49 protein-coding genes, 1 tRNA gene and 5 pseudogenes (2 of these 55 running past the window's edge) are annotated in these 57,671 nt (G+C 39.7%); 38 read left to right on the top strand and 17 right to left on the bottom strand.

The features are described 5' to 3' along the window. From vacA to murJ, 3 genes and pseudogenes are all read right to left on the bottom strand, one after another. Positions 1-1,927 (bottom strand): annotated as a pseudogene (vacA, locus tag AYS37_RS03980) (autotransporter vacuolating cytotoxin VacA) (it extends 1,947 nt beyond the left edge of the window). A 223-nt stretch (positions 1,928-2,150) separates the two neighbouring features. Then, a complete protein-coding gene (cysS, locus tag AYS37_RS03975; protein ID WP_000471390.1) occupies positions 2,151-3,548 on the bottom strand; it encodes a cysteine--tRNA ligase in 1,398 nt (465 codons plus the stop codon). Further along, positions 3,549-5,009: a murein biosynthesis integral membrane protein MurJ gene (gene murJ / locus AYS37_RS03970; RefSeq protein WP_000913469.1), complete on the bottom strand. Its 1,461-nt coding sequence runs from the start codon at positions 5,007-5,009 to the stop codon at positions 3,549-3,551. Between the two features lie 90 nt (positions 5,010-5,099). On the opposite strand from murJ, the gene AYS37_RS03965 reads away from it, so the two are divergent. The 5 genes and pseudogenes from AYS37_RS03965 to AYS37_RS03950 all read left to right on the top strand — a co-directional run bounded on the left by AYS37_RS03965 (position 5,100) and on the right by AYS37_RS03950 (position 9,154). Then, positions 5,100-6,944, top strand: a complete 1,845-nt coding sequence (locus AYS37_RS03965) for a hypothetical protein (RefSeq protein WP_000051271.1) — start codon at positions 5,100-5,102, stop codon at positions 6,942-6,944. Between the two features lie 24 nt (positions 6,945-6,968). After that, positions 6,969-7,520, top strand: a complete 552-nt coding sequence (gene ruvA / locus AYS37_RS03960; RefSeq protein WP_000635123.1) for a Holliday junction branch migration protein RuvA — start codon at positions 6,969-6,971, stop codon at positions 7,518-7,520. 28 nt (positions 7,521-7,548) lie between these two features. Beyond that, positions 7,549-8,463, top strand: a pseudogene (locus tag AYS37_RS09035) (DUF3519 domain-containing protein); the annotation flags it as partial. After that, positions 8,463-8,748, top strand: a pseudogene (locus tag AYS37_RS09030) (DUF3519 domain-containing protein); the annotation flags it as partial. The pseudogenes AYS37_RS09035 and AYS37_RS09030, both read left to right, overlap by 1 nt. A 91-nt stretch (positions 8,749-8,839) precedes the next feature. Further along, positions 8,840-9,154, top strand: a complete 315-nt coding sequence (locus AYS37_RS03950) for a DUF3519 domain-containing protein (protein WP_000835866.1) — start codon at positions 8,840-8,842, stop codon at positions 9,152-9,154. A gap of 750 nt (positions 9,155-9,904) precedes the next feature. Here the strand turns inward: AYS37_RS03950 and AYS37_RS03945 are convergent. Then, on the bottom strand, positions 9,905-10,636 hold the full coding sequence (locus tag AYS37_RS03945; RefSeq protein ID WP_000646774.1) for an NYN domain-containing protein: 732 nt from the start codon (positions 10,634-10,636) through the stop codon (positions 9,905-9,907). Positions 10,637-10,768: 132 nt separating this feature from the next. Here AYS37_RS03945 and ruvC point away from each other — a divergent pair, with 132 nt between their 5' ends. Beyond that, a complete protein-coding gene (ruvC, locus tag AYS37_RS03940) occupies positions 10,769-11,242 on the top strand; it encodes a crossover junction endodeoxyribonuclease RuvC (protein ID WP_001221139.1) in 474 nt (157 codons plus the stop codon). Here ruvC and AYS37_RS03935 read toward each other — a convergent pair whose 3' ends face one another. Beyond that, positions 11,243-13,618: a TonB-dependent receptor gene (locus AYS37_RS03935; protein ID WP_000479943.1), complete on the bottom strand. Its 2,376-nt coding sequence runs from the start codon at positions 13,616-13,618 to the stop codon at positions 11,243-11,245. 319 nt (positions 13,619-13,937) lie between these two features. Between AYS37_RS03935 and AYS37_RS03930 the strand changes: the two genes are divergently transcribed. The 3 genes from AYS37_RS03930 (at position 13,938) to AYS37_RS03920 (ending at position 16,778) form a co-directional block, all read left to right on the top strand. Next, positions 13,938-15,455 (top strand): catalase, encoded by a 1,518-nt coding sequence (locus AYS37_RS03930; RefSeq protein ID WP_000247350.1) that lies wholly within the window; start codon positions 13,938-13,940, stop codon positions 15,453-15,455. Positions 15,456-15,599: 144 nt separating this feature from the next. Then, the gene (locus AYS37_RS03925; protein ID WP_000828902.1) at positions 15,600-16,478 is read left to right on the top strand and encodes a twin-arginine translocation signal domain-containing protein; all 879 of its coding nucleotides are present in this window, start codon (positions 15,600-15,602) and stop codon (positions 16,476-16,478) included. An 84-nt stretch (positions 16,479-16,562) separates the two neighbouring features. Beyond that, positions 16,563-16,778 (top strand): hypothetical protein, encoded by a 216-nt coding sequence (locus AYS37_RS03920; RefSeq protein WP_001206518.1) that lies wholly within the window; start codon positions 16,563-16,565, stop codon positions 16,776-16,778. A gap of 51 nt (positions 16,779-16,829) precedes the next feature. Here the strand turns inward: AYS37_RS03920 and AYS37_RS03915 are convergent, their stop codons facing one another. Next, positions 16,830-17,159 carry a zinc ribbon domain-containing protein YjdM gene (locus AYS37_RS03915; protein ID WP_001153392.1) on the bottom strand — a complete coding sequence of 110 codons (330 nt, stop codon included), beginning with the start codon at positions 17,157-17,159 and terminating at the stop codon, positions 16,830-16,832. A gap of 269 nt (positions 17,160-17,428) precedes the next feature. Between AYS37_RS03915 and cdh the strand changes: the two are divergent. From cdh to gmhA, 15 genes and pseudogenes are all read left to right on the top strand, one after another. Next, a pseudogene (gene cdh, locus AYS37_RS03910) lies at positions 17,429-18,255 on the top strand (CDP-diacylglycerol diphosphatase). Positions 18,256-18,463: 208 nt separating this feature from the next. After that, complete coding sequence (gene flgE / locus AYS37_RS03905) at positions 18,464-20,620, top strand: flagellar hook protein FlgE (RefSeq protein WP_000946402.1); 2,157 nt, start codon at positions 18,464-18,466, stop codon at positions 20,618-20,620. 58 nt (positions 20,621-20,678) lie between these two features. After that, entirely contained in the window at positions 20,679-21,032 is a 354-nt protein-coding gene (gene hypA / locus AYS37_RS03900; RefSeq protein ID WP_000545287.1) for a hydrogenase/urease nickel incorporation protein HypA, read from the top strand. 3 nt (positions 21,033-21,035) lie between these two features. Then, positions 21,036-21,497 (top strand): nickel-binding protein Mua, encoded by a 462-nt coding sequence (gene mua, locus AYS37_RS03895; protein ID WP_001154711.1) that lies wholly within the window; start codon positions 21,036-21,038, stop codon positions 21,495-21,497. Continuing rightward, positions 21,497-22,579 (top strand): lipid-A-disaccharide synthase, encoded by a 1,083-nt coding sequence (lpxB, locus tag AYS37_RS03890; protein ID WP_001142172.1) that lies wholly within the window; start codon positions 21,497-21,499, stop codon positions 22,577-22,579. The genes mua and lpxB overlap by 1 nt, the downstream gene beginning before the upstream one ends. A 40-nt stretch (positions 22,580-22,619) precedes the next feature. After that, positions 22,620-23,114 (top strand): transcription elongation factor GreA, encoded by a 495-nt coding sequence (greA, locus tag AYS37_RS03885; protein WP_001031343.1) that lies wholly within the window; start codon positions 22,620-22,622, stop codon positions 23,112-23,114. Next, positions 23,104-23,541 (top strand): dUTP diphosphatase, encoded by a 438-nt coding sequence (gene dut, locus AYS37_RS03880; protein ID WP_000694180.1) that lies wholly within the window; start codon positions 23,104-23,106, stop codon positions 23,539-23,541. The genes greA and dut overlap by 11 nt, the downstream gene beginning before the upstream one ends. Beyond that, the gene (locus AYS37_RS03875; protein ID WP_000023045.1) at positions 23,538-24,194 is read left to right on the top strand and encodes a hypothetical protein; all 657 of its coding nucleotides are present in this window, start codon (positions 23,538-23,540) and stop codon (positions 24,192-24,194) included. Before dut ends, AYS37_RS03875 begins: the two co-directional genes overlap by 4 nt. A gap of 4 nt (positions 24,195-24,198) precedes the next feature. Next, positions 24,199-25,827, top strand: coding sequence for a plasminogen-binding protein PgbB (pgbB, locus tag AYS37_RS03870; protein WP_001039630.1), 1,629 nt, complete (start codon positions 24,199-24,201; stop codon positions 25,825-25,827). Positions 25,828-25,831: 4 nt separating this feature from the next. Further along, positions 25,832-26,503: a type III pantothenate kinase gene (locus AYS37_RS03865; protein ID WP_001111627.1), complete on the top strand. Its 672-nt coding sequence runs from the start codon at positions 25,832-25,834 to the stop codon at positions 26,501-26,503. Then, positions 26,494-27,246, top strand: a complete 753-nt coding sequence (locus tag AYS37_RS03860) for a sulfite exporter TauE/SafE family protein (RefSeq protein WP_001178267.1) — start codon at positions 26,494-26,496, stop codon at positions 27,244-27,246. Before AYS37_RS03865 ends, AYS37_RS03860 begins: the two co-directional genes overlap by 10 nt. Then, positions 27,236-27,757, top strand: coding sequence for a D-glycero-beta-D-manno-heptose 1,7-bisphosphate 7-phosphatase (gmhB, locus tag AYS37_RS03855; protein WP_001095389.1), 522 nt, complete (start codon positions 27,236-27,238; stop codon positions 27,755-27,757). The genes AYS37_RS03860 and gmhB overlap by 11 nt, the downstream gene beginning before the upstream one ends. 8 nt (positions 27,758-27,765) lie before the next feature. Continuing rightward, positions 27,766-28,758, top strand: a complete 993-nt coding sequence (rfaD, locus tag AYS37_RS03850; protein WP_001269053.1) for an ADP-glyceromanno-heptose 6-epimerase — start codon at positions 27,766-27,768, stop codon at positions 28,756-28,758. Further along, entirely contained in the window at positions 28,755-30,140 is a 1,386-nt protein-coding gene (gene rfaE1 / locus AYS37_RS03845) for a D-glycero-beta-D-manno-heptose-7-phosphate kinase (RefSeq protein ID WP_000723171.1), read from the top strand. The genes rfaD and rfaE1 overlap by 4 nt, the downstream gene beginning before the upstream one ends. Beyond that, entirely contained in the window at positions 30,133-30,717 is a 585-nt protein-coding gene (gene gmhA, locus AYS37_RS03840; protein ID WP_000564560.1) for a D-sedoheptulose 7-phosphate isomerase, read from the top strand. The genes rfaE1 and gmhA overlap by 8 nt, the downstream gene beginning before the upstream one ends. 157 nt (positions 30,718-30,874) lie before the next feature. Here the strand turns inward: gmhA and AYS37_RS03835 are convergent, their stop codons facing one another. Beyond that, positions 30,875-31,852, bottom strand: a complete 978-nt coding sequence (locus tag AYS37_RS03835) for a GMP reductase (protein ID WP_000862218.1) — start codon at positions 31,850-31,852, stop codon at positions 30,875-30,877. Between the two features lie 197 nt (positions 31,853-32,049). Between AYS37_RS03835 and AYS37_RS03830 the strand changes: the two genes are divergently transcribed. Further along, positions 32,050-33,651 (top strand): ABC-F family ATP-binding cassette domain-containing protein, encoded by a 1,602-nt coding sequence (locus tag AYS37_RS03830; RefSeq protein ID WP_000942116.1) that lies wholly within the window; start codon positions 32,050-32,052, stop codon positions 33,649-33,651. Next, complete coding sequence (locus tag AYS37_RS03825; RefSeq protein WP_000776490.1) at positions 33,648-34,601, top strand: COG2958 family protein; 954 nt, start codon at positions 33,648-33,650, stop codon at positions 34,599-34,601. Before AYS37_RS03830 ends, AYS37_RS03825 begins: the two co-directional genes overlap by 4 nt. A gap of 8 nt (positions 34,602-34,609) precedes the next feature. Here the strand turns inward: AYS37_RS03825 and AYS37_RS03820 are convergent, their stop codons facing one another. Beyond that, positions 34,610-35,296, bottom strand: coding sequence for a phosphatase PAP2 family protein (locus AYS37_RS03820; protein ID WP_000230777.1), 687 nt, complete (start codon positions 35,294-35,296; stop codon positions 34,610-34,612). Positions 35,297-35,314: 18 nt separating this feature from the next. On the opposite strand from AYS37_RS03820, the pseudogene AYS37_RS08755 reads away from it, so the two are divergent. From AYS37_RS08755 to thiE, 7 genes and pseudogenes are all read left to right on the top strand, one after another. Then, positions 35,315-35,504: pseudogene (locus AYS37_RS08755) on the top strand (restriction endonuclease subunit M). Further along, positions 35,476-37,065: a type I restriction-modification system subunit M gene (locus AYS37_RS03810; protein ID WP_000428587.1), complete on the top strand. Its 1,590-nt coding sequence runs from the start codon at positions 35,476-35,478 to the stop codon at positions 37,063-37,065. The pseudogene AYS37_RS08755 and the gene AYS37_RS03810 overlap by 29 nt, the downstream one beginning before the upstream one ends. 10 nt (positions 37,066-37,075) lie before the next feature. After that, positions 37,076-38,410: a restriction endonuclease subunit S gene (locus AYS37_RS03805; protein WP_001015513.1), complete on the top strand. Its 1,335-nt coding sequence runs from the start codon at positions 37,076-37,078 to the stop codon at positions 38,408-38,410. Position 38,411: 1 nt separating this feature from the next. Then, a complete protein-coding gene (locus AYS37_RS03800) occupies positions 38,412-41,414 on the top strand; it encodes an HsdR family type I site-specific deoxyribonuclease (protein WP_001105673.1) in 3,003 nt (1,000 codons plus the stop codon). Between the two features lie 87 nt (positions 41,415-41,501). After that, entirely contained in the window at positions 41,502-42,281 is a 780-nt protein-coding gene (gene thiM / locus AYS37_RS03795; protein ID WP_001874590.1) for a hydroxyethylthiazole kinase, read from the top strand. Further along, positions 42,278-43,087 carry a bifunctional hydroxymethylpyrimidine kinase/phosphomethylpyrimidine kinase gene (gene thiD / locus AYS37_RS03790; protein ID WP_000870380.1) on the top strand — a complete coding sequence of 270 codons (810 nt, stop codon included), beginning with the start codon at positions 42,278-42,280 and terminating at the stop codon, positions 43,085-43,087. Before thiM ends, thiD begins: the two co-directional genes overlap by 4 nt. Continuing rightward, positions 43,080-43,733 carry a thiamine phosphate synthase gene (gene thiE / locus AYS37_RS03785; RefSeq protein WP_000458904.1) on the top strand — a complete coding sequence of 218 codons (654 nt, stop codon included), beginning with the start codon at positions 43,080-43,082 and terminating at the stop codon, positions 43,731-43,733. Before thiD ends, thiE begins: the two co-directional genes overlap by 8 nt. Positions 43,734-43,842: 109 nt before the next feature. Here the strand turns inward: thiE and AYS37_RS03780 are convergent, their stop codons facing one another. The 9 genes from AYS37_RS03780 to der form a co-directional block, all read right to left on the bottom strand. Continuing rightward, on the bottom strand, positions 43,843-44,580 hold the full coding sequence (locus tag AYS37_RS03780; protein WP_000888418.1) for a hypothetical protein: 738 nt from the start codon (positions 44,578-44,580) through the stop codon (positions 43,843-43,845). Further along, positions 44,580-45,857, bottom strand: a complete 1,278-nt coding sequence (gene coaBC, locus AYS37_RS03775; protein ID WP_001010005.1) for a bifunctional phosphopantothenoylcysteine decarboxylase/phosphopantothenate--cysteine ligase CoaBC — start codon at positions 45,855-45,857, stop codon at positions 44,580-44,582. Before coaBC ends, AYS37_RS03780 begins: the two co-directional genes overlap by 1 nt. Beyond that, complete coding sequence (gene pseB, locus AYS37_RS03770) at positions 45,854-46,837, bottom strand: UDP-N-acetylglucosamine 4,6-dehydratase (inverting) (protein WP_001874589.1); 984 nt, start codon at positions 46,835-46,837, stop codon at positions 45,854-45,856. The genes coaBC and pseB overlap by 4 nt, the downstream gene beginning before the upstream one ends. Positions 46,838-46,858: 21 nt before the next feature. Next, positions 46,859-48,622 carry an OmpP1/FadL family transporter gene (locus AYS37_RS03765; RefSeq protein ID WP_000788090.1) on the bottom strand — a complete coding sequence of 588 codons (1,764 nt, stop codon included), beginning with the start codon at positions 48,620-48,622 and terminating at the stop codon, positions 46,859-46,861. After that, a complete protein-coding gene (locus AYS37_RS03760; protein ID WP_001268512.1) occupies positions 48,619-49,236 on the bottom strand; it encodes an HP0838 family lipoprotein in 618 nt (205 codons plus the stop codon). Before AYS37_RS03760 ends, AYS37_RS03765 begins: the two co-directional genes overlap by 4 nt. Before the next feature lie 19 nt (positions 49,237-49,255). Then, on the bottom strand, positions 49,256-49,861 hold the full coding sequence (locus AYS37_RS03755) for an LPP20 family lipoprotein (protein WP_001236581.1): 606 nt from the start codon (positions 49,859-49,861) through the stop codon (positions 49,256-49,258). A 571-nt stretch (positions 49,862-50,432) separates the two neighbouring features. Continuing rightward, positions 50,433-50,509 (bottom strand) — tRNA-Arg (locus AYS37_RS03750). A gap of 60 nt (positions 50,510-50,569) precedes the next feature. Further along, a complete protein-coding gene (locus AYS37_RS03745; protein ID WP_001029090.1) occupies positions 50,570-50,854 on the bottom strand; it encodes an HU family DNA-binding protein in 285 nt (94 codons plus the stop codon). Between the two features lie 140 nt (positions 50,855-50,994). Next, positions 50,995-52,383: a ribosome biogenesis GTPase Der gene (der, locus tag AYS37_RS03740; RefSeq protein ID WP_001098221.1), complete on the bottom strand. Its 1,389-nt coding sequence runs from the start codon at positions 52,381-52,383 to the stop codon at positions 50,995-50,997. Positions 52,384-52,459: 76 nt separating this feature from the next. Here der and AYS37_RS03735 point away from each other — a divergent pair, with 76 nt between their 5' ends. From AYS37_RS03735 to guaB, 5 genes are all read left to right on the top strand, one after another. Further along, positions 52,460-53,338: a hypothetical protein gene (locus tag AYS37_RS03735; RefSeq protein ID WP_000480317.1), complete on the top strand. Its 879-nt coding sequence runs from the start codon at positions 52,460-52,462 to the stop codon at positions 53,336-53,338. Between the two features lie 86 nt (positions 53,339-53,424). Then, positions 53,425-54,213, top strand: coding sequence for a spermidine synthase (locus tag AYS37_RS03730; protein ID WP_000265116.1), 789 nt, complete (start codon positions 53,425-53,427; stop codon positions 54,211-54,213). A 1-nt stretch (position 54,214) separates the two neighbouring features. Next, entirely contained in the window at positions 54,215-54,805 is a 591-nt protein-coding gene (coaE, locus tag AYS37_RS03725; protein ID WP_000601267.1) for a dephospho-CoA kinase, read from the top strand. Positions 54,806-54,862: 57 nt separating this feature from the next. Beyond that, a complete protein-coding gene (gene gatA, locus AYS37_RS03720; protein ID WP_000631466.1) occupies positions 54,863-56,224 on the top strand; it encodes an Asp-tRNA(Asn)/Glu-tRNA(Gln) amidotransferase subunit GatA in 1,362 nt (453 codons plus the stop codon). A gap of 9 nt (positions 56,225-56,233) precedes the next feature. Then, positions 56,234-57,671, top strand: the 5' portion of a protein-coding gene (gene guaB / locus AYS37_RS03715; protein ID WP_001221685.1) for an IMP dehydrogenase. The gene runs 8 nt beyond the window's last position; 1,438 of the gene's 1,446 nt are visible here — the first part of the coding sequence; its start codon is at positions 56,234-56,236; the stop codon falls past the right edge of the window.

Raw genomic sequence — 57,671 nt, 5'->3', positions numbered from 1 at the left:
TGATGTGCCCCAAGGGTTTTCTGGGGTTGAAGAAGCGAATTTTCTGGTGATTTCAACATTTTTAATATTCCTAGCGTCAAAATAATTCCAAGGGCTATAGTAAAACTCATCTATAACCAATTTTTCGCCGCTTTTAAATTTGACACCCCCAGAAAAGATTGACCTAGTGCCAGTTTCCAAACGCACGGTATTGATGCGCGATTGACTGCCTATATCTTCGCTAAAATGAGTGTATTCCCCCACGCTCACCCCATTGGTTTTAACAATCAATTCATTAATGTTGAAGTTTTTAACGGCCACATTAGTGGAAGCCGTAATGAGCTTGTTGATATTGACCTTACCTGTAACACCACTAAAATCTAAGGTGTTGAAACCACCATTACCCGTATCAATACCTTTAAAATTAGCTGTATGAGCATCCACTTTTAAATTCACAAATCTTCCCAAACTAATATCGTTATTAAAAGTGGCTGTGCCGTTTTTGGTATCCGTACCAGCCTTAAACTCAAAATTCGCACTTGATCCTGCCAAAGCATAACCACCCACTTGATTATTCACTCTTAAAGGCCCATCAACGGTGATATTCCCGGTTAGATTTTCCACTAATAAAGAACGCCCGCTCGCTTGATTGGACAGATTGACACCGCCTTTGCCGATATGCAAGTGAGCCGCATTGGTGGTAAGAGAAGCTTTATACCCTCCCACTCTAATCGTGCCATCAGCGTTAGTGTTGATGCGATCAATATTGACAACCGTGTCTTTGCCGCCCGCAAAAGGCCCGTCAATGACTTGCGTGGGTTGAATTTCTGTTTTTTGCGCGCTATTGGGTGGGTTAATGACCTGAGTGTTACTATTGTTTTGAGCGCTGTTTTGTTGGTTGTTGTTAGCATTATTTTGCGTGGTGTTACTAGGTTTATCCTTAGGTTTATCCTTATAACCGCCTTCTGGAGGGGCGATAATGTTTAGCCCTGCACTTTGCCACAAATCCAGTGTGCCAATATGAGTCTTGTTGCTAGCGATAATGCCTGCTTGAGCGGCGTTTTTATCGCCAACAGTGAGGTGGTTAAAATTCACTTCCCCTGTCACTTTTGAAGTGTTTATCGTGCTGTATGAAGGGGCCAGATATGCTCCCACGTATTGCAAACGGCCCATCCACACATTACCCATTAATTTAACGCTGTTTGAAGCCAAGTTAAGCGTGGCGCCATCATAAAGAGAAATTTCAGCGTTTTTACTGCTAGTGATCCCTTCTGAAGCTTGCAAAGTCAAAACCGTAGAGCTGGCTTTCCTCCCGGCTCCAGAACCCACACGATTATTGATTTCTACAAAATTATCAATTGAAATATTTTTAGCGTTGAAATCCACTCTCGTGGTGCGATCAGCGCTATCCTTATAGCTTGTGAAAGAATTGCCATTGAATTGGCCCAAGCGCAAAGTGGCTTTTTGCATATTCACGTCTAAATCCCCACCAGTAAAGTTTCTAAGCCCTGATAGTTTATAAGTCCCTACAGCGTCTTTCATATCCACTTCAAGCTTGTTCTGCTGCCCGCCTTTGACCCAATAATGCCTAGCGGCATTCCCCCAGTCCCAACCTCCATCAATCTTACTGGATAAAAGGGATCTGTATAAGTCGTATTCCTTGTTGGGGAATTCATTAAAGCCTTTTCCTGCTTGAATGCGCCAAACTTTATCGGGTTTATCTGGGGTTTTATTGGCTTCTTCGGCTTGTTTGAGCCCCCAAGCTAAGAAGCCCTGAGACAGTTCCTACAGCGGTGCCTGTGGCGATACCCCCAACAATGGCTGGAATGATCACGGTTGTGAAAAAGGCAGCATGACTCTCTTGCGGTATGGAGCTAATCAACGCTCCTGCTAAAACGAGAGAAACTAAAGGGCGATTGATTTTGCGGTGTGTTTGTTGTATTTCCATTTTCTTCCTTTCTTTTTGTAAAACGATTTTTGCACAAAGGGTGCGACTTTAGACTAGAAAATTTCTGTTGCATTTACGATTAAGGCTATAAATATATAGTATCTACAACCAGTGTTCAATTTTTATCAAATTAAGGTAAATGAACATAAAACTTAACAAGATTAAAAAGTAATATGGCTGAAAATTTTGGCTAGAATGTGTAAAAAGGTAAAATGGGAGGCGCTTAAAAAAACTTCTCCCAAATCGTGCCTTGTGGGGTGTCCATCAAAGCGATTTTTTGTTTCAAAAGCTCTTCTCTGATGCTATCGGCTTTTAAAAAATCTTTTTGCTCTTTGGCGCGTTTTCTTTCTTCTATCTTGCTTTCAATTTCTTGTTTTTCACTCTCGCTCACGCCTAATTGGAAATACGCACTAGGGTCTTTAAACCCAATACCAAGCAGTTCTTCTATGAATTTCAAATTCGCTAAAATTTCGCCTTTTAAAGCCTTGTTTTTGGGGTTTTGATCCAGTTTTTCATTAGTGGAAGAAAGCATGCTTTCTAAAACGCTCAACGCTTTAGAAACGTTCAAATCATCTTGCATGCATTCTAAAATTTCTTTTTTAAAGTTTGGATTTATTCCTCCCAAAGTCCCTAAAACGCGCTGTTTCAAGCGATAGATTTTATCCAAGCGTTTTTTACTCACTAACAAGTCTTCTTCATTGAAATTCAAAACAGAGCGATAATGCACCCCTAGCAAGTAATTGCGCAAAATTTCGCCATCATAGTTTTTCAGGGCGTCTTTAATAAAAAAGCTATTCCCTAAACTTTTAGACATTTTTTCATTATTGATATTCACAAAGCCGTTATGCATCCAGTATTTAGCGATCTCCACGCCAAAGGCACAACGGGTTTGGCACGCTTCATTTTCATGGTGGGGGAATAACAAATCCGCTCCGCCAGCATGGATATCAATTTGATAGGGGGTGTTAGCGAGCGCTAAAGTTTCAAAAACCATGCTAGAGCATTCTATATGCCAGCCAGGGCGCCCTTTGCCTAAAGGGCTATCAAAGCCCACATCATTATCCCCCTTATAGCTTTTCCATAGCACAAAATCCTGCTCAAGCCGTTTTTCTTGCACCAAACCAATACGGCTAAATTCCATACTGCTATTATGTACGCTCAAAGAGCCGTAATCTTTATCCTTGCTCGTGTCTAAATAAATATCCCCATTAGAGACTCTATAAGCGAAATTTTTTTCTAAAAGCGTTTCAATCATGTGCACCATAGCGTCTAAATACTCGCTCGCTTTAGGCTCTAGGCTGGGTTGTTTCACGTTCAAAGCGTTTAAATCCCTCGTGTAAGATTCAATATAAATGCTGCTTAATTCTTGAATGCTTTTGTTTTCTTTTAAGGCTTTGTTGATGATTTTATCGTCAATATCCGTGAAATTCCTTACTAGCATTACTTCATAGCCGCTCAACTCAAGCGTGCGCCTTAACAAATCAAAAGCAATCGCGCTCCTGGCATGCCCTAAATGAGCGTCATCATACACCGTAGGCCCGCACACATAAATATTCGCCTTATTTTTAACTAAAGGCTCAAAAGGGACTTTTTGTTTTGATTTGGTATCATAAATAAACATTTAAAAACCTTGAAAATAATAAAATAAATATAAATGTGTAACCCACGATTTGAACGCTAAGAGTAATAAGATTTCCACGCAAGCGAGGAAAAGGATTACAAGCCATGATTTTAAATTCTTGATTATACCCAAGAATAATTGAAAGCCAAACGCTTTTATCGTTAAAACAAATAAAAACAACCCGCTCAAACTATTCGCTAACGCTAAACCCAAAACCCCTAACAAAGGCATTAAACTCAAAGAAGCCACCAAACCTAAAAAAAGCGAAATTAAAGAGATTTTAGCCGCTTTTTTTTGCTCTAATTTCGCATAAAGCCATAAAGAAAAGAGTTTAGTTAGCCCAAAAGGGAGCAAGCCTAAAAGATAGAGCGAAAAGACTTGCGAAGTGATTAAGGTGTCTTTAGGGCTAAACTGCCCCCTTTCAAATAAAAGCTCGGTGATTTCTTGACTTAGCATGATCCCCCCAATGCTGCAAAAGAGCAAAACGCCCACCAAGAAAAACCACGCCTTTTGCAAGCGTTGTAAGATTAAATCCTGCTGATTATTTTTAAGCGCGATCGCAATGCTAGGGAAAAGGGCTGTGGAGATAGCGATAGCAAATAAGGCTAAAGGGAGCTGGAAGACTCTGTTAGCGTAATACAAATAAGACACGCTCCCGCTCGCTAAAAAAGAGGCGATCGTGGTGTCTAAAAAAGAAGCGATCTGAGCGCTAGAATTGCCTAAAACGCTAGGGAAAAACTGCTTGAAAAACCCTTTCAGATCCCTTTTAGCCCTATTCAAACGATATTCTTTTTTGTTTGCGTTTTTAGTCTTAAAACCCAACAACCCTTTAGACAATAAATCCCATAAGCCTAATTCCATTAAAGGATAAAAGTGTAATAAAATTTGAGCCACGCCCCCTAAAAGCACGCCATAGCTCAAATAATACAACGCTTCTAAATGCGTTTTTTCTTTAGAAATGAAAAGGGCTAAAATCATGCATACATTGAGTAAGCTTGCGCTATAAGCGCTGGCAAAAAAGCTGTGTTTGTATTGTAAAAGCGCGCCTAAAAAAGTGGTGATAAACACCAATAAAAGATACCAAAAATTGATCGCTACAATAGGGGTGCATAGTTTGAGCGTCTCTTCATCAAAGCCGTAAGCTAGGAGTTTGGTTAGCCATAAGGGATTGAGCGCTACTAACAAGCACCATATGAATAAAACGCCGCAAAAAATAAGCCCCACCAAACTCGCAAAACCCCCCTTAATGGAGCTTCGTATGAAGCTTGGTAAAAAGCTTTGAGAAAAAGAACCCTCCGCAAAAATACGCCTGAATAAATTAGGCAATTTGAAAGCCACAAAGAAAATATCGCTATACACCCCAGCCCCTAGAATATTGGCCATCATCAAATCCCGTAAAAAGCCAAAAATCCTAGAGCATAAAATCCCTAAGCTATTGGTTAAAAATATTTTTTTTAGCATGTCAGTCGCAGTTATTACCTAATTTTCAGTGTTTTTTTGTTAGCATATTCCTTTTTCTAAATCTTTATAATACCATTTAAGGATTAAAAAATGAGCTTGGAGCGTTTTGCCCCTATAAAAGTTGAGCGGTGCAAAGACATTCAAAAAGAATTAAAAAAAGCGGCCGCTGAAAATAAATTACAAACAGAAGATCTGTGGTTTGAGATTTTAAAAACTTCTATTTTTATCAAAAACAGCGCTAAAGACGATTTTAGCGAGGCTTTTGGTGGGGAATTGCAGCAATTAGAAGAAGAGGAATACTATGAAAAAAAAGAGCTAACCCTTTATCAAACCCATGACATTAAAATCAAATCAAACGCTTACAAACGCTTTTTTGAAGTAAAAGTGGATGAAGATTTAAGTAAAATAGAAATTATTTTAGACGAGTGTTTTATTGTCCTAGACACTGAAGAGTATTACCAAGAAATGTTTGCGTATATTAAAGAGCGTTTGGCTTTTGAGGGCGTGGTGTTTAGGCATTTTTCACAAATGTATGAAAATTTAAAAACAGAGTTAAGAAAATATCAAAAAGAAGCCCAAAACAAGCGCTTTATTTTATACGCTTCTCCAACTTTTATCCCTAATACAGAAGAAAAATCCCATTTTTTACTAGAAGAAGAATACCTTCCAACCCATACCATTCCTTTAAGCGATCAAGAAGAATCTTTTGTTAAAGAAAATTATTATATCGCTAAAGAAAATCAAAAAGTCGCTTGCGTGAATTGCCCCAAACAAGGCAGAGACGGCCGTAATCTTAAAGGCCTTTATATTGAATTGCCTAAAGTTGCCCATTCGCCCACCCCCATAGGGCATGACAAAAACGCTTTTGAAGAAAGAGAAGAAAATAACGCCTTAGTGTATTACTCCAAAGCCTTACAAGGGGTTAAAATGGAAAAAGGGCGTTTGGTTTCTAAGCAAAATTTTATCTTTAAAAACGGGATCAAATCCATTGAAACGCCTAATCTTTTAGGGGGAGTGGAGAGCGGGTTAGCTTTAGAAATCCAAGCTAAAGACGAATTGAGCGATGCGATCGATTCTAACCTCATTTTAGAAGCGAGCGTAATTAACGTTAAGGGCAATGTGGGTAAGAATGTGATCTTAGTGGCTAAAGAAATCACTATAGAGGGGCAAATCCACCCTGAAAGCTATGTCTATGCCAATCAAGCGCGTATCACTAACCATAAGGGCGTGTGCTACGCTAAAGAGTTTGAGTGCAAGTATTTAGAGCGCGCTAAAGTGTATGCCAATAGCGTTAAAGTGGAAGCGAGCGCGGGGAGCGTGGTCTATGCGAAAGAAATCGCTTTAGAAAAGCTTAAAAGCGACAACAAGCTGTATTTTTCCAAGCAATGTTGGATTGATGAGGTGGATGGTAATGGCAACCGCTTTATTTTTTACGCTTTTGGGGGGCGAGAAAACCAAGAAGAATTGAAAAACGCTAAACAAAAACTCAATGCCTTAGGGGTAAAATCTAAAAAAATCATCGCTCAGCACCAGTCCTTAAACCATTTGGTCAAAAACAATCAAATCATCATGGAAAAGCTTAAAAACGCCACCGAAGAAATCAAACGCTCTTTAATGCAACAAGAAAGCGTGAAAGACGCTTATAGCGAGTTTATGTTTGCTCTAAAGCGTTTGAAAATCTTAAAAGCTCAAATGCTAGAATTGCAAAAAATCAATAATGAATGTTACGCTAAACTCATCAGCATAGAAAACAGCTTCCAGCATGCAAGCATTACGACTAAAAACCCTTTCAAGCAAGAAAATATCGTGATTTATCATCGCAATTACCCAAAAGTGAGCAACTTGAGCGCCATGTTAAGCCACAATGAAAGCGTGAACGTGATCTATGAAGACCATAAAATCAAAAAAGTCCCTAAAAGCGCTATAAAAGGCTAGAGCAAGAAATAAAAAAGGGATAAAATGATAGTGGGTTTGATAGGGGTTGTGGAAAAAATTTCTGCTTTAGAAGCGCATATAGAAGTGCAAGGGGTTGTTTATGGGGTGCAAGTTTCTATGCGAACGGCTGCTTTGCTTCAAGCGGGCCAAAAAGTGCGTTTGAAGATCTTGCAAGTGATCAAAGAAGACGCGCATCTTTTATACGGGTTTTTAGAAGAGAGTGAAAAAATCCTTTTTGAAAGGCTTTTAAAAATCAATGGGGTAGGGGGGCGTATCGCTTTAACCATTCTTTCAAGCTTTTCGCCGAATGAATTTGAAAACATTATCGCCACTAAAGAAGTCAAAAGACTCCAGCAAGTCCCAGGTATAGGGAAAAAGCTCGCTGATAAGATCATGGTGGATTTGATTGGCTTTTTCATTCAAGATGAAAACAGACCCGCACGCAATGAGGTTTTTTTAGCCCTAGAGAGTTTGGGCTTTAAAAGCACTGAAATCAACCAAGTCTTAAAAACCCTAAAACCCAATCTCAGCATAGAAGCAGCGATTAAAGAAGCCTTACAACAACTGCGCTCTTAAAAAAAGGTTTTAGTTTAGCGGCTACGCTTTGAACGAAGCCACCGCAGGCGCGGCGTTAAAGTATCACCTAAAGCGAGCTTTAGAAAGAAGCCACTCAATAAGTGAGTTTAGTAAGAATTTAGAATTAAGCGCACAAAAATCCCACTTTAGCAACAACACGCTTAAAATCATTGAAGAGCTTAATAATGGCGTTAAACAAGCGAGCGAAGAAATCAAGGAAAAGGCTACTAAATACGAAAAAGCCTTACAAGAATTGCAAAAGATTGATGAAAGCAAGCTTACTAAAGAACAGCAACAAGTTTTAAAGGTTTTTAAAGGAGAATTAGACAAAGGCGAGATTAAAAAGATAGATTTAAACGATCTTTACATTTTAGATCAAGGCACAAGGCATGCGACCACTAAAAAGATTTTAGTTAAACAGAACGGAGCAGAAAGCACAGGTGCCCTCACGAACGACGAGCTAATCAACATGAGCGAAGCGATCAAAAACGGGAGCGTGTTATTAGAGAGTTTTGAAAGGCTTAAAAATGGGTTTAGATATTCTTATGAATGGGAGAATGACGGCGTTAAGATTAGGTTAGTCGTAGATGATTTAAACGATGGGAATAAGATTTTTGATTTTCATAGGAATTTTAAAGATTTTAGAGATGCCAGGCCACAACCTAGCACCTCAAAGGATAACGGGACACAACCCATTACCCTTGATGAACCTAATCCTACACCAAAACCGCTAACAGATCAAGAGGATTTATTAAAAACAAGCGAAAATTTAAACGAAACCACACAAAACGCTACCAAATTAAGCCCTTTAGAACAAGCAGAAGCTGAAAAGCTTGCTAAATTACAAAAAGAGCAAGAACAAAGCGAACAAGAATTTTTAAAAGCCAAAGAGCAAGAGAGCCAACGAAAAGCCGCTTTAAAAAAGAAATTAGAACACGAGCGAGACTAGGAAATAAGTGGGTAGTAAGCAGTTATGAAATCTATAATAGCGAGAGTGAGTCACCGTTCCTCCTTATGGCTCAATTACAAGGGGTAGGTTTGGGAACCCCTAAACTCACAGAACCTAATCCTACCACAAACGCACTTAAAACGCAAGAGCCTTTAAGCCCCCTAGAACAAGCCAACGCCGAAAAATATGAATTAATACTAAAAACGAAGCATAAAACGAAATTATAAGGATAGTGTAGCCCATAGAAAAACATTAGCAAAATCTCAGAATAGCAATTGACCATCAGTTATGAGCTGAGTGCTAGACATATTTGATAAAGCTAATGTGTTTTGAAACTTTAACATAAAAAATTAAACACAAGGAGTAAGGAATGAAAAGCATTAAAAAGTCTCACCTTGACCATACACAAGCCCTTGCGTCTTATGTGTCAGGGTCTCTTGGCACACTCAAAGTGTTTTTAGTATGGGTTAGAAAGTTATTCTCCAACCCATGCCTTGACAATATTAGCACAAAAATATTAAATAATAGAAAGAGTGAATTAGTTTTAAAAACAATGTTCAAGAGTAACGGAGATTATAAGAATAACAAGGCTTATAAAGAATTTTCAAGCACCTCACTCAACGCTAATGCGAAGGTGCCACATAGGTCGAGTTCCCATGGTGGTGCTAAAAAGAACAATACTTAAAAAACTTTAATAAGTCAAGGAGTGAAAAATGAATTAATCTTAAAAATGATGTATCAATCAAAGCTTTAATGCAAGACACCAAACCCTCTAAGGGGCAACCATAGGTTGAGTTCCTATAGCGATGTCTGTAAGGATGCTACCATAAAAACCCCAACAAAGTCAAATAACGACCTAAATCTTTTCAAGGAGAACGCAAGGAGAATGAATGCAAACAAAAAATAATGTTAAAGCAGAGATTGACAAGGCGGACATTATCCACTCTTTCATTCCGCAGGATAGCTGAAAATGCTAAAAAGCAATGAGTGGGCTACCATTGAAACTATAAAACAAAAACTTGAAAAAGTCAAGGAAGTCAGGAAATGAAAAACTAACGAAGAGTATAGCTACAATCAAATCATAGAGGAAGCGAGAATGATAATGGATAAAGCGAATCATTAAAGAGTGAGTGGGTTATTATAGGGTTTGAAAAGAAAGCAGGAAATCTTAGAGAGCAAGCTAAGTTTATAGACCCTAGCTTAATTACAAAAGATGGAGAGCGTTTAGCTTCTTCTTTAAACTCTAATAACCCCAATCCTACCACAAAAGAATAAGCAAGGCAATAAACTACCCAGACTTACCCAGTCAGTATGAAAAAAATAAGCCTAAAAACCCCTTTAAAATTCTGGCTTTGTTCTGATCAAACGCCAATAATTGAGCTTTTAAAAAATGATTTTTTAAACTCTATAAAAATGAAATAACCCTTTTTAGGGTTTAGTTTAAAGCCCAGTTGGTTTTAGTGAGATTTTCTCTGATGGAAAACAGCTTGTCTTTGACTTCGTTACTGCTCAATTTCCTCACTTTATCCGAATTGTATTTCAAATCCTGGCTAAGAAGAGACAATCTGTTAGATAAATCGGCAATATCCACCCTTAGCCCCTCATCTCTGGCTAATTTGAGCGCGGGGATTAGATCCGTATCTTTTGAAAATATCAAAATCCTATCAGCTATTTTTTTAAAGGCGATTCTTTGAATGTCAAGACCCATGAGCATATCCACCTGTTTTTGTTCCAATAACGCTCTATAACTCCCATCAAACTCCACTCTTATTGCGTTTAACTTAGTCCTCCCTAACCTCAATTCCACTTGATCCAATGAAGCGAGATCATGTTGGAAATTTTCCACATCGCTATAAATCTTTTCCCATTTAGTCGCTTCACTGCTTTGTAAGATCTCTTCAATGTCGCTACTGGTGAAGATTTTCATTTCTGTTCCCGGATTTTTTTCATTTTGGAGCGTGTCATTCCTTTTATCCCATAACGCATGTTCAAAATCAAAGGGTGGGGTGGTATAAAAGTAAATACGACTGATCCATTCATCATCTAGTAAAAAAGCCCTGATAGTAACGATCACATCTAAAGCGATATTGTAATTAACGCACTTTGTTTGTTTAATATCGCGCCTGAAATTCTCCCAATCCACTAGTATGATTGTGTTTGCTTTCATTTATTGCTCCCTTATTTATACGCTAAATTTTTTAAAAGTTCTTAATGCAATCTTGTATTTTTGCGCCAACAAGAAACATGGATATAATAATAGCGTTTTTTAAACCTTGCAATTAAATAATAGGAATGATTGATGCGTATTTTAGGAATAGACCCAGGCAGTAGGAAATGCGGGTATGCTATCATTTCTCACGCTTCTAACAAGCTTTCTTTAATCACGGCCGGGTTCATTAATATCACCACGACACGCTTGCAAGAGCAAATTTTAGACTTGATAGAAGCCTTAGATTGTTTATTGGATCGTTACGAAGTCCATGAAGTAGCGATTGAGGATATTTTCTTTGGGTATAACCCTAAAAGCGTGATCAAACTCGCGCAATTCAGGGGGGCGTTGTCCTTAAAGATTTTAGAAAGGATTGGTAATTTCAGCGAATACACGCCCTTGCAAGTCAAAAAAGCCCTAACTGGTAACGGGAAAGCCGCTAAAGAGCAAGTGGCCTTTATGGTCAAACGCTTGCTTAACATCACAAGCGAAATCAAGCCTTTGGATATTAGCGATGCGATAGCCGTTGCTATCACGCATGCGCAACGCTTAAAGCTCCACTAATCACCATTTGTAAGCCACTTCAAAACGCGCATTAAAACCAGGCTCGGCGATCGCTCTTTTAATAGCGTCAGTGCCTGGCATATCCGGGCTCATGACATAGGGGCTTGTTTGATCCACATAGAATTTGTTGAAAACATTATTGAACACGGCTGAAAGCAACAAACCTTTCCAGCGGCTTTTGGTTTTAGGACTCCAATTGATATAAAAATTACTCACGCCATAGCCCGGTTTGTGCATATGCACTAACCCTAATTTAGATCCGCATTTGGCTAAATCGGTAGGGGTTTTGGGTTTCTCAGCCGTCCCATAATCGGGCAAATAAATATCAAACCCGCAATAATCCAAACCGGTAACAAAGCGGCTAAGCCATGCAAGATTGATCCCTGTTTTGGGGATGGTGTAATCCAATTTAATGATAAAAACATTACCGGTGCTTGCGGCAAGCTCATAGCTATCCGCCATTAAATACCCCCTAGTGGTGGGCCAGGTACGCGAGATCCCTACATTCAAACTCACGCCCTTGTATCTAAAAGTCCCACCCACTTCATAGCCATAAATGCGAATCGCTTGATTTAAATTGGTTACGATCAAATTTTGCGCGTATTGTGAGATGAAATTATCCAAAGCTTGATAGAACGCCGCAGCCCTCCCGCTAAAATACTGGCTTGAATAATCAATATTAAATTCAGCGTTAGAGCCCACTTCAGGCTTGATGTTTTTAGCGTATCGTAAATCGTTTTGACGCATGTACACGCCATCTCCTGGCATAACCCCCCTTGTAACTTGAGAATAAGTGATTTTTAAAGATAAAGGCTCAATGGGGCTTAGCACAAGAGCCGCGCTAGGGCTAAAGCCTTGAGTGTAGCGGTGGTTCCAATCCTTGTCATAAAGCGTGTAGGCGTCCCACCTAACCCCCGCTCCAAAAGTGATGATTTTATGAGGCGAGTAATTCGCTTGCACGTAGCCTCCATAAATATTCCCGTTCGCTTTCCCTCTTTGGCATAGCGTAGGGTCATTGGGGTTATTATCCACAAGAGAGCAAGCGATTTGTTTTTGTCCTTTATCATCAGTATAGACTTGATTAGGCCTGTATAATTCTGATTTAGGGATACGAGCGTCAAAAACGCTTAAATTTTGGTAGTTGAATCCGTATTCAAAAAGGCTGTCTGTGGCTTCATCAATCACATGCGCGACTTTAAGGTTTAAGCCGGTGTTGTTTAAAAACAGATTTCTAGGTTGTGAGCTTGGTTTATCCACATCAGAAAAGCTTGGGGTGCAATACCCGCCTTCAACGCATGGGTAATTTTCTCTTTCCCATGCACTCGCTAAAGAAGTGGGGAATTTGGCATAAACGCCATTAGGATCAAATAAAGGATCAAACTGAGCGTTCCTGATGCTTGTATAAAGGGTAAAATCTAATCGTGGGTCGCCAAAAGAATTTCCCGCCTCTCTTTTATATTGTAATGAAAGATTGTTAGCGCTATTAATGGAGTGATACATGTATCTAGTGAAACTATCTAGCACATTAGGACACCCTTGAGCGCCATCAGGGCTAAAAGGGGCTTCACAAGGATAGGCTAACCCTATAGCGTTGCTCCTTAAAGGGCGTGTAGCGTTATCTCGTGTCATGTTCCAGCTGAAAGTGAGCGTGTCTCTGTCGCTCAAATAGCCATTCATTTTAATCAAAGCGTTGTTCTGTTCGCTAGGGGTTCCTGGCTCTTTATCGGCTTGTGTGGGATTGAAAAGGTTTTTCATCGCTGTAGCACCGCTCCTATAATAGAAAATATTTTGGTGTGTGTAGTAAGCGATAATGTCAAAATGTGCATTTTGATAAGCCGATCTAAAAGTCTCCCTGTCCCCAAAATTAGTATAAAAACTCACCGCCCCACTCGCTGCATAATTTTTCCCCCTAGGGATAAAATCAGCCGCTCCTTTAGTCTCCATTTTAATCACTCCCGCAATCGCTCCTGGCCCCGCACTCGCATTCGCCGCGCCTTTAGTAACTTCCACGCTTTTGAGCATGCCAGGGTCAATCACGGTGTTGCCTTGGTGGTGGTAGATATTGCCATTTTGTGCAGCCCCATCCACCGTAACCCTTAAAAGCCTGTCTTCAACGCCTCTCACATAGATTTTCTGCCCCATCACGCTCCCTCCGCCCACATTCACATCAGGGTTAGTCCTAAACAGGTCTTTGACTTCATTGCTTTGGCGTTGATCCAATTCTTTAGAAGTAACCTTAAACTCATTATTGTAAGTGAAAATCCTTTTGGCTTGGGTGGTAACCTTGTTTAAAGTCCGCTCTTCACTATAGCAAGTCTCAGTGAGTAGGGGCAAACATAAAGCGTATCTAAGCTTTGGGTATGATCTTAAAAACATCCAACAACTCTCCTTAAATTTAAAAATTCAAAAAATAAAAATCAAAAAAAAAAACAAAATCCACTAAAACATTGAGGTAGAATAGTATAATAATTATTATTAAAACCAGATTAAAAATAAAATTTTGTTTTTAATCTTTCTTATTTTCATTAATTGTTACGAATAGAAATACTTAAGGGGTTTTTTTATTCTTAAAAAAAGGATTTTTTAAGGAAATTGAATCTTGTTAGTCTTTGTATAACAAATTATGTAATAATCCCCACAAGTAATTGGCTTAGTGCTAGATTACGAAGATTTAAGATCAAATAAAGGAAAAAAGATGGTTAATAAAGATGTGAAACAAACCACTGCTTTTGGTGCTCCCGTTTGGGATGACAACAATGTGATTACGGCTGGCCCTAGAGGTCCTGTTTTATTGCAAAGCACTTGGTTTTTGGAAAAGTTAGCGGCGTTTGACAGAGAAAGGATTCCTGAAAGGGTAGTGCATGCTAAAGGAAGCGGGGCTTATGGCACTTTCACCGTGACTAAAGACATCACTAAATACACTAAAGCGAAAATTTTCTCTAAAGTGGGCAAAAAAACCGAATGCTTCTTCAGATTTTCCACTGTGGCTGGTGAAAGAGGCAGCGCGGATGCGGTAAGAGACCCTAGAGGTTTTGCGATGAAGTATTACACTGAAGAAGGTAACTGGGATTTAGTGGGGAACAACACGCCTGTTTTCTTTATCCGTGATGCGATCAAATTCCCTGATTTTATCCACACTCAAAAACGAGATCCTCAAACCAATTTGCCTAACCATGACATGGTATGGGATTTTTGGAGTAATGTTCCTGAAAGCTTATACCAAGTCACATGGGTTATGAGCGATAGGGGTATCCCTAAATCTTTCCGCCACATGGATGGTTTTGGCAGCCACACTTTCAGTCTTATTAACGCTAAGGGCGAACGCTTTTGGGTGAAATTCCACTTTGAAACCATGCAAGGCGTTAAGCACTTGACTAATGAAGAAGCCGCAGAAATCAGAAAATACGATCCAGATTCCAATCAAAGGGATTTATTCAATGCGATCGCTAGAGGGGATTTCCCAAAATGGAAATTAAGCATTCAAGTGATGCCAGAAGAGGACGCTAAGAAGTATCGATTCCATCCGTTTGATGTAACTAAAATTTGGTATCTCCAAGATTATCCGTTGATGGAAGTGGGCATCGTAGAGTTGAATAAAAATCCTGAAAACTATTTCGCAGAAGTGGAGCAAGCGGCATTCACTCCGGCTAATGTGGTTCCTGGAATTGGCTATAGCCCTGATAGGATGTTACAAGGGCGCTTGTTCTCTTATGGAGACACACACCGCTACCGCTTAGGGGTTAATTATCCTCAGATACCGGTTAATAAACCAAGATGCCCATTCCACTCTTCTAGCAGAGATGGTTACATGCAAAATGGGTATTACGGCTCTTTACAAAACTATACGCCTAGCTCATTGCCTGGCTATAAAGAAGATAAGAGCGCGAGAGATCCTAAGTTCAACTTAGCTCATATTGAGAAAGAGTTTGAAGTGTGGAATTGGGATTACAGAGCTGATGATAGCGATTACTACACCCAACCAGGTGATTACTACCGCTCATTGCCAGCTGATGAAAAAGAAAGGTTGCATGACACTATTGGAGAGTCTTTAGCTCATGTTACCCATAAGGAAATTGTGGATAAACAATTGGAGCATTTCAAGAAAGCTGACCCCAAATACGCTGAGGGAGTTAAAAAAGCTCTTGAAAAGCACCAAAAAATGATGAAAGACATGCATGGAAAAGACATGCACCACACGAAAAAGAAAAAGTAACTCTTTTCTTTGAGCGTTCTTATTTTTTAGGGACGCTTTGTCTTTCAAAATTTAGGTTTTTGGATACTCATCATTCCTTTGGTGGTGTGTCCTACTTTTTCATTCATTCAACGAATTTAAAAATTACAATAAAGAGTTATAGTTATGAAACGAAGGGATTTTATTAAAACGACTGCTTTAGGCGCTACAGGTGCTGTTTTAGGAGCACAGATTTTGCAGGCAGAAGAAAGCAAAGGGAGTGTTGCAAAAAAATATAAAATAGAGGCTGAGTACAGCATTGATTTTGATTCTGCAGAACACACTTCACTTTTCATTCCCATGCCAAGTGTTGTAGCGAGCAATGTGCATTTACAAGGCAACCATGCTAGCTATGAAAGCATGCTTAATTTTGGAGTGCCTTATTTGCAAGTGGATTTTTTAAAAAGCGCTCAAAAAAAGCAAGTCCATTTGTCTTATGAGATCGCTAGCTATCAATTGAATGAGCGTTTGTTTGAAACGAGCGATTTTGTAGCAATGGGGCGTTATGAAAGAGACGATGCGAGCGTGGCTAACATTGCCAACCAGCTCAAGGGAACAACCCCTAAAGAAAGCGTCCGTAACTTTTATGCGTTCATCAAGCATGACATGCCTAAGAGACAGAAGGCTTTAGAGGGTAAAGAAAATTTGCCTAAACGAGATAGTTTGCCTTGGTTTGCAACCATTTCACAAGAGAGCATGTTTGTGTCCTTATGCCATGCGTGCGGGATTAAAAGCGCTGAAGTGCAAGGCTTGAAATTGGCTCAAAACAGCGTGGTGAAAAACGCTCCTAGAGTGGAAGTGTATTTGAAAGATTCATTTCTAGCGTTTGATTTTCAAAATAATCACAAGGAAGTCTTTATCCCATTGAATCGCCATAAAGACATGCAGTTAGATTCTGCCTTATTGGCGACTTTTGGCGATGCCTTTGCCCTTGTGGATGGTAGGGATTTAGGCAATTACGAGAGCAAACTTTTTGAAAAAAGAGTGTCCTATACGATTGTCTAAAGGTATGAGATTTAGGAATATTCCTTGATAGCGGGCTTTCCTTTTTAGGGAGAGTTTGCAAAAAGGGTTTAAAGGGTTATCTTTATGCGAGAATTTTTTAAGAAACTTGGCACAGAATACGCTTCCAAGCTGTTTTTAATTTATTGGCTTAGATGGATGTTGAGCGCGTTGGTGATGTTGCCTTTTATGGAGGTTTTTTATTATTTCAATTTTCCGTTGTGGCTCAATCTTTTCTTAGGGCAAACCATTGGAGCGGTGATTTTTTTCAAGTTGGATAAGTTGATTTTTTCTAAAAAATGACTTTATAAGCTCAAAAAGCCACTAAGCTTTTTCTTAAGCTTTTGTATTTTCCTAAGCTTTTTTGAGGAATTCAGACTTTAAAGACAAACTCTGCCCTTCCACTTTACAATCCACATTGTGATCGCTATTGACAAGTTTGATGTTTTTGATTTTGGTGCCTTTTTTAAGCACTAAAGATGAGCCTTTAACCTTTAAATCCTTAATGAGAATGACCGAGTCCCCATTTTGTAAAAGATTATTGTGGCAATCTTTAACGATCAATTCTTCATCATTAACTTCATTTTCATTCCATTCATACAAACAACTAGAGCAAATCAGTTGCGTGCCATCATGGTAGGTGTAGGCGTCGTTGCATTTAGGACATGGGGGTAAATCTTGCATGATAATCGTCCTTATCGTGGTATTAGGTTGACGATATTACCTAAATCAAGGTTATAAAACGCTTTATTTTGACAAGTATCAACCCCATAAGATCGCATGATGAAAAATTACCACTTGCTTAGCGCAAGCCATTTAATATTTTAAAAAATTCTTTTAGATTTTTTTAATGCTATCAATTTAAATTTTTTCTAGTTAGTATTCAAAAAGCTCTTTCTAAAAATAGGTTACTAAATGTTACTAATAAGTTAAAATTTATTAAAATAATCATAATGATTAAAGCTTTTAACCACTATTGTAGAAAAATAACAAGAGGGTTTGCAAAAACTCTCATTAAAAACAAGAAAAACAAGGAGCAAAAAAGATGAAAAAAGCGGGCTTTCTTTTTTTAGCGGTGGTAGCTATCGCTGTTATGAGTTTAAACGCTAAAGATCCGAATGTGTTGCGTAAGATTGTTTTTGAGAAATGTCTGCCTAATTATGAGAAAAATCAGAATCCTTCGCCATGCATAGAAGTCAAACCCGATGCCGGCTATGTGGTTTTAAAAGATATTAACGGCCCGTTGCAATATTTGTTGATGCCAACGACTCACATTAGCGGTATTGAAAGCCCTTTGTTGCTTGATCCTTCTACGCCTAACTTTTTTTACTTATCCTGGCAAGCGCGCGATTTTATGAGTAAAAAATACGGCAAACCCATTCCTGATTATGCGATCTCTTTGACGATCAACTCTAAAAAAGGGCGATCGCAAAACCATTTTCACATCCATATTTCTTGCATTAGCCTTGATGTGCGCAAACAGCTGGATAATAATCTAAAAAAAATCAACAGCCGTTGGTCGCCATTACCGGGCGGTTTGAACGGGCATAAATATTTGGCGCGTCGGGTAACAGAGAGCGAATTAGCGCAAAAAAGCCCATTTATCATGCTTGCTAAAGAAGTGCCTAACGCGCATAAACGCATGGGGGACTATGGCTTGGCGGTGGTGCAACAAAGCGATAACTCCTTTGTCTTATTAGCGACACAATTTAACCCATTGACTTCAAATCGCGCTTCAGCCGAAGAGATTCAAGATCATGAATGCGCGATTTTGCGCTAAAGCGAGTTAGATTCTTAAGCTTGAGCGATAGTCTTTAAAAAGCATTATGGGGGTAGTGTTACAAAACCCCCTATTTCCTTATGAATTTGACCGATCTTTTTGATTAACAAAACTTTAAAATCCGCAACCAATCATTCTAAAAAGCTATTTAGGAACAACTTTTGCTTTATTCTGCATAGATTGAATTTCTTTAAATTAAAGGATAACCATGCTTAGGTCTTTATGGTCTGGTGTCAATGGGATGCAAGCCCACCAAATCGCTTTGGATATTGAGAGTAACAATATTGCGAATGTGAATACCACTGGGTTTAAGTATTCTAGGGCTTCTTTTGTGGATATGCTCTCTCAAGTCAAACTCATCGCTACCGCGCCCTATAAAAATGGGTTGGCAGGGCAGAATGACTTTTCTGTGGGGCTTGGGGTAGGCGTGGATGCGACGACTAAAATCTTTTCACAAGGCAATATCCAAAACACGGATGTCAAAACCGATCTAGCGATTCAAGGCGATGGCTTTTTTATCATTAGCCCTGATAGGGGGATCACGCGCAATTTCACTAGAGATGGGGAGTTTCTTTTTGACTCGCAAGGGAGTTTGGTTACCACCGGCGGGCTTGTGGTGCAAGGGTGGGTGAGAAACGGGAGCGATACCGGCAATAAAGGGAGCGATACAGACGCTTTAAAAGTGGATAACACCGGTCCTTTAGAAAACATTAGAATTGATCCTGGAATGGTGATGCCAGCTAGAGCGAGTAACCGCATTTCTATGAGGGCGAATTTAAACGCTGGAAGGCATGCGGATCAAACAGCGGCGATATTTGCTTTGGATTCTTCAGCCAAAACCCCTTCAGATGGCATTAATCCGGTGTATGATTCAGGCACGAATTTAGCTCAAGTCGCTGAAGACATGGGATCTTTATACAATGAAGATGGCGACGCTCTTTTATTGAATGAAAATCAAGGGATTTGGGTGAGCTATAAAAGCGCGAAAATGGTCAAAGACATCCTCCCCTCTGCAGAAAACAGCACGCTTGAGTTGAATGGGGTTAAGATTTCTTTCACTAACGATTCAGCGGTGAGCCGGACTTCAAGCTTAGTGGCGGCTAAAAATGCGATCAATGCGGTCAAAAGCCAAACGGGCATTGAAGCTTATTTAGACGGCAAGCAATTGCGTTTGGAAAACACCAACGAATTAGACGGCGATGAAAAGCTTAAAAACATTGTGGTCACTCAAGCCGGGACCGGGGCGTTCGCTAACTTTTTAGATGGCGATAAAGATGTAACGGCTTTCAAATACAGTTATACGCATTCTATTAGCCCTAATGCGGATATTGGGCAGTTTAGGACCACTGAAGACTTGCGCGCCTTAATCCAGCATGATGCTAATATCGTTAAAGATCCTAGTTTAGCGGACAATTATCAAGATTCAGCCGCTTCTATAGGGGTTACAATCAACCAATACGGCATGTTTGAAATCAACAATAAAGACAATAAAAATGTCATTAAAGAAAATCTTAATATCTTTGTGAGCGGGTATTCTTCAGACAGCGTAACGAACAATGTTTTGTTTAAAAACGCGATGAAAGGGCTTAATACCGCTTCTTTGATTGAAGGAGGAGCGTCAGCGAGCAGTTCTAAATTCACCCACGCTACGCATGCGACAAGCATTGATGTGATAGACAGCTTAGGCACTAAACACGCCATGCGCATTGAGTTTTATAGGAGTGGGGGGGCGGAATGGAATTTTAGAGTGATCGTGCCTGAGCCTGGGGAATTAGTAGGGGGGTCAGCGGCTAGGCCTAATGTGTTTGAAGGAGGCCGTTTGCATTTTAATAACGACGGATCGCTTGCAGGCATGAACCCGCCTCTTTTGCAATTTGACCCTAAAAATGGCGCTGATGCCCCCCAACGCATCAATTTAGCTTTTGGTTCCTCAGGGAGTTTTGATGGGCTAACGAGCGTGGATAAGATTTCTGAAACTTATGCGATTGAGCAAAACGGCTATCAGGCGGGCGATTTGATGGATGTCCGCTTTGATTCAGACGGGGTGCTTTTAGGAGCGTTCAGTAATGGCAGGACTTTAGCGCTCGCTCAAGTGGCTTTAGCGAATTTCGCTAACGATGCGGGCTTACAGGCTTTGGGCGGGAATGTCTTTTCTCAAACCGGAAACTCAGGGCAAGCCTTAATCGGTGCGGCTAATACGGGGCGCAGGGGTTCAATTTCAGGATCCAAACTAGAGTCTAGTAATGTGGATTTGAGCCGGAGCTTAACGAATTTGATTGTGGTTCAAAGGGGCTTTCAAGCGAACTCTAAAGCGGTAACCACATCCGATCAAATCCTTAATACCCTATTGAATCTCAAGCAATAAACCAAAGGATTACTCTAATACAATATAATAGGGGCTAATTTAAAGATTAAGGTTTAGTATGCATGAATACTCGGTCGTTTCTTCTTTAATCGCTCTTTGCGAAGAGCATGCGAAGAAGAATCAAGCCCATAAGATTGAAAGAGTCGTGGTCGGTATTGGTGAAAGAAGCGCTATGGATAAGAGCTTGTTCGTGAGCGCGTTTGAGACTTTTAGAGAAGAATCTTTGGTGTGTAAGGACGCTGTTTTAGACATTGTGGATGAAAAGGTTGAATTGGAATGCAAGGATTGTTCGCATGTTTTTAAGCCTAACGCATTAGATTATGGGGTGTGTGAGAAATGCCACAGCAAGAATGTCATTATCACTCAAGGCAATGAAATGCGTTTGTTGTCTTTAGAAATGTTAGCGGAATAACTGATGCAAGAAGAATTGAACGCTTACCAGCAAGAAATTGAAGACACTAGAGGAATTTTAAAAAAAATCCGTTTGGAATTGAAGCAAGTCCAAGAAATCTTGCGTAAGAAAAAGAGCGTTTTAAAAGGTTTGAAGCAAGAAATCTGTCAAAAGAAATTAGAAAAAGAAAACTCCCGCTTAAACAAAGAAACACAAAATACAGAAGAAGATGTGATTTTCCCCAAAGCCCTTGAAGAAGTGGAGGTTTATGCTAAAGACAATCAGGTTATTATGGCTAAACCATGTAAGCGTTTATTCAATGAAGGGCTTTATTTGCAATACCGCAGCGTTTTGCGCGAAAACAGGCTTTTAAAAAACCATCTTTCTAAAAAAGATTTTGAAAATTCGTTGCTCAAAATTGAATTGAGAGATTTGCATAAAGAAATCAAGCTCTATCAAGTCCAAAACCTTTTGAAAGACAAATAATGCCCACGATTTTAGTGAGCGCTTTAGAAGCGAGCTCTAATGCACATTTAGAGGAATTACGCCACAATTTGCCTAAAGATTATCGTTTCATTGGGGTGTTTGAAGGGGAAGAAGCGCTCTATAGCCCTAGAGAATTTTCTGTCATGGGTTTTAGAGACGTGATAGGCCGTTTAGGGTTTTTACTCAAAGCCCATAAAGAAATGGTCCAATTAGCTAAGCAAGCGGACATGGTGCTTTTAATGGATTCTTCTTCTTTCAATATCCCCCTAGCCAAAAAAATCAAAAAACAAGACCCGTATAAAAAAATCATGTATTATATTTTACCTCAAGTTTGGGCATGGAAAAAATGGCGCGCTAAAAGCCTTGAAAAATACTGCGACTTTTTGGGGGCGATTTTGCCTTTTGAAGTGGGCTATTACCAAAAAAAAGCCCAATATGTGGGACACCCCTTACTAGATGAAATTAAATATTATAAAAAAGATATTAAGGGCGAAACTCTGGTGTTTATGCCAGGAAGTCGAAAAAGCGAAATCGCTAAAATATTCCCTTTATTTGTCAAAACGGCTCAAATTTTAGAACAAAACGAAGGGTTTAAAAGGCGTGTGTTGGTCGTGCCGAGCTTCTTTAAGGGGTTGGATTTGAAAGCCCTTTATGGAGAAGGCATTAAATTATTTGAAATTTCTTATGATGCGCATAAGAGTTTGTTTGAAGCGGAATTTGCGTTCATTTGCAGCGGCACAGCGACTTTAGAGGCTGCTTTGATTGGCACGCCTTTTGTGTTGGCGTATAGGGCTAAAACGATGGATTTTTTGATCGCTAGAATGTTTGTCAATTTGCATTATATAGGTTTAGCGAACATCTTTTATAACGCCTTAAATGATGAGACTCCAGGGCTTGGGGAGAGCCAATTACACCCGGAATTGATCCAGCATTTTTTGAGCGTAGAGAGCTTGTTAAAAGCGTATGAAGAAATGGATAGAGAGCGCTATTTTAAAGAAAGTTTGAGATTAAGGGAATATTTAGCCAGTGGGAGCGCGAGAAAAATCGCTAATGGAATGGCTTTTTTGCTGAATTTAACTTAATTTTTACTATAATCTCTACTGAATAAGCTTAGGAGATTAAATGAACAAAGAACCTATGAGTATGCATGGATACAATAAAATTTGCGCGGAATTAAAGCAATTAAAAGAGGTGGAACGGCCTAATATTGTGAAAGAAATTGATATTGCTAGAGGGCATGGGGATTTGAAAGAAAACGCTGAATACCATGCCGCTAAAGAAAAACAACGCTTCATTGAAGCGAGAATCGTGGATTTAAGCGAAATTGTCGCTAACGCTCAAGTGATTGATCCGAGCGTTTTGGCTCATAATAAAGTGAGTTTTGGGAGCACGATTAAAATCCTTAATTTAGACAACGATAAAGAGTTTTCTTACACGATAGTAGGGAGCGTGGAGAGCGATCCGGCTAAAGGGTTAATCTCTTTTGGTTCGCCGATCGCTAAGAGCTTGATCGGTAAGAGCAAGGGCGATGCGGTGAGTATTCAATTGCCTAATGGGGAGAGCGATTTTGAAATTTTAGACATTTATTATAAAGAGATTTGTTTTGATGAAAATTAAAATCCAAAAAATCCACCCGAACGCCCTTATCCCTAAATACCAAACCGAAGGTTCTTCAGGCTTTGATTTGCATGCTGTAGAAGAAGTAACGATCAAACCTCATAGCGTGGGGTTGGTGAAAATAGGGATTTGTTTGTCTTTAGAAGTGGGGTATGAATTGCAAGTGCGCACCCGTAGCGGTTTGGCTTTGAATCATCAGGTGGTGGTGTTGAATTCTCCTGGCACGGTGGATAATGATTATAGGGGCGAAATTAAGGTCATTTTAGCGAATTTAAGCGATAAAGATTTTAAAGTTCAAGTAGGGGATAGGATCGCTCAAGGGGTGGTTCAAAAAACTTATAAAGCCGAATTTATAGAATGCGAACGATTAGATGAAACTTCAAGGGGTAGTGGGGGGTTTGGCAGCACAGGAGTGAGTAAGGCATGAGCATTAAGGAAAATTTAGAGCAAGTTAGAAACGAATTTAAAAGCGATGAAAAGCTTTTAGAGGGGGCGTTTAGGTTAGAAAAGTTTTTCAAACGCTACAAGTGGGTGTTGTTGTTTATCGTGGTGGCTTTTATCGCTTATTTAGGGGATACAAAATTACAAGATTATAAGCACGAGCAAACGAGAGAACGGATCACTCAAATTTATAATGAAGTGCTAGAGAGTCCTAATAATATAGCCTTGCAAAAAAGATTGAAAGAAGTCGCCCCAGAGTTGTATGATTTGTATCAATTCGCCAGAGCGAGTGAAAGAAACGATGCAAACGAGTTTAAAAAACTTTCGCAATCTTCTAATGAAATCGTTAAAACTTTTGCCAAATATTCTTACGCATCGCTCTCTAGAGATAAAAACTTGCTTGAAAAAAGCCCCATTCTTAAAGAAATGAGTGCTTTACAAGAAGTGAACTTGTTGTATGAAGAAAATTCTAAAGACGCGATCAAAAAAGCGCATCAAAGTTTATCCGCTATCCCTCTAAGTTCTTCACTATATGCTATAATCTCTGTTTTAAAACACTATGGAATGTTAGAAGATATTCAGCAAAACCCTTCCAAACCAACCAATCTAAAGAAAGAAACTATTCAAGGAACGCATTGATTTGATGAATAAACCATTTTTAATCTCACTCATAGCCCTAATTGTCTTTAGCGGCTGTAACATGAAAAAATATTTCAAACCCGCTAAACACCAGGTTAAAGGCGAAGCGTATTTCCCTAACCATTTGCAAGAAAGTATCGTTTCGTCTAATCGTTATGGAGCCATTTTGAAAAATGGAGCGGTTATAGGCGATAAAGGTTTAACGCAGCTAAGAATCGGTAAGAATTTCAATTATGAAAGCAGTTTTTTAAATGAGAGTCAGGGGTTTTTCATCCTTGCGCAAGATTGTTTGAACAAGATTGATAAAAAAACAAGCAAAAGCAAGGTGGCTAAGACTGAAGAAACGGAATTGAAATTAAAGGGCGTTGAAGCGGAAGTCCAAGATAAAGTCTGTCATCAAGTGGAATTGATTAGCAATAATCCTAACGCCAGCCAACAATCCATCATTATTCCTTTGGAGACTTTTGCCTTGAGCGCGAGCGTTAAAGGGAATCTTTTAGCGGTGGTGTTAGCGGACAATTCAGCGAATTTATACGACATCACTTCTCAAAAATTGCTTTTTAGCGAAAAAGGTTCCCCAAGCACCACGATCAATTCTTTAATGGCGATGCCTATTTTTATGGATACGGTCGTGGTGTTCCCTATGTTAGATGGGCGCTTGTTAGTCGTGGATTATGTGCATGGAAATCCCACGCCCATTAGAAACATTGTTATCAGCAGCGATAAGTTTTTCAACAACATCACTTACCTTATCGTAGATGGCAATAACATGATCGCTTCTACAGGGAAAAGAATACTCTCAGTCGTGAGCGGTCAAGAGTTCAACTATGATGGGGATATTGTGGATTTGCTTTATGATAAGGGGACTTTATATGTGCTGACTTTAGATGGGCAGATTTTGCAAATGGATAAGAGTTTGAGGGAATTAAACAGCGTGAAACTGCCCTTTGCTTCGCTCAATACCATTGTATTAAACCATAATAAATTGTATTCTTTAGAAAAGCGTGGGTATGTGATAGAGGTGGATTTGAATGATTTTGATTCGTATAATGTCTATAAAACACCAACTATAGGCAGTTTTAAGTTTTTTTCATCCAATCGTTTGGATAAAGGGGTGTTTTATGATAAAAATCGGGTGTATTACGATCGCTACTATTTAGATTATAACGATTTTAAACCAAAACTTTATCCCGTTGTGGAAAAATCTGCATCTAAAAAATCTCAAAAAGGCGAAAAAGGGAACGCTCCTATTTATTTGCAAGAAAGGCATAAAGTCAAAGAAAACAAACAGACTTTAGAAGAAAACAAAGTTAAGCCAAGAAATAGTGGGTTTGAAGAAGAAGTTAAAACCAGAAGGCCTGAGCCTATTAGGGATCAAAATAACGCCACCCAACAAGGCGAAACAAAAAACAATGAAAGTAAAAACGTTCCTGTCTTAAAAGAAAACGCCGCTAAAAAAGAAGCGCCAAAACCAAATTCTAAAGAAGAAAAACGCCGCTTGAAAGAAGAAAAGAAAAAAGCCAAAGCCGAACAAAGAGCGAGAGAATTTGAACAAAGAGCGAGAGAGCATCAAGAAAGAGATGAAAAAGAGCTTGAAGAAAGAAGAAGAGCTTTAGAAATGAATAAGAAGTAGGCCTATGCCAGCTAGACGATCTTTTACAGATTTGAAAAACCTAATTTTATGCGATATAGGCAACACGCGCATCCATTTCGCACAAAACTACCAGCTCTTTTCAAGCGCTAAAGAAGATTTAAAGCGTTTGGGTATTCAAAAGGAAATTTTTTACATTAGCGTGAATGAAGAAAATGAAAAAGCCCTTTTAAATTGTTACCCTAACGCTAAAAATATTGCAGGGTTTTTTCATTTAGAAACCGACTATGTAGGGCTTGGGATAGACCGGCAAATGGCATGTTTAGCGCTAAATAATGGCGTGGTGGTGGATGCGGGGAGTGCGATTACGATTGATTTAATTAAAGAGGGCAAGCATTTAGGAGGGTGTATTTTGCCCGGTTTAGCCCAATATATTCATGCGTATAAAAAAAGCGCTAAAATTTTAGAGCAACCTTTCAAAGCATTAGATTCTTTAGAAGTTTTACCTAAAAACACCAGAGACGCTGTGAATTACGGCATGGTTTTGAGCGTCATCTCTTGTATCCAGCATTTAGCCAAAGATCAAAAAATCTATCTTTGTGGGGGCGATGCGAAGTATTTGAGCGCGTTTTTACCCCATTCTGTTTGCAAGGAGCGTTTGGTTTTTGACGGGATGGAAATCGCTCTTAAAAAAGCAGGGATACTAGAATGCAAATGATGCAGAATTTGAGTTTTTTGGGCATGTTTTTAGCCGCTTTGAGCATGTCTTTAGGGCATTGTGTGGGCATGTGTGGGGGGATTGTGAGCGCGTTTAGTCAAATAAGATTTTCTAAAGTTACAAGCTTTTCTTACCAGCTCACTTGCCATGCCCTTTATAATGTAGGAAGGATCAGCACCTACATGCTCTTAGGGGCTATAACGGCAGGTTTAGGGCATAGTCTTAGCGTGAGCATGGGTTTTAGGGGCATTTTATTGATTGGCATGGGAGTTGTTTTAATCCTTTTAGCGCTCTTGGGATCTAAAGCGGAAAAATTAAGCTTTCAAATCCCTTTTATTTCTTTTTTGATGAAAAAAACCTTGCAATCTCAAAACATTCTAGGGCTGTATTTCTTAGGCGTGTTGAACGGGTTTTTACCTTGCATGATGGTGTATTCGTTTTTAGCGAGCGTGATTCTCAGTCATAGCGCGTTTATGGGAGCGATGCTAGGCCTTTCTTTTGGGCTTGGCACTAGCGTGCCGTTGTTTTTAATGGGGATTTTTTTAAGCAAAATTTCCATTTCTTACAGGAAATTTTTCAATCTTTTGTCTAAAGGCTTAATGGGGGTTTTTGGGCTTTATGTCCTTTATATGGGGATCATGCTCATTAGCCACAAAATGTCTCATGCGATGCACCACAAAAGCGATATAATGCACCATCAAAACAACGCCACACCACAGCAAGAGAGCCACCATGAACACTAACAAAGCCCTTTTTTTGGACAGAGACGGCATTATCAATATTGATAAAGGCTATGTGAGTCAAAAAGAAGATTTTGAGTTTCAAAAAGGGATTTTTGAATTGCTAAAGCATGCGAAATCTTTAGGCTACAAACTGCTTTTAATCACTAACCAATCCGGGATCAACCGAGGCTATTACACCCTTAAAGTTTTTGAAAACCTCACTGAATACCTCCAAGAAAGCTTGCTTAAAGAATTAGGTTTTAATTTGGATGGCGTCTATTTTTGCAGGCACGCCCCAGAAGAAAATTGCGCTTGCAGGAAGCCAAAACCCTTTTTGATTTTACAAGCCGCTAAAGAGCATCAAATTTGCTTGGAGCGATCTTTTATGATAGGCGATAAGGAGAGCGACATGTTAGCCGGCTTGAACGCTAAAGTTAAAAATAACCTTTTATTGAGCACAAATTTTTTAAAAACTCCTCATTCTTGGATACAATGTAAAGATCTTAAAGAGATGATTGATTGGATTAAATAAGGATAATAATGCGTTATATTGATGATGGATTAGAAAATCAAACGATTTTAATCACCGGTGGGGCTGGCTTTGTAGGCAGTAGTTTGGCCTTTTATTTTCAAGAGAACCACCCTAAAGCTAAAGTAATCATTTTGGATAAATTCCGCAGTAACACGCTTTTCAGTAATAACCGCCCCAGTTCTTTAGGGCATTTTAAGAATTTAATCGGTTTTAAGGGTGAAGTGATCACGGCTGATATTAATAACCCCTTAGATTTAAGGCGTTTAGAAAAGTTGCATTTTGATTATTTGTTCCACCAAGCGGCTGTTTCTGATACGACCATGCTCAATCAAGAATTAGTGATGAAAACCAATTATCAGGCTTTTTTAAACCTTTTAGAAATCGCTCAATCAAAAAAGGCTAAGGTGATTTACGCTTCTTCAGCGGGCGTTTATGGCAACACCAAAGCCCCCAATGTGGTGGGCAAAAACGAAAGCCCTGAAAACGTTTATGGCTTTTCCAAGCTTTGCATGGACGAATTTATTCTTTCGCATTCAAGCGATAACATTCAAGTGGGCTTAAGGTATTTTAATGTCTATGGGCCTAGGGAATTTTATAAAGAAAAAACCGCCTCTATGATCTTACAGCTCGCCTTAGGCGCGATGGCGTTTAAGGAAGTCAAGCTTTTTGAATTTGGCGAGCAATTAAGGGATTTTGTCTATATTGAAGACGTGATCCAAGCGAATGTGAAAGCGATGAAGGCTCAAAAAAGCGGGGTTTATAATGTGGGTTATTCCCAAGCCAGAAGTTATAATGAAATAGTTAGCATTTTAAAAGAGCATTTAGGGGATTTTAAAGTGAGCTATATTAAAAACCCTTACGCTTTTTTCCAAAAGCACACCCAAGCGCATATTGAGCCTGCTATTTTGGATTTAGATTACACCCCTTTATACGATTTAGAAAGCGGTATTAAAGATTATTTGCCCCATATCCATGCGATTTTCAAGGAACAGCACGCATGAAAAAAATCCTAGTCGTAGGCGATCTGATCGCTGATTATTATTTGTGGGGGAAGAGCGAACGCCTTTCTCCTGAAGCCCCTGTGCCTGTTTTAGAAGTCAAAAAAGAGAGCAAGAATTTAGGCGGAGCGGCCAATGTGGCTAATAATCTTATCTCTTTAAAAGCTAAAGTCTTTTTATGTGGGGTAGTGGGCGATGATTTAGAGGGCGAGCATTTCATTAGCACTTTAAAAACAAGAGGGATTGACGCTTCAGGCGTCTTAATAGATAAAACCCGTTGCACCACGCTTAAGACGCGCATCATCGCGCAAAACCAGCAAATCGCGCGCGTGGATAAGGAAATCAAAGACCCCTTAAACGCTGATTTAAGAAAAAAACTTTTAGATTTTTTCACAGAAAAAATCCAAGAAATAGACGGCGTGATCCTTTCAGATTACAATAAGGGCGTGTTGGATTTTGAACTCACTCAAAAAATGATCGCTCTAGCCAACCAACACCACAAGCTCATTTTATGCGACCCTAAAGGAAAGGATTATAACAAATATTCCCATGCGAGTTTGATCACGCCTAATCGCGCTGAATTAGAGCATGCGCTCCATTTGAAGTTAGACAGCCATGCGAATTTATCAAAAGCGCTCCAAATTTTAAAAGAAACTTATCAAATCGCTATGCCTTTAGTAACTTTGAGCGAACAAGGCATCGCTTTTTTAGAAAAAAACGAGTTAGTCAATTGCCCCACTATCGCTAAAGAAGTTTATGATGTAACGGGGGCAGGCGATACGGTGATAGCGTCTTTAACGCTTTCCTTGTTAGAATCAAAGAGCCTAAAAGAAGCTTGCGAGTTTGCTAATGCGGCTGCGGCGGTGGTGGTGGGTAAAATGGGGAGCGCGTTAGCGAGTTTAGAAGAAATCGCTTTGATTTTGAACCAAATGCACCCTAAAATCCTCCCTTTAGAAAAGCTGTTAGAAACTTTAGATCAGCAAAAAATCGTTTTCACCAATGGCTGTTTTGATCTCCTCCATAAAGGGCATGCGAGTTATTTGCAAAAGGCTAAAGCTTTAGGGGATATTCTCATTGTGGGGTTAAATAGCGACGCTTCCATCAAAAGGCTTAAGGGGGATAAACGCCCCATAGTGAGCGAAAAAGACAGAGCGTTTCTTTTAGCGAGTTTGTCTTGCGTGGATTATGTTGTGGTGTTTGAAGAAGACACGCCAATCAAATTAATTCAAGCCCTAAAGCCTGATATTTTAGTCAAGGGAGCGGACTATCTCAATAAAGAAGTCATAGGGAGCGAGTTTGCTAAAGAAACCCATTTGATGGAGTTTGAAGAAGGTTATTCCACAAGCGCTATCATAGAAAAAATTAAAAGGACATGCAGTGATTGATGATTTGATTCAAAAAGAATTTTTAGCCCATAAGGAAGCGTTAGAAAAAAGTTTAGAAAGTTTGCAAGAAGCGTTAAAACAAAGCGTTTATCTTTTGATAGAAACCTTAGAAAATCAAGGGAAAATCCTTATTTGCGGTAATGGGGGGAGCGCGAGCGATGCGCAACATTTTGCCGCTGAATTGACTGGGCGCTATAAACTAGAAAGGAAAGGCTTGAGTGCGATAAGTTTAAGCACGGATACCTCAGCTCTCACCGCCATTGCGAACGATTATGGTTATGAAGAAGTGTTTGCCAGACAAGTGGAAGCACTAGGGGTAAAAAACGATGTTTTGATAGGGATTTCTACAAGCGGTAATTCCAAAAATGTCCTAAAAGCTTATGAAAAAGCCAAAGATTTAGGGGTAAAAACGCTTAGTTTAGCGGGGCGTGATGGGGGGAAAATGAAGCCTTTAAGCGATATGGCTTTGATTGTCCCTAGCGATGATACCCCACGAATCCAAGAAATGCATATTCTTATGATCCACATCTTATGCGATTGCATTGAAAGGCATTTCGCTCATAAAAATTATCCCTAAAGGCTATGTGCTTGAATTTAAAAAAATGATCCCACAAAATGCAGTGAAATCAAAGAAAGGATCAAAAAATAACAAAAAACCCAAGTCAGAGCAAATCGTTTGAAAAACAGATTGAAGACCATTTTTTCTGCCTTTGCTTTCGTTCCAACGATCTTTTTTAGATGGCGTCTCCATTGAAAATTGAATTTTTCACAATGACATAATCAACTTTTCGAATCGCTTCAAGGTCTCTCCCGCCTGCATAGGAGATTGAAGATTGCAAATCTTGATGCATTTCAACCAGCGTGTCTTTTAATGATCCTTTATGTTGGATCCAAATTTTCTTGCCTTCAATATTTTTCTTTTCACCTTTTTGGAACTCTGATGCCGAACCGAAATATTCTTTATATGCGACACCATTTTCTATTTTTGTTTCTCCAGATGATTCTTCATGCCCTGCAAAAAGCGATCCAATCATTACCATTGTCGCGCCAAAGCGTATTGATTTTGCAATATCCCCATGCGTGCGAATACCGCCATCTGCAATAATGGGCTTTCTTGCTGCTTTAGCACACCACCTAAGAGCCGCCAGCTGCCAACCACCCGTGCCAAAGCCTGTTTTGATTTTAGTGATACACACTTTCCCAGGCCCGATGCCAACTTTCGTAGCGTCAGCACCGGCGTTCTCTAATTCACGGACTGCTTCTGGCGTGCCAACATTCCCAGCAATCACAAAAGTTTCTGGCAAACGCGTTTTGATGCGTTGGATCATTTCAATGACAGAATTTGAATGGCCATGCGCAATATCGATTGTGATATAGTCTGGCGTTAATCCTTGTTTGGCTAACTCTTCTATCAAAAGATATTCTTCCTTTTTCACCCCAACGCTGATTGAACTGATCCACTGGCGTTCTTTCATTTTTTTGACAAACGGGATTCTTGCCGATCCATTAAAGCGGTGCATGATATAGAAATAGCCATTTTCTGCCAGAAATTCTGCAATCGGTTCGTTGATGATTGTTTGCATGTTGGCCGGGACTATGGGCATTTTAAACGCATGTTTGCCTAGAATAACGGTCGTATCGCATTCTGAACGGCTATTCACAATGCATTTATTAGGAATGAGTTGGACATCTTCGTAATCAAATACTTTCAATGACTTGATCCTTTTTTGCTTTAAAACATTATTTTTACCTTAAATTGAATAAAAAATCAAGAGAAAATGATATAGGCTCGATCAAATTTTGGGCGTCAAAGGCCTTATGAATAACCATAATAAGCAAGGGTTACAATATTGCAAAGAAAACGCTACAATAAACTTTCTCTAATTACAAAAAATAAGGAAATCATAAGATGCTGCAAACCATCAACTTAACGCAACGCTATGCGACTAAAAAATTGTTTGAAAACGTGAATATCAAGCTGGATAAAAACAAGCGCTACGGGCTGATTGGGGCTAATGGTGCAGGAAAATCCACTTTTTTAAAGATTTTAAGCAAGAGTATTGATTGCAGCAGTGGGGAAGTCATTATTACAAGCGGGATGAGAATGGGGGTTTTAGGGCAGGATCAATACGCTTTTGAAGATTTGAGCCTTAAAGATGCGGTTTTGATAGGCAATAAGCGTTTGTATGACGCTATCAAAGAAAAAGAGCGCTTATACACCGAAGGCGATTTGAGCGATGATAAAGTGAATGCTAGGCTAGGGGAGTTAGAAACCATTTGCGTGGAAGAAGATCCCATGTATGAATGCGAAGTGGCGATTGAAAAAATCCTAGAAGATTTAGGCATTCCTAGCTCTAAACACAACGATTTGATGAAAACCTTGCCAAGCAGCGACAAGTTTAAAATCCTTCTCGCTCAAGTCTTATTCCCTAAACCGGACATTTTGCTGTTAGATGAGCCGACCAACAACCTGGATTTAAACGCCATTGAATGGCTAGAAAACAACCTCAAACGCCATGAAGGCACGATGGTAGTCATTAGCCATGACAGGCATTTTTTAAATGCGGTATGCACACATATTTTGGATTTGGATTTTCACAGCGTGCGCGAATTTAGCGGGAATTACGACGATTGGTATATCGCTTCTACTCTGATTGCTAAACAGCAAGAGGCCGAACGCAATAAAAAACTCAAAGAAAAAGAAGAGCTAGAAAAATTCATCGCTCGTTTCAGCGCTAACGCTTCCAAAGCCAAGCAAGCCACCAGCCGCCAAAAACAACTGGATAAATTAGACATTCAAAGCTTAGCGGTATCTAGCAGGAGGGATCCTAGCATTATTTTTAAACCCAAACGCACCATTGGGAATGAAGCTTTAGAATGCGAAAACATCTCTAAAAGTTATGACGACCAAATTATTTTAAATCAAGTGAGCCTGAAAGTGATGCCTAAAGATAAGATCGCTCTCATAGGGCCAAATGGTGTGGGTAAATCCACGCTTTGTAAAATTTTAGTAGAAGAGTTAAAGCCGGATAAGGGCGTGGTGAAATGGGGAGCGACGGTTTTAAAAGGCTATTTCCCTCAAAACGTGAGCGAAGAAATTAGCGGGGAAGAGACCTTGTATCAATGGCTTTTTAATTTCAATAAAAAGATTGAAAGCGCAGAGGTGAGAAACGCTTTAGGGAGGATGCTGTTTAATGGCGAAGAGCAAGAAAAGTGCGTGAACGCTTTAAGCGGAGGCGAAAAACACCGAATGGTTTTATCCAAACTCATGCTAGAGGGGGGGAATTTCTTAGTCTTAGATGAGCCAACCAACCACTTGGATTTAGAAGCGATTATCGCACTAGGTGAAGCGCTCTTTAAATTTGATGGGGCAGTGATTTGCATAAGCCATGACAGAGAGCTCATTGATGCGTATGCTAATAGGATCATTGAATTAGTCCCAAGCCCTAAAGGCGCTTCAATCATTGATTTTAAAGGCAGTTATGAAGAGTATTTAGCGAGTAAAAAATGAAATTACGAGATATTGAAATCGTTCAAAGCGTTTTAGAAGCGATTAAAGAGCCTATCAAAGTTACTGAGATTTATGATAGAGCTAAAGAGCTTTTTGAAAAAGGCGAGATTACAAAAATGTTTGATTGTGGGGGCAACACACCACACCAAAGCGTTAGCGCTTATATTTATACAGCCTTAAACAAGGGCGAAGAGCTGCCTTTTTTGAAAGCGCAAGAAAACCCAATCTTAATCGCTTTAAAAAGCGCGGCTAAAGAGCCGGTTTTGAATACTGAAAAAATAAGCGTTCCAAACGCTAAAATCGTGCATAATAAAATCGCGCATGAAAGGGATTTGCACCCCTTTTTAACTTACATGGCTATTCATAATGAAAATTTGAAATGCTACACGAAAACCATTTTTCACGAAGAGAGTGTGAAATCGCCAAAAGGCACAGACAGGTGGCTTTATCCGGACATGGTGGGGGTTAGGTTTTTGCATGCTGAATTATCCAATGAAAATTTAATCGCTTTTTCTAAGAAATTTGACACTTTGCCCGTTAAACTGGTGAGTTTTGAATTGAAAAAAGAAATCAGCGTGCATAATTGCAGGGAGTGTTATTTTCAAGCGATTTCTAACAGCTCTAATGAGGGGTATTTAGTGGGCCGTCATATTGATACGCACAATCCCCAACTCATGGATTTGTTGAAGCGTTTGCATGCGAGTTTTGGGATTGGCGTGATTGATTTAAGAACTAATGAGGATAAAAGCACTATTTTATTGAACGCTAAATACAAAGAAAAAATTGATTACACCGTGGCTTCAGAGCTTAGCGCGAAAAATGAAAAATTCAGCGGTTTTTTAAAGAGCGTCGTGGATTATGACCCGGCTCACTCATACCGCTATAAAGATGAATTTGATGAGGTTAAAAAGAAAGAGGAGTTATACCCTAACCCATCGCTTTCTTTTTAAAAAACGCTTTAAGCGGCTTTATAAGGGCGTTTCAAAAACCCTAAATAGAGCGCTAAAGAGCAACACGACCAAGCAATCCCTAACAAAAACCCTCCTAAAACATCGCTAGGGTAATGCACCCCTAAATAAACCCTATCATACGACATTAAAACAATCCAAAAAAGTAAAATAATAGCACCAATAGTTTTAATGCGAGCATTTGCGTTAGAATAGCATAACAACAACGCCAAAGAGCCGTAAAAAAGCGCTGAAGCTAAAGCATGCCCGCTAGGGAAACTAAAGCCATGCGCAAAAACCAATTCGCCATTGGTTACAGGCCGTGGGCGCGCCACTAAAAGCTTAAGGGATTTTAAGGTGAATTCACCTAATAAGATGCTAAAGAAAAACCACACCCCCAAAGCGATGCGTTTTTGAAACCCAAACCACAAGCCAATGAGTAAGGCTATAGGAGTGGTGAGCTTGCTTTGTGCAAACCAAGTGCTAAAAAACACGAAAGAAAGCCACGCGCTCCCTTGAATGGGGGCAGGATTGCGGATCAAGTCTATAAAAAACAAATCCAATTGTTGCACCCACTCTTTTTGAAAAGCCACCCCGCTTATCACAATGCCAAACAATATAAAAAAGACCACCCCTACTATTCCAAGTGCCTTAGCCGCTTTTTTCTCTCTCACGCTTATCGTTCTGTCAAATACCATTCAAACCCCTTTTAAAAAATGACTTTAAAAAAGGCGATTATAGCTTATTTACCCCACAAACGCACACAAAACGCAAGGAATAAAAATAATATTCTTTGCTATAATGAACCCTTTAAAGGGTGTGCGCCCAACGCCAAACAAAACCGCCAATCAAAAAAACAAAAAAGGGGCTTATTATCATGGAAAACAAAAACACTCAAGCGAATGAGAAAAACAACGAGCATGCATCTTCTTCATTAGAACGCAACGAATTGCACAACACCATTTGGAAAGTGGCTAATGAATTGAGAGGCTCAGTGGATGGCTGGGATTTCAAGCAATACGTTTTAGGCATTCTTTTTTACCGCTACATTTCAGAAAACATGACTGATTACATCAATCAGCGAGAAAGCGATCCGAGTTTTGATTACGCTTCATTAAGCGATGAAATGGCCGAGCGTGCAAGAAAAGGGCTTATTGAAGAAAAAGGCTTTTTCATCCCGCCAAGCGCTTTATTTTGTAACGTGCTAAAAAATGCGCCTAGTAACGAAGATCTCAATGTAACCCTACAAAATATTTTCACCGAAATAGAAAAATCCAGCCTTGGCACTCCATCAGAAGAAAATGTCAAAGGCTTGTTTGCGGATTTAGACGTCAATAGCAATAAATTAGGGAGCTCTCATTCAAAAAGGGTGGAAAAATTGACTAAAATCCTTCAAGCCATAGGGGGCATGCAATTAGGCGACTATTTAAAAAGCGGGATTGATGTTTTTGGCGACGCTTATGAATATTTAATGGCCATGTATGCGAGCAACGCCGGCAAAAGCGGAGGGGAATTTTTCACCCCCCAAGAAGTGAGCGAACTGCTCGCTAAAATCGCCCTGCACGGCCAAGAAAGCATCAATAAAGTTTATGACCCATGCTGTGGGAGCGGGAGCTTACTCTTACAATTTTCTAAAGTGCTAGGCGATAAAAATGTTTCAAAAGGGTATTTTGGGCAAGAAATCAATTTGACCACTTACAACCTTTGCCGAATCAACATGTTTTTGCATGACATCAATTACTCTAAATTCCACATTGCGCTAGGGGACACGCTTTTAGACCCAAAACATGAAGACGATGAGCCTTTTGATGCGATCGTTTCCAACCCTCCCTATTCCACTAAATGGGTGGGCGATAGCAACCCCATTTTAATCAACGATGAGCGCTTTAGCCCGGCTGGTGTGTTAGCGCCCAAAAACGCCGCCGATCTCGCTTTCACTATGCACATGCTTTCTTATCTGTCCAATAGCGGCACGGCTGCGATCGTGGAATTTCCCGGGGTGCTTTATAGAGGCGGCGCGGAAAAAAAGATCAGAGAATATTTAGTGAAAGAAAATTGCATTGACTGCGTGATCGCTTTACCTGAAAACCTCTTTTTTGGAACGAATATCGCCACTTGCATTTTAGTGCTTAAGAAAAACAAAAAAGACGACACCACGCTTTTTATTGATGCGAGTAAGGAATTTGTCAAAGATGGCAAGAAAAACAAGCTCAAAGAGCGCAACCGAGAAAAGATTTTGCAAACCTATATTGAAAGAAAAGAGGTTAAGCACTTTTGCGCTCTAGTTAATATAGAGAAAATCCAAGAAAACGATTACAATCTATCCGTGAACCGCTACGTGGAGCAAGAAGACACGAAAGAGATTATTGACATTAAAGCGCTTAATAGTGAGATCGCTCAAATCGTAGAAAAACAGAGCGCTTTAAGAAACCGCCTTGAATCCATTATCAAAGAATTAGAAGCTTAAAGGGGGCAAAATGAACCACATAGAAAAACTACTCCAAACTTTAGCGCCTAAGGGGGTGGAGTTTAAAACGCTTGAAGAGGTTTTTGAAATTAAAAATGGTTACACCCCATCAAAAAACAATCCTGAATTTTGGAAAAATGGGACTATCCCTTGGTTTAGAATGGAAGATATTAGAGAAAATGGGAGGATTTTAAAAGACTCTATCCAACACATTACCCCAAAGGCTTTGAAAGGTAAGAAACTATTCCCTAAAAACTCTATTATTATTTCTACAACAGCAACGATAGGAGAGCATGCCCTTTTAATTGTTGATTCGCTAGCGAATCAACAATTCACTTTTTTAAGCAAAAAAGCGAATTGTGATCTTGCTTTAGACATGAAATTCTTTTTTTACCAATGCTTTCTTTTGGGGGAATGGTGTAAAAACAATACCAATGTTTCAGGTTTTGCTTCTGTGGATATGACTGCTTTTAAAAAATATAAGTTCCCCATCCCACCCCTAGAGATCCAACAAGAGATCGTTAAGATTTTGGACGCTTTCACAGAATTAAACACAGAATTAAACACAGAATTAAACACAGAATTAAACGCGCGAAAAAAACAATACCAGTATTACCAAAACATGCTTTTAGACTTTAATGATATTAATCAAAGCCGCAAAGACGCCAAAGAAAAATTAGCGCAAAAACCCTACCCCAAACGCTTGAAAACCTTACTCCACACTCTAGCGCCTAAGGGGGTGGAGTTTAGGAAGTTGGGGGATATTGGGGAATTTACTAGAGGTAATGGGCTTTTGAAAAGTGATTTAAAAGATAAGGGGAGACCTGTTGTTCATTATGGACAAATACACACTCAATACAATCTTTCAATTGATAAGACAATTTCATATGTTAATGAAGCTTTATTCCATAAATTAAAAAAAGCAAAACCAAACGATATTCTCATCGTTACAACTTCAGAAAATGTAAAAGATGTAGGAAAAAGTATCGCATGGCTAGGAAATGAAGAGGTTGCCTTTTCGGGTGAGATGTATAGCTATTCTACAAATGAAAACCCTAAATTTATCATTTATTACTTTCAAACTTATTTTTTTCAAAAAGAAAAGGAAAAGAAAATAACAGGAACTAAAGTTATGCGTATCCATGAAAATGATTTAAAACAAATAACCATCCCCATCCCACCCCTAGAAATCCAACAAGAGATCGTTAAGATTTTGGATCAATTTTTGGCCCTAACCACCGATTTGTTAGCCGGTATCCCCGCTGAAATCAAAGCCAGAAAAAAGCAATACGAATATTACCGAGAAAAACTACTGACTTTCAAACCCCTCCAAAATAAGGGATAACATGAATTACGAAACGATCGCAGAAAGCAATGAAAGCACGGTAGTAGCACAATTTCATAGCGATAGTGAAAGGAAAAGCACTTATGAGAGCGAAGCAGAGCTAGAAAGGGCGTTTATTAAGCTTTTAGAAAAACAAGGCTATGAATTTAAACAAATCCACAATGAAAAAGAATTGAAAGACAATTTAAAAGAGCAGTTAGAAAAGCTTAACGATCATTGTTTCACGCCCAAAGAATGGGACACTCTTTATTTTCAATTCATCGCTAATAAAAACGAGGACTATAAGGCTAAAACAAGAAAGATCCAAGAAGATCCGATTTTTAATCTCACGCTTGAGAATGGAAAAACCAAAAACGTTAAAATCATTGATAAGAAAAATATCCATAGAAACGCCTTGCAAGTGATCCACCAATACAGCAATAAAGGGGGGAAGTATGAGAACCGCTATGATGTGAGTGTCCTTGTGAATGGCTTGCCTTTAGTGCATGTGGAATTGAAAAAAAGAGGTGTGGCGATCAGAGAGGCGTTCAATCAGATCAAGCGCTATAAAAGGGATAGTTTTAGTGCTGAAGACGGGCTTTTTGAGTTCGTGCAGATTTTTGTCATCAGTAACGGCACGAGTAGTAAATACTATTCAAACACCACCAGAATAGCCCAAATTGAAAAAAACAACAAAGCCGATACTTTTGAATTCACGAATTATTGGGCGGACAGCAAGAATCGTAATATTGAGGATTTAATGGATTTTGCCAAGTCGTTTTTTGCGAAGCGCAGCCTTTTGAACGTTTTAACGCGCTATTGCGTTTTCACAAGCGAAGAGGTTTTATTGGTGATGCGGCCTTATCAAATCGTGGCGGCCGAAAGGATTTTAGAAAAAATCAAAGCCACTCATGATAGTAAAACTTATAAGAAAAGCCAAAGCGGAGGCTATATCTGGCACACGACAGGGAGCGGTAAAACCTTAACGAGCTTTAAAAGCGCGACTTTGGCTAAAGAATTAGAACACGTTTCAAAAGTTTTGTTTGTGGTGGACAGGAAGGATTTGGACTATCAAACCATGAAAGAATACGATAAATTCCAAAAAGATTGCGCTAATTCCAACACCAGCACCAAGATTTTAAAACAACAGCTTGAAGATTTTAACGCTAAAATCATTATCACCACGATCCAAAAATTAGACAAATTCGTTAAAGCCCACCTTAAAGGGCATGCGATTTTTAATGAAGAGGTGGTGATGATTTTTGATGAATGCCACAGGAGTCAGCTAGGATCGATGCACCAAGCTATCACTAAAGCGTTTAAAAAATACCACCTTTTTGGCTTCACCGGCACGCCCATTTTTGAAAAAAATTGCGATAAAAACAACCCGTTAGGCACGACAGAGCAAAAATTTGGGAGATGCCTCCACCAATACACCATTATTGATGCGATCAGGGATAAAAACGTTTTGCCCTTTAGAGTGGAATACCACAACACCATTAAAGCTAAAGAGGGCATTAAAGATAAAGAGGTTAGAGCGGTTGATGAAAAAAACGCTCTTTTAGATACTAGGAGGATTAAAGAAATCGCAAAATGCATTGTAGAGCGTTTCCATCAAGCCACTAAAAGTAAAAAATTCAATTCCATTCTGGCATGTTCTGGTATAGAAGCTCTGAAAAAATACTACCAAGCCTTTAAAGAAGAAAAACACGACCTTAAAATCGCTACCATTTTCAGTTATAGCGCTAATGAAGAAATTGAAGCGCTAGAAGATGAAAACAATGAAAGCGCTTGCCAGCTAGACAAAAGCTCAAGGGATTTTTTAGAGGGCGCGATTGCGGATTATAACGGGATGTTTAAAACTTCTTTTGACACTTCGGATCAAAAATTCCAAAGCTATTATAAGGATCTTTCTCAAAAAATGAAGGAGCGTGAAATCGATCTTTTACTGGTGGCAAACATGTTTCTTACCGGGTTTGACGCTACAAGGCTCAACACCCTTTGGGTGGATAAAAACCTGAAATACCATGGGCTAATCCAAGCCTTTTCACGCACGAACCGCATTTTAGACAGCGTCAAAACGCATGGGAATATCGTGTGTTTTAGGGATTTGGAGCAAGATTTGAATGATGCGCTCATGCTTTTTGGCAATAAGGACGCTAGGTCTATTGCGCTATTAAGAAAATATGAAGATTATTTGAAAGGCTACACAGATAATCATAAAGAATACGAGGGCTATGAGGGTTTGATTGGAAGGCTTTTAACCGAATTTCCCTTAAAAGAGCCAATCATTTCAGAAAGCCAGAAAAAGGATTTCATCAAGCTTTTTGGCAAGATTTTGAAATTAGAAAATATTTTAAACAGCTTTGAAAATTTCAACAAAGACGATCACATCAATCCAAGGGATTTTCAAGACTATCAAAGCAAATACCTTGATTTTTACGATGAAATGAGGCCAGAAAAAGGGAAGGATAAAGAAGAGATTAACGACGACTTGATCTTTGAAATTGAACTCATCAAGCAAGTGGAAGTCAATATTGACTACATTTTGACTTTGATTGAAAAGTTCGCTAAAGAGAATGATCTAGAAATTCAAGGCGTTAAAACCAAAATAGAGCCGATCATCAACTCCAGCATAGAATTAAGGAATAAAAGAGATTTGATCATGGGTTTCATTGACAAATACAACAAAGATGAAGAAGTCCATGCGTATTTTCAAAACTATATCCACCAAAAAAGAGAAGAGGAATTCCAAAATATCATAGAAGAAAACCGCTTGAATGAAGAAAAAGCCTATTCGTTCATGCAGCATGCCTTTAGTGGGGGTGAAATCAATTTCAGCGGGACGGAATTTCCTGAAATCATTGAAGAAAAAGTCTCCAGGTTTGATAAAAATTCGCGCTATCAAGAGGTGAAAGAAAAAGTCGCTGCAAGCCTTTCTCGTTTTTTCCACCGCTTTTGTGATCTCACTAGCGCTATATTTAAGAAAAATGGGGTTAAAAAAGATGAGGTTAATGAAAAATAGTTCATGAACGCTTTTGTATTAAGGCTCAAAAAAAGCGCCGTTTAATGGATTTTTTGTAAAATAAAAGAAATTTTAAGGAGGCTTGTGATGTTAAAAGAATTACGCCAAAAACGCCCTTTAGTGCATAATATCACCAATTATGTGGCGGCGCAATTTGTGGCTAATGGATTATTAGCTTTAGGGGCATCGCCTTTAATGAGCGATGCGATCGCTGAAATGCAAGATTTAGCGAAAATTTCTGACGCGCTCGCTATCAATATTGGCACCCTTAATGATCGCACCATTTTATGCGCTAAAGAGGCGATCAAACGTTACAAGGCTTTGAACAAACCCATCGTGTTGGATCCTGTGGGGTGTTCAGCGAGCGCTTTGCGTCATGACACAAGCTTAGAGCTTTTGAAAAGTGGTGGGATTAGCGCGCTTAGGGGCAATGCCGCCGAATTAGGCTCTTTAGTGGGTATTTCTTGCGAAAGTAAGGGGTTAGATTCCAAGCATTCTACCACGCCTATAGAAATTGTCAAACGAGCGGCTCAAAAGTATTCTGTGATAGCGGTAATGACGGGTAAAACAGATTACGTGAGCGATGGGAAAAAAGTTTTTAGTATTACTGGGGGGAGCGAATATTTGACTGCAATTACTGGGGCTGGGTGTTTGCATGCCGCGGCGTGCGCGAGCTTTTTAAGTTTGAAAAAAGACCCCTTAGATTCTATGGCGCAACTTTGCGCTTTCTATAAACAAGCCGCTTTTAACGCGCAAAAAAAAGCGTTAGAAAATAACGGCTCTAATGGTTCGTTTTTGTTTTATTTTTTAGACGCTCTAAGCTTGCCCATAAAGTTAGAAAATAGCCTTATTAAGGAAGTATTGTGAAAGTTTATCCGCAAGTTTTAAGCATTGCTGGCAGCGATAGCGGTGGGGGCGCTGGGATACAGGCCGATTTGAAAGCGTTCCAAACTTTGGGCGTGTTTGGGACAAGCGTGATCACTTGCATCACCGCGCAAAACACACAGGGCGTGCATGGGGTTTATCCGTTGAGCGTTGAGAGCGTGAAAGCGCAAATCTTAGCCATCAAAGATGATTTTTCTATCAAAGCGTTCAAAATGGGAGCGTTATGCAACGCTCAAATCATTGAATGCGTAGCGGACACTTTAGAAACTTGCGATTTTGGGTTGTGCGTTTTAGATCCGGTGATGGTGGCAAAGAATGGGGCTTTGCTTTTAGAAGAAGAGGCGATTCTAAGCTTAAAAAAACGCCTTTTACCTAAAACCAATTTACTAACCCCTAACCTCCCTGAAGTCTATGCGCTCACAGGCGTTCAAGTGCGAGACGATAAAAGCGCTTCAAAAGCGATGGGTATTTTAAGGGATTTAGGCGTTAAAAACGCCGTGATTAAAGGGGGGCATACAGAGCATTTTCAAGGGGAATTTAGCAACGACTGGGTGTTTTTAGAAGACGCTGAATTTATCTTAAACGCTAAGCGCTTTAACACCAAAAACACGCATGGCACGGGTTGCGTTCTGTCTAGCTTGATTGTGGGCTTACTCGCTCAAGGGTTGGATTTAAAAAACGCTATCACAAAGGCTAAAGAGCTTTTAACTATTATCATTCAAAACCCCTTAAACATTGGGCATGGGCATGGGCCTTTGAATTTGTGGAGCATCAAAAAGCATGTTTGATGCGGATTGTTTGAAACTCATGTTTGTGGCTGGTTCGCAAGATTTCTACCATATAAAAGGCGATAGGACAAACGCGCTTTTAGACACTTTAGAATTAGCTTTACAATCTAAAATCACAGCGTTTCAATTCCGCCAAAAAGGCGATTTAGCCTTACAAGATCCTGTTGAAATCAAACAATTAGCCCTAGAGTGTCAAAAATTATGCAAAAAATACGGCGTGCCTTTTATTATTAATGATGAGGTGCGACTCGCACTAGAATTAAAGGCTGATGGCGTGCATGTGGGGCAAGAAGACATGGCTATAGAAGAGGTAATAACTTTATGCAAAAAGCGCCTTTTTATCGGTTTGAGCGTCAATACTTTAGAGCAAGCCCTAAAAGCGCGCCATTTAGACGGCGTAGCCTATTTAGGGGTAGGCCCTATTTTCCCCACACCATCTAAAAAAGACGCTAAAGAAGTTGTAGGCGTCAATCTTTTAAAAAAAATACACGATAGCGGGGTGAAAAAACCCCTGATAGCGATTGGGGGCATCACGACAGATAACGCTTCAAAATTGTGGGAATATGGGGGTATCGCAGTCATTAGCACGATCACACAAGCCAAAGATAAAGCCTTAGCGGTTGAAACACTTTTAAAAAATGCGTGAGGAATTCTAAAATTCCGCATGGATTAATGTAAAAAGAGGGTATCGCTCTTTTATTGGATAAAAAAGCGCTTAAATCCATCATAAAGGCGTTTTTAAAACGCTAAAAGTTTTATCCTATCGTGTCCAATAAGCGCTCTTCAAAGGCGAAAAGCATGGGGGTTTTTTCGCACACAATTTCCACAAAAGAAAAGCCTAAAAGGGTGTTTTGAGCCTCTTTTAAAACCTCTTGAGTCCTTTGGAGGGTGGTTTTTAAAAAAAGCTGTTTTTCTTTTTCTTTCAAATAAATAACGCCTCCAATTTCGCCCAAGTTAGGATACAGAGCGTAAAAATCAACGCTTTGTTTTTTGGCTTTCATCTGTAAAAAAGCTTTTTTGCGTTCGTTTTCAACCACAAAGCTTAAAACCTGCGATTGCAAGCTTAAAAGCATGTTGGCTGTATTCAAAAACTCTTGCGAGCTTTTAGCATGGATTAATTTTTCGCTCAAAAGTTCTTTGTATTCTTTTAAAGGGGTGTTGTCTTTGGCGCTCAATATTTCTTTGATTTTTTTCATTTCAAGAGCGGGCAAATCGTCTAATGCGTCTAAGATTTTTGGGGCAGGCACTAAATTTTTAAGCACAATATCGCCCAGCTGATTTCTTTGCATAACCGCAAAATAGGGCTGATTGATTTTTAATTCCTGTTCGCTTTTGGTGGGGATAATTTTATTACCCACTTGCAAAAGAAAAAGGTCTTTATCTTGTTTTTCTAAAACCTTTAAAAGAATGGGTAAAGTGGCGTTAAAATGGTGCGCGGCGTTTTTGGAATGAAGGGCGTTAAGCTGGTTTAGGGCGTTTAGGGCTTCTAGCATTAAAGGGCGTTGTCTTTGATAAAATCAAGGATTTTAAAGCTCGCTTCTAATTTGTTCATAGAAGGGATTTTTTGGGTTTTATGATGGCTAAAGAGCCACAATTCATTCTCTAATGAGCCAAAAGGGCGTGAATCTTTAATGAGATTCAAAGCGGCCACAGAGCAATCTTTGCCGTTATCTTGAGAAGGTTTTAAAAGATTTTGAGCGTTTTTAATGGCGTTTTGTTGATCGTCTTCGGCTTTAAAACCGATTTTAACGAATTGATTGGGATTGACAGAAGCCAGTAGATCCTTATTTTGAACGCATTCAATGTTTAGGGTTTCGCCCAGTTCGCTTTTTTTAAGCTTATGGTTAAAAGAAGTTTTAGGCAAATAATCGCTAATGGCGGCTAAATTGAAGAGTAGGGGTTTTAAGGCATGTTTTTGCAAGTTGTTAGCGGCATTATTTAGGGCGTTTTCATAAGAAGCGGTGTCGCTAACTAAAACGCTTGTGATTTCTTTAGGCAAAGGAGTGGGGAAGCTTGATGCAATCAAAGTTACTTTGGCTCCCTTAAAATATAACGCTAGGGCTAACGCGCTCGCTTGGATCCCGCTAGAAAGATTGCTAATAACTCTAACGCTGTCAATCTTTTCCACGCTCGCCCCGCCCATGACTATGACTTCTCTGTTTTCAAAATAAGCGTCTTTTAAAAGCGTTTGAACGGCTTTAAAAAGGATTTCTAAAGGCTCAGCCATCGCCCCATCGCCTTTAGTGTCGCATGCTAAAAGGGCGTTTTGGGTGTCTAAAATAATGTGGTTGGAATCTTTCAAGCGTTTTAAATTACTTTGAGTGATAGGGGAATTGAGCATGTTAGTGTTCATGCTAGGGGCTAGGATTTTAGGGGAAGTGCAAGCTAAAAAAGTCGCGCTTATGATATTATCCGCTAAAGCGTGAGCGATTTTAGACAGGCTGTTAGCGCTTAAGGGGGCAAAGATGAGTAAATCAGCATTAGCAGCACATGCGATGTGGTTATGGTGCAATGCGTTTTGGTGGTTATAATACCATTTTTCATTATGATCATGCAAAACCTTGTGATGACTCAAGGCTTCAAAGCTTAAGGGCGTAACAAATTTTTTTGCGCCCTCACTCATCACCACTTGAACGCTAGCCCCGCTTTTAAACAACAAGCGCACTAATTCTAGGGATTTATACGCCGCAATAGAGCCGCTCACGAGCAATAAAACGCGCTTGTTTTCTAATAATCTTAAGGGGTAAAACAAATCTTCTAAAAAATTCATAGCAATTTCAATAAATCATCAGGCTCTAGCCATTTGCTGTTATTATGGCTGCTGTATTCAAAATCAGGGGCGACTTTGTGGCCTTTTTCGTGGAGTTTGGTGAGCGTGTAATCTTTAGGCGTTTGGAAGCTTATAGTGGGCTGAATGATGAAAAAGTCTTCAAATTCTAGGGCTAAATGGCTTTCATCTTTAGGGATCATCACTTCATGGAGTTTTTCGCCCGGGCGAATCCCTATGATTTTAGTAGGGGTATTGGGGGCTAGGGCTTTAGCGAGATCAGTCATTTTCATGCTAGGGATTTTAGGCACAAAAATTTCCCCCCCATGCATTCTTTTCAAGCTTTTAAGCACAAAAGAAACCCCCTCATCTAAGGTGATCCAAAATCGTGTCATGCGGATATCGGTGATAGGGATTTCACTCGCTTTGTTCTGGACTAATTTTTTAAAAAACGGCACCACGCTCCCACGACTCCCCACCACATTACCATAACGCACCACGCTAAATTGCGTTTGAGAAGAGCCTTTAAAGTTATTCGCGCTCACAAAGAGCTTGTCGCTGCACAATTTGGTTGCGCCGTAGAGGTTAATGGGGTTAGCGGCCTTATCGGTGCTTAGAGCGATGACTTGGCTGATTTCATTTTTTAAGCATGCGTTAATCACATTGCTCGCTCCCATGATATTGGTTTTAATGCATTCTAGGGGGTTGTATTCAGCGATAGGGACATGCTTGAGCGCGGCTGCATGGATACAAATATCCACGCCCTCTAAAGCATAATTCAAGCGTTCTAAATCCCTGACATCGCCGATAAAAAAACGCATCCTAGGATCGTTAAATTCCATGGCCATTTCGCTTTGTTTTAATTCGTCTCGGCTATAAACAATGATTTTTTTAGCGTTGGTGGTGTCTAAAACTTTACGCACAAAGCGTTTGCCAAAACTCCCAGTGCCACCGGTGATTAAAATCGTTTGGTTATCTAGCATGTTTTGATGATTTGGCATGTTTTACCAGCGATAGCCCAAAGAGGCACTAAAGATTCTCAATTGCCCAATGGTTGGGGATTGATACAAACTGGAGCGGTTGCTTTTAAAAGTGAAACTCCCCGCTACGCCCAAATCAAAACCCCTAAAATTGTATTTAGTCCCAAAAGCTACGGTATAGCCATTAGAATCCGGAATGCCTATCGCATCTTGGGGGCTTGGAGCTTGATCATAATCAATAGCACCCATTAAACGCAAGCTTTTGCCCATGTAAGTTACCCCTAATCTAAAGGTGTTGGTGTCCCTCCAGCCAGCCCCCATGTTCATCACGCTTTTAAAATTCGCTAGGCCTACCATTTTTTTAAGCGTTTCAGAGTCTAGTGAAGCCACCGTCCCGCTTAAGCCCTTGTAAGTGGCGTTCGCAAAATCAGGGGTTACTAAAAATTTATTCCCTTGACTCCAAAAGGTGCACTCAAACACCCCCTCTATTCTTAAATGGTCTTTAAAAAATTGGTGGGCGTAGGCTAGGCTTAGGGTTTGGGGGAGTGAAACATTGATATTCAAGCTGCCTTTAGTCAAAACGCTCCCTAAAGAAGGGCCAAGCTCTGTGATAGCCACTAAACCGCCTTTCATGTTAAAGGTAACTGAAGAATTATACACCACCGAAAACATGCCATGATCAAACACACGCAAACTCGAACCCACTCTATAGCCCCCCGATATGCCTTGCCCGTTAGATTTTTGCACGACTTGAGTCGTGCCATAAAGATTCGCGCTCGCTTTGATTAAGCCGCTATAGCCCATGATTTTTTTCAAGCCGTTATAAAACTCTTGACAGCTCTGATCGCTCATATCCCCACCGGCTTTTTGGCAATTGAGCGCCGGCTGATAGCCAATATTGCCTAATAAAGTCATCATATTACTTGGCACTTGATCGGCAAAAACGTTGTTGGGTAAGTTTAAGATTTGCTCCGCGCTCAAAACCGAAGCGCCCTCTAAAGGCACATAAACGGTGTTATTAAAGCTCCCGGTCGCATAAAGCCCCCTTAAGCCCACACCCACTGAAAAGCGTTTATTGATAGTGTAGCTCATGCTAGGGGCAAGCTCTACCATCATGATAAACACATCATGCAAAAATTCCCCCCCCTTACCATTCCATTTCATGCCTAACCCGCTAGGAGCGGTGAAACTCCCCCCAAAAGTGAAGCCGTTATGTGTGCGCGTTTTATAAAAGAATTTGGGTAAAACAAAATTAGTCGTGCCTGTCCAGCCATTCACGATCTGAGTGTCAGGTTTTGAAGAAAGGGTTACGACTTTTTGATTGGTTAGATTCATAAGCCCTTGAACACGATTGATAGCTTGTTGCAGGCCATTGGTAGCGGCCGTATTGCCAAGCGCTTTAAGGATATTGCCAAGCCCTATAGTGTTGATGATGCCTAAAATATTTTGTTGGCTTTTATCAATTTCTAAACTCGTTACCGAGTACAAGCCTTGATTGGTCGTAGGGACTTTAAAGCTAAAGGCTGGAATGTTAATCACGGTGGTGGTCATTTCAAATTCGCTTCTGTTTTCGCCCCAATCGTTAGTAAAGCCCATGTTAGCCGGGTTGTAAAAAGAAGCGTCAGCGCCCCTAGCCCCAGCGACATACGCCGAGCCTAAAGCCGTGCCATTCAAGCTTTGCTCTTGGATTTTAAAGCCATTGGCATAAGAAAGCAAGGGCAGGCTCAGAGCGATTAAATGGCGTTTTTTGAGCTTTTTAAAGTAATAAAGTGGGGAAAAGTTTTTCATTGGAGCTCGCTATCAGCGTTTTCATTGTCTTCTAAATCTTGCAAAGAAGGCTCATAGGGTTCAATCCTAATAGCAATTTTTTGCGTCAAGTTTTGGAAAGAAATCAGGCCATTTTTTCTTTCATAAAGGATAATTTCCCCGCTTTTTTGAAACCTTTGGATCACGTATTCAGGGGTTAGGTGGCGTTTCCCTAAACCTTTAAAAATATCCCTCCCTAAAACAATGTCATCAAACAAATCCCCATAGCTCACCTTGCCAAACAAATCCCTTGCAGCAATCCATTTGGCCGAACATTTTTGGCTAAAACAAATGTTCCGTTTAGTCATGTAAATATCGCCCACTCTTTGGCTGAGCTTGTAAAGGGTTACTTCAATATTATGGTCTTTATCGGTTTTAATCGTGCCGTAATCATAAAAGCGAAAAACCGGCGTGTTAATATAAATGAGCCTGAATTGGCGCAAGGCATTCAAAGTCTCTTCTCTTTTTTTACGGGCCTCTTCTTGTCTGATTTGCTCCCTAGTTTTGGGGGTTTGCTTAGAAAAAGGGTGCTTGGAGCAAGAGACAAAAAAAAGCGTCATGAAAAATAATAAAAAAGCGTTTTTAAAATACCGCATGATTATAGAGTAAGATGGTTCATCCTCTCGCTCCGCTCAAAATACGATACCAAATCCTGCCGTCTAATTTAAGCTCCATGCTCACTTGACACAAACCGTCTTTATAGATGGTCTCAGTGATTTCAGCGTTACGAATGAGAGCATTGACTCTCGTTTTAATCACGGAATTTTGTAAAACCATGTCTTTGACGGTGTCTTGAGCGTTCACCCTAATACCATACATTTTTTCACCCAATTGGCGGTAGCCATCAACAATAGCCGCCCGCTTGGCCAAAGCTAGAGCTTGAGAGGGCGAAATGGTGGATTCTGGAGCCACACCCATGCCCACTGCGTTCAATTCAATGACATTATTAGGCGTGAGAATGGGGGTGTTAGGGATAGCGTTAGTGGGGTTAGAGCTAATGATGGGCTGATTGTTATTCTCAAAGCGTGGGCTTGGGAGAGGCTGAATGCTCTTTCTGGGGGTGAAATTGGTTGGAGGATAAATGGGGGCTTGCAAGCCATTAGCTGAAGGGGGGATTAGCTGGGCGTTAGTGTTACGCTTTTTAAAGAGACTGCAACCGCTTATCAAAAGAGTGGCGACAAGTAACGAATTAATACCAAAAAAGGCAGAGTGCAAACGCATGGGCATTTCCTTAAAATGAGTTGATCAAGTCTATTATATCATTTTTGAATGGATTTGTCATGCGGATATTCTTATTTAAGCTTATAAGGCTAGTGGGTTTTAATTTAAGATCTAGGGGATTATGATTTGTTTTTGGCTTTCCTAAAATTTTTAATAGGGATCACTCAATTTTTTAAAAAAGGGATTTTAATGGCTTGATTGTATCGTTTTGAGGTTTTATTTTACGATAAAACTCATTTTTTAAGTTTGATTTTTAAACCCATTTTCTTAATAGGATAGGGGGCATTTTGAAAAATCCTCCCCTACAACCCACAACTAAAAACCCCTTAAAGAGCGTTTTTATAGAGGTTATCGCTTGCTTTTCGCAAGCTTTTTAATTGTAAAAAATGCTTTGAATATTTTTTAAATAAGATGAAAAATAAAATATTTTTTTGAGTGCTTTTTAAGGATAAGGTTAAATTTTTAAAATGATTCAAAAAGAGTTTTTAAGTTCTTTTAATTACCAACCTTTTTCATCAAAAACACAAACAACGACTATTTTAAATCCCTATGGTAGTAGAAATAGTGCGAATGGTGTCCTTGGCGGGATTCGAACCCACGACCTTACGATTAGGAATCATACGCTCTATCCAGCTGAGCTACAAGGACATTTTATTAAGCAAGCAAGAAACTTACCAACTGATAAGCCCCTTGCTGAGTGGATCAGAATTACTTGCCTTCTTCAACTTTTTGTTTAAGGATTTTGCCGGGTTTGAATTTAGGTACTCGTTTGTCTTCGGTTTTATAAGTTTTATCGCTTCCTGGCACTTTACCTTCTTTGCCTTTTTGCTCTGCGGTTTCAAATTTACCAAAACCAACCAACTCCACGCTTTCACCCTTGCTTAAAGCTGTTTGTACCGCTAGAGTAAAGGCACTGATCGCTTCTTCGGCTTCTCTTTTGCTGTTGTATTTACCCGCTTCTTTAACCAAATCAATAAATTCCGCTTTGTTCATGTGGATAACCCCTTTTCTAATAGATGCTAAAACCAAGCGATTTAGTGCTTAGCCTGACTGATTGAGCGGTAATTATAATCAAATCCTAAAGATAAATCAAGCAAAAACGCTTTTTTAAGGGGGTTTAATGCATAAAAAATTTAATTTTGTTGGACGCTCTTTTTATCTTTAGCGTTAAGGATTAAAGGCGTGCCTAAAAAATTAAATTCTTTCCTTAAGGTGTTGATCAAATAGCGTTTGTAACTGAAATGCAAGGCTTTAGGGCGATTCATGATAAGAGAGATTTGAGGGGGTTTGGTGGCAAATTGCGTGGCGTAATACACTTTCACTAATTTCCCGCCATCGCTTGGCAAGGGGTGTTTTTGGGTGGCTTGAGAAATCACGCTATTGAGCAAACTCGTGGGAATGCGTTTGGAAAAACACTCATAGACTTCTATGATTTTATGCTTGATTTCATCTATATGGCGCGCTTTTAAGCAGCTGGTTGTGATCACAGGGGCGTATTCTAAAAAGCGGAATTTCCTTTTTAAGGTTGCCATGATCTCTTCATAAGGGGCGTAGCGGATGTCCCATTTGTTTAAAATAAGAATGATGCCTAAAGAGTGTTTATCCGCTAAAGAGCTGATCTTTTCGTCCAATTCCACAAAAGGAGCGCTCACGTCTAAAACTAAAAGCGCGATGTGGGATTTTTCTAAGGCTTTTTGCGTGCGTTCTAGCGCGTATTTTTCAATGCCTAAAATTTTACCCCTATGCCTGATGCCAGCGGTATCCACAAAGCAGATTTTTTGATCGCCTATTAGAATGGTTTCATCTATGGGGTCAATGGTCGTGCCAGCCACGCTAGAAACAAGGCTCCTTTCTTTTTTCGTGAGCGCGTTTAAGAGCGAGCTTTTGCCCACATTCACCCTCCCAATGATGCCTACTTGAATGATCTCTTCTTCTTTAGTTTCTTCTAAAGCGTTATTAGGGGTTTCTAAGCTTTCTAAAATATCCGCATCTAAATCTTGCTCCATGATTTGGTTTAAATTCAGCGCGTTCAATACCGCATCAATTAATGCGCTAATGCCCCTATTGTGCGAAACGGAGATGTTAAAACTCTTGGGAATGCCAAAAGAAGAAAACGCATAAGCTCGCTCTTTTTCTTTGTCGTTATCAATTTTATTGATCACTAAAAAGCAGTTAGGGTTGATCTTAAAAACTTCTCTAAAAAGCTTAAGATCTTCATCGCTAGGGATAGACTTGCCATCCACAACATACAAAATCAAATCGCTCATTTGAGCGGCTTTTAAATTAAGGGCTTTGATTTCTTTAGACAAAAGAGTGTCTTTAGCCATGCCTCCTGTGTCTAATAGCTCCACTTCATGGCCATTCAATGCGATTTTTCGTTTATTAATGTCTCGTGTAGTGCCTGCAAAATCTGAAGTGATAGCGATCCTTTCTCTAGCTAAGCGGTTAAATAACGAGCTTTTCCCCACATTAGGTTGGCCTAAAATCGCAATGGTTTTTAAAGTTTTATAGCTTGTATTCATCTTTTTTATCGCTTCAATTTAATCAAAATTAGATTACAATATTATAGTTATTTAAAGCTTAAATAAGGGTCTAGTATTGTTTTTAGTCAAAAAAATAGGCGTGGTAATAATGATTTTAATATGCTTTTTAGCTTGCTCGCAAGAGAGGTTTATTAAATTGCAAAAAAAAGCCCAAGAACAAGAAAATGACGGCTCTCAACGCCCTAGCTATGTGGATTCGGATTATGAAGTCTTTAGCGAAACGATTTTTTTACAAAACATGGTGTATCAGCCTATAGAGGAAAGAAACGCTTTTTTTCAACTGACTAAAGATGAAGACAATTCTTTTAACCCTGAAACTTCTGTGATTTTATTGAATGAGCCAAGCGATAATAATGAAAAAAACCCGCCCTTATACCCAAGTGATCCCCATAACAACACTGCCAATAACGATACAAAAAACCCGTTCCTTTACAAACCGAAAAGAAAAGCCAAAAATCCAAAACTCATTGAATATTCCCAACAAAATTTCTACCCCCTAAAAAACGGGGATATTATCATGAGTAAAGAAGGGGATCAATGGTTGATAGAAATCAAATCCAAAGCCTTGAAGCGTTTTTTAAAAGATCAAAATGATAAAGATCGCCAGATCCAAACTTTCACTTTTAATGACACTAAAACGCAAATCGCGCAATTTAAGGGCAAGATTTCTTCGTATGTTTATACCACCAATGACAGCGATTTGAGTTTAAGGCCTTTTTATGAATCGTTTTTGTTAGAAAAAAAGAGCGATAATGTTTATACGATAGAGAATAAGGCTTTAGACGCCATTGAGGTTTCAAAGTGTCAAATGGTGTTAAAAAAGCATTCAACCGATAAATTAGACAGCCAGCATAAAGCCATCAGTATTGATTTGGATTTTAAAAAAGAGCGCTTTAAGAGCGATACGGAACTTTTTTTAGAATGCCAAAGTTAGGGCGTTTATTACGACAATTTAGATTTTTTTGGGTAGCATGTTAGCGTTTCAAAGGCATGGATATTGTTAAAAAGTAAGGAATGTTTATGTGGATCACCCAAGAAATCACGCCGTATTTGCGTAAAGAATACACCATAGAAGCGAAATTATTAGATGTTAGAAGCGAGCATAATATCTTAGAGATTTTTAAATCTAAGGATTTTGGTGAAATTGCAATGCTTAACCGCCAATTATTATTCAAGAATTTTTTGCATATTGAAAGCGAGTTGCTCGCTCATATGGGGGGTTGCACCAAGAAAGAGCTTAAAGAAGTTTTGATTGTGGATGGGTTTGATTTGGAATTAGCCCACCAGCTTTTTAAATACGACACGCATATAGATTTTGTGCAAGCGGATGAAAAGATTTTGGATAGCTTCATTAGTTTTTTCCCCCATTTCCATGAAGTGAAAAACAACAAGAATTTCACGCACGCTAAACAACTCTTAGATTTAGACATTAAAAAATACGATTTGATTCTCTGCTTGCAAGAGCCGGATATTCATAAAGTGGATGGTTTAAAAAGAATGCTTAAAGAAGATGGGGTGTTTATTTCGGTAGCCAAACACCCGTTATTAGAGCATGTGAGCATGCAAAACGCCCTTAAAAACTTGGGCGACTTTTTTGCTGTTGCCATGCCTTTTGTAGCGCCTTTAAGGATTTTGAGCAATAAGGGTTATATTTACGCTTCTTTTAAAACCCACCCCTTAAAAGATCTAATGACGCCAAAAATAGAAGCGCTAAAAAGCGTGAGATACTATAACGAAGACATTCATAGGGCCGCATTCGCTTTGCCTAAAAATTTACAAGAAGTCTTTAAAGACAATATCAAATCTTAAAATGATCTTAAAAAACGCTATCGCTCTCACAGGGGGGATAGGCACCGGTAAAAGCACCACCATTAAAATATTGGAATCGCAAGGCTATGAAATTTTAGATGCGGATAAGATCGCTCATCAATTATTGCAAGAGCACCGGTTTAAAATCGCCCAACATTTTGGATCAGAGATTTTAGAAAAAGATATTCTTAACAGGAAAAAACTTGGCGCGATCGTGTTTAAAGACCCTAATAAACTAAAATGGCTAGAGGATTTTTTACACCCCTTAATCCGTGAACGCATGCTTAAAAAAGCTTATGAATTAGAAAAAAATCATCAAGCGTATTTTTTAGACATCCCTTTGTTTTTTGAAGTGGGGGGTAAAAAACGCTATCCTGTGAGTAAGGTGGTGTTAATCTATGCACCTAGGGTTTTACAAATTGAGCGCCTTTTAGAGCGAGACAAACTCAAAGAATCTGAAATTTTGCAACGCTTAGCTTGTCAAATGGATATAGAGCAAAAACGTGCCATGAGCGATTATGTTATAGACAACAGCTCTAGTTTAAAAGATTTGAATAAGCAAGTTGAACGCTTTTTAAAAACGCTCTTATAAGCTCGTTTTATATGTAAGCATGTTAAACTACCATTAAATTTTTTGTAAGGCTAAAACATGATCACTTTAAAACAAGCCCTTTCTTTATCCCAAGATGAATTAGAAACCCTTAAAAACGAAATTGACGCTAAGGTTAGAGCTTCAGATTTGAACGCTTACATTAAAGCCCCTAGCCTTAATGGCGCTAGCGCTAAGGGGGTGCCAATTCTCATTAAAGACAATATCAGCGTTAAGGGGTGGGAAATCACTTGCTCCAGTAAGATTTTAGAAGGCTATGTCGCCCCTTATCATGCGAGCGTGATGGAAAATTTGCACCAAAACAGCATGGCAGGGTTTGGGCTTTCTAACATGGACGAGTTTGCGATGGGAAGCACCACAGAGTCTAGTTGTTATGGGATCACTAAAAACCCACGAGATAAAAACAGAGTGCCTGGAGGGAGCAGCGGAGGGAGTGCGGCAGCGGTAGCTGGGGGCTTAGCGGTGGCGGCTTTAGGGAGCGATACGGGCGGATCTATCAGGCAACCGGCGAGCTATTGCGGGTGCGTGGGGTTAAAGCCCACTTATGGGAGGGTGAGCCGTTATGGTTTGATCGCGTATTGTTCTAGTTTTGATCAAATCGGGCCTATCACGCAAAATGTAGAAGACGCTTCTATTTTATTTGACGCAATTAGTGGGTATGATAGCAAGGATTCCACGAGTGCGAATCTCAAACCCACGCAAACCTTTAAAAACCTTAACAGAGACAAACGCTTTAAGATTGCTATCTTAAGGGATCACATTAAAGACGCGAGCAATGAAGTGCAACTCGCTTATGAAAACACCCTTAAAGCCTTGAAAGAAATGGGGCATGAGATTGTGGAAAAAAAGATGCTAGATTCGCATTATCAAATCTCTATCTATTATATTATCAGCATGGCTGAAGCGAGCTCGAATCTGGCCAGATTTGATGGGGTGCGTTATGGGAGGAGGGCTCAAAATATTAAAGATTTGAAAGAATTGTATCTCAAAAGCCGCAGTGAAGGTTTTGGCGATGAGGTGAAACGGCGCATCATGTTAGGGAATTTTGTCTTAAGCAGTGGGTATTATGACGCTTATTATTTGAAAGCCCAGCAAATGCGTTTGATAATTAAAGAGCAATACAACAAGATTTTTGAAGAAGTGGATTTGATTTTCACCCCTGTAGCCCCTACGAGCGCTCATTTATTCAATTACCATGCAAGCCCTTTAGAAATGTATTTGAGCGATATTTACACGATTGGGGCGAATTTGAGCGGTTTGCCGGCTCTTTCCTTGCCGGTCGCTAAAGATCCTTTAGGCTTGCCCATAGGGATGCAATTCATTGCTAAGGCTTTTGATGAACAAAGCCTTTTAGACGTTTCTTACGCTTTAGAGCAAGAATTGGATTTAAAATTAGATTAAGGATAGAAAATGAGAATTTTACAAAGGGCTTTGACTTTTGAAGACGTGTTGATGGTGCCTAGAAAATCCAGCGTTTTACCTAAAGATGTGAGCTTAAAGTCTCGCTTAACTAAAAACATTGGTTTGAATATCCCTTTTATTAGCGCGGCTATGGATACGGTTACAGAGCATAAAACCGCTATCGCTATGGCACGCCTTGGGGGTATTGGCATCGTGCATAAAAACATGGATATTCAAACGCAAGTCAAAGAGATCGCTAAGGTTAAAAAAAGTGAGAGTGGGGTGATTAATGATCCTATTTTTATCCAAGCGCACAGGACGCTAGCGGACGCTAAGGCTATAGCGGACAATTATAAGATTTCAGGCGTGCCTGTGGTAGATGATAAGGGGTTGTTGATTGGGATTTTAACCAACAGAGACGTGCGCTTTGAAACGGATTTGAGTAAAAAAGTGGGCGATGTGATGACTAAAATGCCTTTAGTTACCGCTCATGTGGGCATTAGTTTAGATGAAGCGAGCGATTTGATGCACAAGCATAAGATTGAAAAATTGCCCATTGTGGATAAAGATAATGTTTTAAAAGGCTTAATCACGATTAAGGACATTCAAAAACGCATTGAATACCCTGAGGCCAATAAAGATGATTTTGGGCGCTTGAGAGTGGGGGCGGCTATTGGAGTGGGGCAGTTGGATAGGGCTGAAATGTTAGTTAAAGCCGGGGTAGATGCGTTGGTGTTAGACAGCGCGCATGGGCATTCAGCTAATATTTTACACACTTTAGAAGAGATTAAAAAAAGCTTGGTAGTGGATGTGATTGTGGGGAATGTGGTGACTAAAGAGGCCACAAGCGATTTGATTAGCGCGGGAGCGGACGCTGTTAAAGTGGGTATTGGGCCAGGAAGCATTTGCACCACTAGGATTGTGGCTGGAGTGGGAATGCCCCAAGTGAGCGCGATTGATAATTGCGTAGAAGTAGCGTCTAAATTTGATATTCCTGTGATTGCAGATGGAGGGATCCGCTATTCAGGCGATGTGGCTAAGGCTTTAGCTTTGGGGGCATCAAGCGTGATGATAGGCTCTTTACTCGCTGGCACAGAAGAATCTCCAGGGGATTTTATGATTTACCAAGGGAGGCAATATAAAAGCTATAGGGGCATGGGTAGCATTGGGGCTATGACAAAAGGGAGCTCTGATAGATATTTTCAAGAGGGCGTAGCGAGTGAAAAATTAGTCCCAGAAGGCATTGAGGGGCGTGTGCCTTATCGTGGTAAGGTTTCGGATATGATTTTCCAATTAGTAGGGGGCGTGCGCTCTTCTATGGGGTATCAGGGGGCGAAGAATATTTTGGAATTGTATCAAAACGCTGAATTTGTAGAAATCACTAGCGCAGGATTAAAAGAAAGCCATGTGCATGGCGTGGATATTACTAAAGAAGCCCCTAATTATT

It is taken from the genome of Helicobacter pylori NQ4053 (assembly GCF_000274605.1).
Classification (GTDB): Bacteria; Campylobacterota; Campylobacteria; order Campylobacterales; family Helicobacteraceae; genus Helicobacter; species Helicobacter pylori_CV.
The sequence above is the reverse complement of the archived record's forward strand: the minus strand, read 5'-3'. Positions and strand labels throughout refer to the sequence as shown.

What these genes read in the sequence shown, in the direction of transcription:
- cysS (WP_000471390.1), bottom strand. Translation starts at nt 3,548, where the DNA reads ATGTTTATTTATGATACCAAATCAAAACAAAAAGTCCCTTTTGAGCCT.
- murJ (WP_000913469.1), bottom strand. Translation starts at nt 5,009, where the DNA reads ATGCTAAAAAAAATATTTTTAACCAATAGCTTAGGGATTTTATGCTCT.
- AYS37_RS03965 (WP_000051271.1), top strand. Translation starts at nt 5,100, where the DNA reads ATGAGCTTGGAGCGTTTTGCCCCTATAAAAGTTGAGCGGTGCAAAGAC.
- ruvA (WP_000635123.1), top strand. Translation starts at nt 6,969, where the DNA reads ATGATAGTGGGTTTGATAGGGGTTGTGGAAAAAATTTCTGCTTTAGAA.
- AYS37_RS03950 (WP_000835866.1), top strand. Translation starts at nt 8,840, where the DNA reads ATGAAAAGCATTAAAAAGTCTCACCTTGACCATACACAAGCCCTTGCG.
- AYS37_RS03945 (WP_000646774.1), bottom strand. Translation starts at nt 10,636, where the DNA reads ATGAAAGCAAACACAATCATACTAGTGGATTGGGAGAATTTCAGGCGC.
- ruvC (WP_001221139.1), top strand. Translation starts at nt 10,769, where the DNA reads ATGCGTATTTTAGGAATAGACCCAGGCAGTAGGAAATGCGGGTATGCT.
- AYS37_RS03935 (WP_000479943.1), bottom strand. Translation starts at nt 13,618, where the DNA reads ATGTTTTTAAGATCATACCCAAAGCTTAGATACGCTTTATGTTTGCCC.
- AYS37_RS03930 (WP_000247350.1), top strand. Translation starts at nt 13,938, where the DNA reads ATGGTTAATAAAGATGTGAAACAAACCACTGCTTTTGGTGCTCCCGTT.
- AYS37_RS03925 (WP_000828902.1), top strand. Translation starts at nt 15,600, where the DNA reads ATGAAACGAAGGGATTTTATTAAAACGACTGCTTTAGGCGCTACAGGT.
- AYS37_RS03920 (WP_001206518.1), top strand. Translation starts at nt 16,563, where the DNA reads ATGCGAGAATTTTTTAAGAAACTTGGCACAGAATACGCTTCCAAGCTG.
- AYS37_RS03915 (WP_001153392.1), bottom strand. Translation starts at nt 17,159, where the DNA reads ATGCAAGATTTACCCCCATGTCCTAAATGCAACGACGCCTACACCTAC.
- flgE (WP_000946402.1), top strand. Translation starts at nt 18,464, where the DNA reads ATGCTTAGGTCTTTATGGTCTGGTGTCAATGGGATGCAAGCCCACCAA.
- hypA (WP_000545287.1), top strand. Translation starts at nt 20,679, where the DNA reads ATGCATGAATACTCGGTCGTTTCTTCTTTAATCGCTCTTTGCGAAGAG.
- mua (WP_001154711.1), top strand. Translation starts at nt 21,036, where the DNA reads ATGCAAGAAGAATTGAACGCTTACCAGCAAGAAATTGAAGACACTAGA.
- lpxB (WP_001142172.1), top strand. Translation starts at nt 21,497, where the DNA reads ATGCCCACGATTTTAGTGAGCGCTTTAGAAGCGAGCTCTAATGCACAT.
- greA (WP_001031343.1), top strand. Translation starts at nt 22,620, where the DNA reads ATGAACAAAGAACCTATGAGTATGCATGGATACAATAAAATTTGCGCG.
- dut (WP_000694180.1), top strand. Translation starts at nt 23,104, where the DNA reads ATGAAAATTAAAATCCAAAAAATCCACCCGAACGCCCTTATCCCTAAA.
- AYS37_RS03875 (WP_000023045.1), top strand. Translation starts at nt 23,538, where the DNA reads ATGAGCATTAAGGAAAATTTAGAGCAAGTTAGAAACGAATTTAAAAGC.
- pgbB (WP_001039630.1), top strand. Translation starts at nt 24,199, where the DNA reads ATGAATAAACCATTTTTAATCTCACTCATAGCCCTAATTGTCTTTAGC.
- AYS37_RS03865 (WP_001111627.1), top strand. Translation starts at nt 25,832, where the DNA reads ATGCCAGCTAGACGATCTTTTACAGATTTGAAAAACCTAATTTTATGC.
- AYS37_RS03860 (WP_001178267.1), top strand. Translation starts at nt 26,494, where the DNA reads ATGCAAATGATGCAGAATTTGAGTTTTTTGGGCATGTTTTTAGCCGCT.
- gmhB (WP_001095389.1), top strand. Translation starts at nt 27,236, where the DNA reads ATGAACACTAACAAAGCCCTTTTTTTGGACAGAGACGGCATTATCAAT.
- rfaD (WP_001269053.1), top strand. Translation starts at nt 27,766, where the DNA reads ATGCGTTATATTGATGATGGATTAGAAAATCAAACGATTTTAATCACC.
- rfaE1 (WP_000723171.1), top strand. Translation starts at nt 28,755, where the DNA reads ATGAAAAAAATCCTAGTCGTAGGCGATCTGATCGCTGATTATTATTTG.
- AYS37_RS03830 (WP_000942116.1), top strand. Translation starts at nt 32,050, where the DNA reads ATGCTGCAAACCATCAACTTAACGCAACGCTATGCGACTAAAAAATTG.
- AYS37_RS03825 (WP_000776490.1), top strand. Translation starts at nt 33,648, where the DNA reads ATGAAATTACGAGATATTGAAATCGTTCAAAGCGTTTTAGAAGCGATT.
- AYS37_RS03820 (WP_000230777.1), bottom strand. Translation starts at nt 35,296, where the DNA reads ATGGTATTTGACAGAACGATAAGCGTGAGAGAGAAAAAAGCGGCTAAG.
- AYS37_RS03810 (WP_000428587.1), top strand. Translation starts at nt 35,476, where the DNA reads ATGGAAAACAAAAACACTCAAGCGAATGAGAAAAACAACGAGCATGCA.
- AYS37_RS03805 (WP_001015513.1), top strand. Translation starts at nt 37,076, where the DNA reads ATGAACCACATAGAAAAACTACTCCAAACTTTAGCGCCTAAGGGGGTG.
- AYS37_RS03800 (WP_001105673.1), top strand. Translation starts at nt 38,412, where the DNA reads ATGAATTACGAAACGATCGCAGAAAGCAATGAAAGCACGGTAGTAGCA.
- thiM (WP_001874590.1), top strand. Translation starts at nt 41,502, where the DNA reads ATGTTAAAAGAATTACGCCAAAAACGCCCTTTAGTGCATAATATCACC.
- thiE (WP_000458904.1), top strand. Translation starts at nt 43,080, where the DNA reads ATGTTTGATGCGGATTGTTTGAAACTCATGTTTGTGGCTGGTTCGCAA.
- AYS37_RS03780 (WP_000888418.1), bottom strand. Translation starts at nt 44,580, where the DNA reads ATGCTAGAAGCCCTAAACGCCCTAAACCAGCTTAACGCCCTTCATTCC.
- coaBC (WP_001010005.1), bottom strand. Translation starts at nt 45,857, where the DNA reads ATGAATTTTTTAGAAGATTTGTTTTACCCCTTAAGATTATTAGAAAAC.
- pseB (WP_001874589.1), bottom strand. Translation starts at nt 46,837, where the DNA reads ATGCTAGATAACCAAACGATTTTAATCACCGGTGGCACTGGGAGTTTT.
- AYS37_RS03765 (WP_000788090.1), bottom strand. Translation starts at nt 48,622, where the DNA reads ATGAAAAACTTTTCCCCACTTTATTACTTTAAAAAGCTCAAAAAACGC.
- AYS37_RS03760 (WP_001268512.1), bottom strand. Translation starts at nt 49,236, where the DNA reads ATGCGGTATTTTAAAAACGCTTTTTTATTATTTTTCATGACGCTTTTT.
- AYS37_RS03755 (WP_001236581.1), bottom strand. Translation starts at nt 49,861, where the DNA reads ATGCGTTTGCACTCTGCCTTTTTTGGTATTAATTCGTTACTTGTCGCC.
- AYS37_RS03745 (WP_001029090.1), bottom strand. Translation starts at nt 50,854, where the DNA reads ATGAACAAAGCGGAATTTATTGATTTGGTTAAAGAAGCGGGTAAATAC.
- der (WP_001098221.1), bottom strand. Translation starts at nt 52,383, where the DNA reads ATGAATACAAGCTATAAAACTTTAAAAACCATTGCGATTTTAGGCCAA.
- AYS37_RS03730 (WP_000265116.1), top strand. Translation starts at nt 53,425, where the DNA reads ATGTGGATCACCCAAGAAATCACGCCGTATTTGCGTAAAGAATACACC.
- coaE (WP_000601267.1), top strand. Translation starts at nt 54,215, where the DNA reads ATGATCTTAAAAAACGCTATCGCTCTCACAGGGGGGATAGGCACCGGT.
- gatA (WP_000631466.1), top strand. Translation starts at nt 54,863, where the DNA reads ATGATCACTTTAAAACAAGCCCTTTCTTTATCCCAAGATGAATTAGAA.